The following is a 57,671-nucleotide window of genomic DNA, read 5'->3' on the forward strand; positions in this document are numbered from 1 at the left end:
GACAGGCATCCATGCCTGTCACCTCCCTCCGCAAGCCCTGCGCTCGGCCTCCTGAAGTCGCGATCTGCGGCGCCTGAGCTACCGCGCGCTTAGAAGCAACAGCAACTGCAACTGCAATATATAAACTCAATAGATGAGTTGACGCTTGCAAATCCTTTGAATACTAACAGTTCTATGTATGAGCGGCCTTGCGCCGCGATGGGCCGCGCAGCGGCCCCAGTCATTAGCGCACTGCCTCAACGCTTGGAGCCGCTGCACGTTTATCCTACAGAAGACATATACCGTGGCAAGTTTAGAATTCATCACCGCTACGGTTCCATAACCCGCTCAAGCTCCGCTGCCCGCTCTCGGGTCATGTCCATCAGGCAGGTCCCACCCTCCAGCTGCGCCATGGTGCCGCCGCTGGCCTTGCGGTGAAACTGGCAGTTGCCATCCCGATAGACCAGCCATTTGCGCTGCACATCACGCAGGCTCTTTTGCTGATCCGCCGCCAGTTTACCCATCAGCTGCTTGTAGACGCGGTTCAGGCGTTGATCCTGTACCTGCGTCTCAGCCTTGAGGCATTCACCCATGGCCAGGGTACTGGAGGCACCCTCCATACAGCGGGTATAGGCTGGAGAAGGTTCGGCGGCGATCGCCAGCGTCGTGCAGCACGCCAATGCCAGCCCCGCCAGGTAGTGCTTGATCATGCAAACTCTCCTTGAGTGTCAAAGCGTCTGAGGCTGCTCCGGCGGCATCAATACCCTGCTCGGCTCGAAGCGCAACGACGGCATCTGCGTGGCGGCATACAACGTCACCGCCAATGCCGCAATCAGGGTAACGTCCGCCCAATTCCACCCAGGCATATCAGCGGCCTGGCGCGCTTTCAAACAGTACCAGCCCTGACCAAGGCAAAATACCAGCATGGCTGCCACCCACACATAGAACCCTGCCGCCAAACCTGTCAGGTCGTGAAACTCATAACTCTGATTGTCCGGCAGGCGGTCGATACCCAAACTGGTTGCCGCCAGATACAGAGCACAAAGCCCTAGCAGCAGGGCCAAGCGGCGAAAGCGCCGATGCGCCAGAATGGCCAGGGCGAGCAACGGATTGGCGAACCACTGGTTCAGCCCGAAGGGTACCCCCCAAGGCCCGTACAGCAACATCTGCAGGGCGGGCATGTGGTGGCCATCGCTCATCGAGGCGCCATCGAAGCACAGAGCGACCAAGTACAGCAGGAGCGTGATACTGAGATAAAAAGCGGGCAAAGGACACCTGGGAGGACGGTACAGGGGATGACCATAACCCATGTCATCCCCCGCTTCCAAACTGGGTGTTCGCAGTCTTTCAAGCCACCGGCGGTTCGAGCAGCAGCCCGTAGATGCCCGAGTCGGATAGCTCACCGCCTACGCACCAGCGCGCCCGCAGGGTGCCCTCCAACACAAACCCCTGGCGCTCCAACGTACGCGCCGAGCCTTGGTTGCGAGGGTCGATCTCGCCTTCCAGGCGGCGCATGTGCAGGGTGTTGGCGATGTAGTCGATAAAGCACGTCAATGCTTCATCCATATACCCCCTTCCCTGCACGGCGCTGGCCAGGCAATAGCCGATCTCACCTCGCCGGGAGGTGTCGTCGATGTTGAACAGTTGAACCATGCCAATCAGCTCGCCGTTGTCCCGGCGATACATCCCAAGCTTGAGTTGCTCTCCATTGGCATACGCCTCACGGTCAGCTGCCAGTGCGCTCTGGGCTTCAGCCAGACTCTGCCAGGGCGCGTGGTGCCAGTACCGCATGACTTCCGGGTCGGCCATGATCGCCAACCACATTGCCGCATCTGCGTGGCGCATGGGGCGCAGGTAAAGGCGCGGGCTATCGAGACACAGATCACTCGGGAAACTTCGGGGTGGGGTCACGCCGGCTCACCTGTCCATTGCTGGGTAAGATGACAGTTTAGCGTCATGCGCGGCCTTCAGGCATTGCAAAACTCCACGGCGGTGCAAAGTCGACAGTTAGGACGCTAATAAGCGAACCTCTACATGCCGACTTAGGCGACCTCAGCCCCATCATCGGGCCAATGGGGCTCATTGGCCCCAGGCGGAGTCAATGGCGGTAGACCGTAGGCAGCCCGGGCGGTATCACAGCGTGGGTTGTGTACGCCCCCTTCCCACGACGCCTCGAACTCGCGGCAGGTGCTGGAACGGTTGGCGTAGATGGCGCAGGCAACGCCTTGCCCCACCTCGCCCTGCAGGCTGGTACAACGGCAGGGCTTGGCGTCGGTGCCAATCATGGCCACCCGAGACGGACTCACCTGCACCACCAGATCGTCAGGCACCACACCGCCGGAGGACTGGCATTCACCCCAGAAGAAGGACACACGGAAATACCCGCAGCAAGCGCCGCAGTCAAGACAAGGGTTATATTCGGACATGATTGCACGGAAGGAAGGTGGTTGAGATCGGGGCCGGCCCGAGCAGCCATTCTCGGGCCAAGCGGGGGTGATTGAATAGAGGGGCAGAAAAAAATAACTGCAGGCGATTGACTGTCACCAGACACCCTCTCCCCCCTCGGGTCAAGTTAGCGCAACGCTTTATAGGTATCCCCATCGCACTGCGTCAGGCCAAGACCTGCAGCTGGGCAATAGGGATCGCCGCGGACATGGCTGAAGGTCGTTTGCCGGGTGCCTTGATGTAACAGCCTGTCGTCACGGCTACCTTCGGTCACGACTGTGTAGGACTTGCGACGCATTGCTTGGTACTGGTCTTCACAGTCCGCCATTGCCTTGTGATAGCCCATCACTTGTCCGTCACTCAAGTCCAGGCACTTGGCCAATTCGACACCCCAGCGCCTGAGGCACACTTCGGCATAGTGCCTGACCACCAAGCCCGGCTCGACCAGCACTTGGCCGCTGCCAGCACCGTCTACCGACGCGTTCCCCACCAGCGTCGCATGCCGACCCGGCATGGGAAACACGCCTATCCGCGTACCGGGCTGCACGTCTGGCACCACACAGGCGAACCCTTTGGAGCGTTCGTCACGGGAGTAGAACCCTACGTACTCACGCACATTGGCCGACAGCATCACGCGCTCTGGCTGCACATTGCCAATGCCTGGAACCGGGTCAATGGTAAAAATATTGACCGGGACATCGCACAGCTCAGGGTCCTTGGCCATGGCATTGGCCAGCATGTGGCAGCTGATGCCGCCGCGGCTCCAGCCGACCAGGTTGACCTGTGTAGGCACAAGCGGCTTACGAAACAGATGAATGATGCGTTCCTGTAGCGCCTGCGGCGTGGGTTGGCGGTCACCGTAGTCATAGGTTCTCCAGAACCACGAAGCGGTCGAAGCCACTTCCGGCACAGGGACGCCGGCATCTTTGAGCCGCCTATATTCGGCCTCGCTCAGTTTGGTGCGCTGCCAGCGGCTTTCGCCTTTGATGATCTGAAGCACATGGCTGACGTTTTCTTCCCAGCCGCGGCCAAACAACTGCCCTGTCCAGTTGTAATAACCGCCGGGATCGACGAACAGGCTGTCGTCCTGAAGATTACCGCTGCCCGGACCGTCGACAGCGACCCAGTGGGCAAACTCGCGGCCCTGGTCATGGCTGGCCAGGGTCGAAACCAGTTCGCCATTCCAGAAATTGGTGTTGGTGTCGTCGAAGCGATGGGAACCTGTCCCACAGAAATAGGCGGTAAAAACACTCATGTCACTATCGTCGTGAAAGAAATGAGTGCCGAAATTAACCAGTTCGCGAGACAGGGAACATACGGAAGTCCGCCCCGCCAGTGAGCGCAGCGCTGCCGCCGGAAAAACCAGCGGCAGGCCGTCGAGGGCTACTTGCGCGCCAGCCCGTCAGCCCGAAACATCTGGCGAATCCCGCGAATGGCCTGACGGATCCGATCCTGGTTTTCGATCAGGGCGAACCGTACATGGTCGTCACCATAGTCGCCAAAGCCGATACCTGGCGAAACACACACCTTGGCCTCGGCGAGGAGTTTCTTGGAAAACTCGAGCGAACCCAGGTGTGCATACTCAGGCGGGATCTTGGCCCAGACGTACATGGACGCCTTGGGGTTCTCGACCATCCAGCCCAACTCGTGCAAGCCCTTGACCAGCAAATTGCGACGCTGACGGTACTGCTCGGCAATATCCCGTACGCACTGCTGATCCCCTTCCAGCGCTGCGATGGCAGCCACCTGCAAAGGCGTGAAAGTACCGTAATCGTGGTAACTCTTGATGCGCGCCAGGGCGTTGACCAGTTCGGGGTTACCGACCATGAAGCCGATCCGCCAGCCGGCCATGTTGTAGCTTTTAGACAAGGTGAAGAACTCCACCGCAATGTCCTTGGCGCCAGGCACCTGCATGATAGACGGCGCTTTCCAGCCGTCGTACACGATGTCGGCATACGCCAGGTCGTGCACCACCAGCACGCCATATTGCTTGGCCAATGCCACCACGCGCTCGAAGAAGTCCAGCTCCACGCACTGGGCGGTCGGGTTGGACGGGAAGCCGAGAATCATCATCTTGGGCTTGGGGATGGACTCGCGAATGGCCCGCTCAAGCTCGTTGAAGAAGTCCACGCCCGGCACAAGCGGAACAGAACGCACCTGGGCTCCGGCGATCACAGCGCCGTAGATATGAATTGGGTAGCTGGGGTTGGGCACCAGTACCGTATCGCCTTGATCCAGGGTGGCCAGCATCAGGTGTGCCAGGCCCTCTTTCGAGCCAATGGTGACGATAGCCTCTTCTTCAGGGTCTATGTCGACCTCGTAGCGCTCCTTGTACCAGTTCGAGATGGCGCGACGCAGGCGTGGGATGCCGCGGGATGTGGAATAGCCATGGGTATCCTCGCGCTGAGCGACCTGCACCAGCTTCTCGACGATATGCGGCGGCGTGGCGCCATCGGGGTTACCCATGCTCAGGTCGATGATGTCCTCGCCACGGCGGCGGGCAGCCATCTTGAGCTCGGCAGTGATGTTGAAGACGTAGGGCGGGAGACGATCGATGCGCGCAAAGCGGCGCGGCAAACTTGGATTAGCCATGGTTTCCTCTGAAAACGTAAGCGCCCGGAACCGTCCGAGCGACGCTGGCCGCATGGGGCGGCCTGATTCAGAAGATAATGCCGATAGAGACGGCTTGTAAAGGGTAATTTACTGTTTTTTTGGATTTATTCAGGTGCATTTTTTGCCAGCTGAACACGGATAACCGCATGCTGGTAAGCCAAAAACGAAAACTTGTGTACCGGGCACGTCACCTGACTTACCAGCGACAGGCCCCGCATAGGCAAAAAAAAACCCGGCACACAGGCCGGGGTTTTCGTGAAGCAGGCGTGGTTTCAGCGTGCGTAGGTCATCAGCACGTCAGCAGCCGTCTGGCTGTCCACACCCATCATCAGGCTCAAGGCCATGACGGTAAGGATGGAAAAGCCAAACACTTTGCGTGCCCACTTGCTGTCATCTTCGGCCTTGTAGCCACCCCATGCCATGTACAGCCAGTAAAGGCCCATGGCAGCTGCCACGGCCATGTAGCCGAGGCCGGCGTAACCGCCGAGGGTGAGCATCAAGGTCGCAAGCACGAATGCCAGCACATACAGCACGATCTGTTTTTTCGCAGCCAGGATGCCGCGCGCCACCGGCAATACCGGAATGTTTGCGGCACTGTAGTCCTTGAAGCGGAAGATGGCGATGGCAAAGCTGTGCGGCATCTGCCAAAGGCTGAACATCACCAGCAGGGTCACAGCCGCCAGGTCGAAGTTATTGCTGACAGCGCAATAGCCAATGACAGGCGGCATGGCACCGGACAGGCTGCCGACCAAGGTGCCGTGCACCGATTTACGCTTGAGCCACAGGCTGTAGAAGCCCACATAGACCACGAAGCCGATCAGTGCGCAGTACGCGGACAAGGGGTTGGCCTGGACGTAGAGCAAGCTGAAACCCGCCACCCCAAGCAGGGTGGCATAGATCAGCGCGAGGGGCAGTGACATGCCACCCTGTACCATCACGCGGTTCTTGGTGCGCTCCATTTTCTGGTCGATGTCGCGGTCGATGCAGTTGTTGAATGCACAACCGGACGCCACCACCAGGGAAGTACCAACGACCACTGCCAGCAGCAGGGCGAAGTCCACATGGCCCTTCGCGGCAAGGAAGAAACCGCCTGCCACGGAAAGCACGTTACCGAAAATGATCCCCGGTTTGGTGATTTGGATAAAGTGCTTAACGGACATGCAGTCTTACCTCACTTGGCCAGCATTTCGGCGTGGATGCTGAACATGATCCACAGCGACAGGCCAACCAGCAGCGCGATCACCATGACGGTGAACAGGAACGTCGATACGTTGTTGCGTTGCCCTTTCGAGCGGTCCATGTGCAGGAAGTACACCAGGTGTACCACCACCTGGATCACGGCCATGGCCACAACGACCAGAACGGTCAGGTTCTTCGGCAGGCTTGGGAACATCACCAGGCCGAACGGGATCGCGGTCAGGATGATCGACAGGACGAAACCGATCATGTACGACTTGACGCTGCCGTGGCTGCCTTCGTGATGAGTGTCGTGTGCGTTAGCCATTACAGAACCCCCAGCAGGTAGACGACGGTGAATACGCAGATCCAGACCACGTCCAGGAAGTGCCAGAACAGGCTCAGGCAGCTCATGCGGGTCTTGGCGGTCGGCGTGATGCCGTGCTTGTTGATCTGGTACATCATGATTGCCATCCAGATCAGACCAGCCGTCACGTGCAGACCGTGGGTGCCCACCAGGGCGAAGAAGCCCGACAGGAAGCCACTGCGGTTCGGGCCGAAGCCTTCGCCGATCAGGTGATGGAACTCGTAGATTTCCATCGCGATGAAGCCTGCACCGAACAGGAAGGTCACAGCCAACCAGCCCAGGACGCCTGCCTTGTTACCGGCGAACATCTTCAGCATGGCGAAGCCGAAGGTGATCGAGGACAGCAGCAGGAACAACGTTTCAACAGCTACGAAATCGAGCTGGAAGATGTCATGACCCGACGGGCCGCCGGCAAAACTGCCGGACAGCACCGCGTAGGTGGCGAAGAGCGACGCAAACAGGATGCAGTCGGTCATCAGGTACAGCCAGAAGCCCAGTACGGTCATCTGGCCCGAGTCGTGGTGGTGATCGTCGTGCCCATGGTCGTGACCATGAGCACCGTGCATTACTTGACTGGACATTGATTACACCCGCTCAAACGATTCGACACGTGCACCGGCAGGCAGAGCACCTGCATTGGCCAACGCTTTCATGCGCTCGCCTTCGATGCGCGCCACTTCTTCGGCCGGAACCATGTAGCCCTGGTCGTCACGCGCAGCGTGGCGAACGAAGACAGCGATGGTTGCAACCAGGCTTGCGCCGACCAGCCACCAGATGTGCCAGATGAAAGCGAAGCCGAAGATGGTCAGGAACAGACCCATGAACAAACCGGTAGAGGTATTGCTCGGCATGTGGATCGCTTCGTACTTGCCCGGCACCTTGTAGGCAACACCGGCTTCCTTGGCTTCGTGCCAGGCATCCAGGCCAACCTTCTCAGGCATGTGGGCGAAGTTGTAGAACGGAGGTGGCGAGGAAGTCGACCATTCCAGGGTACGGCCGCCCCATGGGTCGCCGGTCACGTCCAGGTTCTGGTGACGATCGCGAACCGATACGAACAGCTGGATCAGCTGGCAGGCGATACCGAACAGGATCAGCACGGCACCAACCACGGCAACGTACAGGTAGGGTTCCCACAGTGGGTTGTCCGAGTGGTTCAGACGACGGGTCATACCCATGAAGCCCAGTGCGTACAGCGGCATGAACGCCACGTAGAAGCCCGAGATCCAGAACCAGAAGGCAGCCTTGCCCCACTTCTCGTTCAGGGTGAAACCGAAGGCTTTCGGGAACCAGTAGGCGAAGCCGGCGATATAGCCGAATACCGCACCACCGATGATCACGTTATGGAAGTGGGCGATCACGAACAGGCTATTGTGCAGCACGAAGTCAGCACCCGGTACAGCCAGCAGAACGCCGGTCATGCCACCGATGGAGAAGGTGATCATGAAGCCCAGGGTCCAGAGGATCGGCGCGGTGAAGCGCAGACGGCCCTGGTAGATGGTGAACAGCCAGTTGAACAGCTTCACACCCGTCGGGATGGAGATCAGCATCGTCGCCAGGCCGAAGAAGGTGTTGACGCTGGCGCCGGCACCCATGGTGAAGAAGTGGTGCAGCCAAACCGCAAAGCCCAGAACAGCGATCGCACCCGATGCGTAGATCATCGCGTGGTGGCCGAACAGACGCTTGCCGGCGAAGGTGGAGGTGACTTCCGAGAACACGCCGAAGGCCGGCAGGATCAGGATGTAAACCTCAGGGTGACCCCACGCCCAGAACAGGTTGACGTACATCATCGGGTTCCCACCAAGCTCGTTGGTGAAGATATGGAAGTCCAGATAACGGTCAACGGTCAGCAGTGCCAGTGCAGCGGTCAGGATCGGGAACGAAGCCACGATCAGGACGTTTGCCCAGGTGCAGGTCCAGGTGAAGATAGGCATGTCCATCAGCTTCATGCCAGGTGCGCGCATCTTCATCACGGTGACGAGGAAGTTCACGCCTGTCAGTGTCGTACCCAATCCTGAGAGCTGTAGCGCCCAGATGTAGTAGTCGACACCCACGCCCGGACTGTACTGAATGCCCGCGAGCGGCGGATAGGCAACCCAACCGGTCTTGGCGAATTCACCAACGCCCAGCGAGATGTTCACCAGCAGCACGCCTGCCAGCAGCAGGTAGAAGCTCAGGGAGTTCAGGAACGGGAAGGCCACGTCACGTGCACCGATCTGCAGAGGAACCGCAAGGTTCATCAGGCCGGTGAAGAATGGCATCGCCATGAAGATGATCATGATCACACCGTGGGCGGTGAAGATCTGGTCATAGTGTTCAGGCGGCAGGTAGCCTTCGGAACCACCGGTGGCAACAGCCAGCTGGGTCCGCATCATGATGGCGTCGGCAAAGCCGCGCAGCAGCATGACCATCGCGACGATGATGTACATCACCCCGATTTTCTTGTGGTCGACGGTCGTCAACCACTCGGTCCACAAGTAGGACCACTTGCGGAAGTAGGTGATTGCACCAACGACAGCGATACCACCGAGCGCGATTATGGCGAGTGTCACCATGACTATCGGCTCGTGATAGGGTATCGCCTCCAGGCTTAATTTACCGAACATCTCTTACTCCTCTGCACCGGCAGCTGGTTGCATACTCGATTCCACACCCTTGGTAGTGGCCAGGTCTTTGCTGCCAGCTTCTTCGTGGCTCGAACGACCGCGGTTCATGCCTTCGTACTTGTCGACGATCAGCTGGAACTGGTCAGGCGAGGCCTCGCTATACAGCGTGACTGGGTTGTTTTCGCTTGGTTTGGCCAAGGCTTCGTATTCGGCCTTGTCCAGCTTCTTCGGCGACTGCTTGACTTCGGCGACCCACTTCTCGAAGTCTTCCTGGGACGTGGCAGTAGCCTTGAATTTCATGCCGGTGAAGCCAGCACCGCTGTAGTTGGCGCTGATACCGTCAAACACGCCGTTTTCGTTGGCGATCAGGTGCAGCTTGGTGGTCATGCCCGCCATGGCATAGATCTGGCCACCCAGGCCCGGGATGAAGAACGAGTTCATCACGGCGTCGGAAGTGACGCGGAAGTTGACCGGGGTATTGGCCGGGAAGACGATCTTGTTGACCGTGGCGATACCTTGTTCCGGGTAGATGAACAGCCACTTCCAGTCTAGCGCGACGACGTCGATCTGCACGGGCTTCACGTCGGAATCCAGAGGACGGTACGGGTCGAGCTTGTGGGTGGACTTGTAGGTCACGTAACCCAGCACGATGATGATCAGGATCGGGATGATCCACACCGCAGCCTCGATCTTGGTCGAGTGCGACCAGTCCGGGGTGTAGGTGGCTGCCTTGTTGGAAGCGCGATACTTCCAGGCGAACACCACGGTCATGATGATGACTGGCACGACGACCAGCAGCATCAGGCCGATTGCGATCAGGATCAGGTTCTTTTGCTCAATGCCGACCTGTCCCTTCGGGTCGAGCAGGGTCCAGTTGCACCCACTGAGTAAAAGCATGCCTAAAAAGGGCAATATGCCAAACAGTCTGGGGTAACGCTTTTTACTCATCTCACGACCTCTAGATCAGCTTGCTTCAATGCAATTGGTGTTTGGTAGCCAACACTTCGTCCAACCAAGTGAGGCATTGCGCGCCCGTACCCGCTCCTGCCTGGGCCCGACTGCAGGACCTTGGCTTCAAGCGAGTTAGCGGTGCTTTTGGTTTTGTAGGCAAAGGCCTGTATAGCAGACCAATTCCATTTGGTGCGGAAAACGCGGAGGGGGGTCCGCCCGGTATCGCCGTTGGGCGAAACTTGACGAAGTCAGCAAAAAGGAGCGCTGGGGCTTCCTTCAATCCTGCGACTTGCAAGCAGTGCCGAACGGAAATTGGGGGCGATTGTAGATAGGTCGCCAACCCTTGACTATGACTTATTGAGCAACAGTCCTTTACAGGTTCTGTAACAATAGCGCCGAAAAATTCAACTTCGCGACACTTTGTCGCACCCCTGGCTATAGTCCTGCAACCCGCATCCAGCAAGGGCTACAGCTTGATCTGGATCAATTTACCAGGGGTTTTCGTACCTCGATGAAGCCCGCGAAAACCTTGTCGTATTCAGGGACTTTTGTCTAAGGACGGCGACGGTTGCGGTAGATGCCTAGTGGCACCAGCAACGCCGTCAGGACGAAGGCGATCAACGCCCATTGCGCCAGTGAAAGGCCCAGCACCGGTGGGTAAGGCGTGCTGCAGAAACCGTCCACCTGAAACGCCAGCGGCCAGACCTTGGCCAAGGGCAAGTCATCGACGATGGGCTGCAGCGTATCGATGCCACAACTGACCATGGGGTTGGCGAGTATATACACATGGTTGCCGGCTGCAATGATTCCGCCAATGGCGCTGACCACGACCAGTGCCTCGAAGAAGGTCAGGCTGCGTCGCCCGGGCATGGCTGCGGCCAGGAATGCGAAGACGGCGATGCACAGGAGCGCATAGCGCTGAAGAATGCACAACGGGCATGGCGCCTCGCCCAGCACCACCTGCATGTAAAGGGCGCCACCGATCAGCGAAACGCAGATCAGGCCCAACAGTACCAGAAAGCGCCGTTCCCGATTCAGGCGCGATGTTTGATCATTCATTGCCGGTTCCTTGGATGGATAGTCGCAGCGTAGTCCGCCAGCCTGGCGCAATTCTACACAGACGCCGGTTGCCTGGGCGCTTCGCCTTCATGGATACATATTCCAGGCGACAATGGGGTGTGGCTCTGACCGGGCGTTGGCAGGACGGTTCAACGAGGGGCAGCAAAAAGTGAAGCTACCGGACAGGCCGCAGTTGCCGCCTGCTTCTCGTTCAGCAGGAGTGAATGGCAGCTGGGTTAATGCAGGATTAACGCAGGACTCAAGCATTGCCCTGACGGATTTCGTGAGCACGGCGAGGGGCTGCTTTGCAGCCCCTGATGACGGCCGACCATCGCGTAGCCGTTACGCTTCTTTATATATAGTCACTAGGCGTTAAAACGCTTACACCAGCGCCGCGGCCGGCCCGAAGAACTCGTAGCGGGTCTGCCGCTCGGGTACGCCCAGGGCCAGAAGCTGGCGTTTGACCGCGGCCATGAAGGGCTTCGGCCCGAGGAAGTAGACGTCCACGTCGCGTTCACGAGGGAGCCACTCGCCCAGCAGATGCTGGTCCAGCAAGCCCACGGCATTGGCGTGGGCGGCATCATCCGCTTCGGCGTAGCAGTAGAAACGCTTGAGTTGCGGGTGCTGCGCTGCCTGGGTGTCGAGCCACTCGCGAAACGCATGCACCTGCCCGTTGCGCGCGCAGTGAATGAAGTGCACCGGCCGGCCGGTCGGCAAGGCCGCCTCTAGCATGGCCAGGGTAGGCGTTATGCCCACGCCCCCGCTGATCAGCACCAACGGCTTGTCACTGGCGGCCAGTGTGAAATCACCGGCTGGTGGGAACAAGTGGAGGGTGTCACCTACCATCAGGTGGTCATGCAGGTAGTTGGAGACCGTGCCACCCGATTCGCGTTTGACGCTGATCCGATATTCACCACCGTCGCACAACGCGGAAAGCGAATAGTTGCGACGATGCTCTACACCATCGATCATCAGCCTCAGGCCGATGTACTGCCCAGGTTCGGCCTTGAGCACTGGCTTGCCGTCCACTGGGGTGAAGTAGAAAGAGACGATTTCGCGGCTTTCCTCCACTCGCCGTGCCAGTCGGAACTCGCGGGTCCCTCGCCATCCGCCGTCGGCCTCTTCTTTTTGCTTGTATAGGCTTTCTTCAGCATTGATGAGAATGTCTGCCAACTGGCCGTAGGCTGCGCCCCAGGCGTCGATCACCTCGGCCGTGGCAATGTCCTTGCCCAACACTTCCTCAATGGCCCGCAACAAGCAGCGGCCAACGATCGGGTAATGCTCGGGCAGGATCTGCAACGCCACATGCTTGTTGATGATCTGGCCCACCAGACCGCCCAACTGTTCGAGCTGGTCGATATGACGGGCATACATCAGCACGCCATTGGCCAAGGCACGCGGCTGGTCACCGCTGGCCTGGTGCGCCTGGTTGAACAGTGGACGTACCTCGGGGTACTCGTTGAGCATCATTTGGTAGAAATGAGTGGTCAGTGTCTCGCCGCCGGTTTCCAGCAATGGAACGGTGGCCTTGATGATCGCACGTTGTTCGGCATTGAGCATTGCAGCAACTCCTGAGCCATGGGCTTCGAATGATGCCTGGGTCATTTCACCATTCGTGCCAAGTCCTGGGCCCTGCAAATTCGGGGCCTTCAAGCCCTAGCATGTCGAAATGACACACGATGGCTTATAGTCAATTAGACACACAGGAGTCCCTATGACTGCCAAGCCATTGCTTACCGCCTTGCTGCCACTGGTCAGCGACCTGTCCCGCGACCTGCCCGATCAGGAGCGCTATCGCCGTTTACTGCAAGCCATGCGCAGTCTGCTGCCCTGTGACGCTGCCGCCTTGCTCCGGCTCGATGGCCAATGGCTAGTGCCCTTGGCCGTGGACGGCCTGAGCCCAGATACCGTTGGCCGTCGCTTCAAGGTCAGTGAGCACCCACGTTTTCAGATTCTGTTGAGCAGCCCCTCCCCTACCCGCTTTGCCAGCGACTCCGAGCTGCCGGACCCCTACGATGGCCTGGTCAATACGCCGGACGTGGACCTTGAGGTTCACGACTGCATGGGTTGCCCCTTGATGGTCGATGAGCGCCCGTGGGGGCTGGTCACCCTCGATGCCCTGACGCCCGGCCAGTTTCAGAGCCTGGAGCTCGACGCCTTGCAAGCCTTTGCCAGCCTGGCCGCTGCCACCGTGACCGTGGCCGAGCGGATCGAACGCCTGGCCCTGCGCGCAGAAAACGAGCATCAGCGAGCAGAGGTGTATCGCCAGGCCAGTGGTCAGGACCGAGAGCTGATCGGCCAGAGCCCGGCCCACAAGCGCATGCTGGAGGAAATCCGATTGGTGGGCAGCAGCGACCTCACCGTGCTGATCACCGGCGAGACCGGGGTGGGCAAAGAGTTGGTAGCCCAAGCCCTGCACCAGGCGAGCAGCCGCGCCCACAAGCCGTTGATCAGCCTGAACTGCGCAGCGCTGCCCGACACGCTGGTGGAAAGCGAGCTGTTCGGCCACGTGCGCGGAGCCTTCACCGGCGCCCATGCAGAGCGCCGAGGCAAGTTCGAACTGGCCAATGGGGGCACGCTGTTTCTCGACGAGGTAGGCGAGTTGCCGCTAGCCGTACAAGCCAAGCTGCTGCGCGTGTTGCAAAGCGGGCAGTTGCAGCGGCTGGGCTCGGACCGCGAACACCACGTCGACGTGCGCCTGATCGCCGCCACCAACCGCGATCTGGCCGCCGAGGTGCGCAGCGGGCGATTGCGTGCCGATTTCTACCACCGCCTGAGCGTATATCCCCTGCATGTCCCCCCTCTGCGGGAACGAGCACGCGACGTGCTACTTCTGGCGGGCTACTTCCTCGAACAGAATCGCTCACGCCTGGGCTTGAGCAGCCTACGTCTGGACGCGGACACCCAGGCTGCACTTCTGTCCTACGACTGGCCGGGCAACGTGCGTGAACTGGAGCATCTGATCGGCCGCTCGGCGCTCAAGGCGTTGGGCCGACAAACGGTACGTCCCAGGATTTTGTCCTTGACCGCTGCCGACCTGGATCTTCAGCCACTTGCTTCGCTGCCTGCACAGCTCGCCCCCGCCCATGAAACGGCGGTGCCGGAACTGGGTGCTGGAGGCCTGCGCCAAGCGCTGGACACCTACCAACGCCAGTTGATTCAGGCCTGCCTGGATCAACATCAGGGCAACTGGGCAGCCACCGCAAGAGTGCTCGAACTCGACCGCGCGAACCTCAGCCGCTTGGCCCGGCGGCTGGGCATTCGCTAGGGATGCCTCACAAAAGGATTAACCCAGAAAGCCTCTGGTTGGTCTGAACACGGCTGCTATATCTCCTAAACGCCCACGCCTCGACTGACCGGTCGAGGCTGCCGCATCGCGTTCCAGAGGACCTGGTGCAGCAATGCCGGCCGCATTCTGGCCGGGGGGATCAGTCGACCAGCAGGGAGCACTTCATGGAAAACATCGTCGTCGCCGATAAGCAGTCCGCCGTCGCCACCCAGAATGCCTGGGGCAATATCACTCTCAATGGCCCAGGCGTCGTGCAGATGCCCGTCGCGCCCGACCAGGTCGCCACCGTCACGCAACGCGGGCAGGATTTGATCGTCACGCTCAAGTCCGGCGAAAAGGTCACCATCGGTAATTTCTTCGCGGTGAACCAGGCAGGCGTCGGCAGCGACATGGTGTTCGTCGGCGAAGACGGCACCCTCTGGCAAGCCGAATACAATGCTCAGGCTTTCACCGGCTTCACCTTCAACGAAGTGGCTTCTCTGGACGAACTGGTTGCAGGCATCGGTACGGCGGGCGACGCGATGCCGACGTGGGCCATCGCAGGCTTGGGATTGCTCGGCGTGGGCGGCGGCGCGGCGGCGCTGGGCGGCGGTAGCGGCGGCGGCGGTGGTGGCGGTGGTGGCGGTGCAGTACCTGACACCACGGCACCGGCAACCCCCATCGACCTGCTGGTTTCCCCGGATGGCCTGCGCCTGTCGGGGCGCGGTGAAGCGGGTGCGATCGTGAACATTCGTGATGCCGCTGGCAACCTGCTCGGTACCGGTACGGTCGGGGCCGATGGCAGCTTCGATATAGCGCTCAACGCCCCCCAGATCAACAACGAAAACCTGCAGGTGACCTTGACCGATGCAGCCGGCAATGTGTCTGCACCGGGCACCGTGACCGCGCCGGATGCGACCGCTCCGCTGGCGCCGACCGAACTTGCCATCGACGCTCAGGGTACAACGCTCACAGGCCGCGCCGAGCCCGGTTCCACGGTGTCGGTCAGAGGGGCTGACGGCGTGCTGCTGGGCTCGGCCACGGCTGGGGCGGACGGCTTGTTCAGCATTACCCTGCAACCGGCACAGACAGCGGGCCAGGCGTTGCAGGTCACGGCCGAGGATGCAGCGGGCAACACGTCCGCCGCAGCTGGTATTGTGGCTCCAGTGGTCGATGGCACCGACACCACCGCTCCTGATGCGCCCGTGGCGCTCGTTGTCTCCGCTGATGGCACGCGCCTGTCGGGCCGCGGCGAACCCGGCACCACGGTCAACGTTCGCGACCCTGCCGGCAATGTGATCGGCAGCGGCGTGGTGGGGGCCAATGGAGCCTTCGAGGTGGTGCTCACACCGGCGCAGCTTGATAGCCAGAACCTGCAAGTCACCCTGACCGACGCCGCTGGCAACGTCTCTGCACCGGGTGCCGTCGTTGCGCCAGACCTCACAGCGCCGCTCGCACCGACCAACCTGGCCGTCGATGCCCAAGGGGCCACCCTGACCGGGCGGGCCGAACCTGGGTCTACCGTTTCGGTACGCGGCCCTGGCGGTGCGTTGCTGGGCACCGCCATCGCGGGCGCCGACGGCCTGTTCAGCATCACGCTGCAACCCCCGCAGACCACTGGCCAGGCCCTGGCGGTGAGCGCTACCGACGCAGCAGGCAATACGTCGCCGGCAGCCAACATCACCGCGCCCTTGGTCGATGGCGGTGACACCACACCGCCGGATGCACCTGTGGACCTAGTGGTCGGCCTAGCCGGCACACAGTTGAGCGGCCGCGGCGAAGCCGGCACCACCGTGCAAGTGCGCGACGCGGCAGGCAACCTGCTCGCCACAGGCACCGTTGGTGCCGATGGCACCTTCACCGTCAGCCTGGACCCCGCCGTCAAGGACGGCAGCAGCCTCCAAGTCACCCTGACCGACGCGGCAGGCAACACTTCGCCAGCCGCCAGCGTGGCATCGCCAGACCTCGTGGGGCCTGCGCAACCCACCGACCTCGCCCTGACCGATGGCGTCACCTTCACCGGCCGCGGTGAGCCAGGCGCTACCGTGCAAGTGCGCGATGCCGCCGGCGCCGTGATCGGCACAGGCACCGTGGGCGCAGACGGCGCCTTCAGCATCACTCTCTCCCCTGCCCAGGCCAACGGCCAGGCACTGGACGTACGCCTGGTCGATGCGGCAGGCAATGCCTCGGCGCCCTTGCAGTTCGACGCCCCTGACATCACCCCGCCAGAGGCGGTCACCAATGTGCTGGTCGGCCCTGGCGGTACCGTCATCGGGGGCCGAGGCGAGCCAGGTGCAACGGTGGAGGTGCGCGATGCGAGCGGGACCCTGCTGGGCAGCGCGGTGGTCACTGCCAATGGCACCTTCCTGGTCAACCTCGACCCCGCCGTGCAACCCGGCGAGCAACTGAGCCTGGTGCAGACAGACCCTAGCGGCAACGCCTCGCCCGCCGTCGACTACGAAGTGCCCCTGACCCCAGCCCTGGAAAGCCCAGCCAACCTGGCGGTAAACGCCGACGGCACCGTGCTTACCGGTACTGCCCCGGCAGGCTCACGCGTCGAAGTGCGCGATGCCAGCGGTGCGTTGGTCGGCAGCACCATCGCCAATGCCGACGGCAGCTTCAGCATCGACCTGAACCCGGCCCAGGCCAACGGCGAACTGCTGGATGTGGTGGCCATCGCCGACGGTGTATCGTCACTGCCCGCCCAGGTCACCGCCCCCGATATCACGGCTCCCGCCGCTCCCGCAGAGCTGGCGGTGAGTGCCGACGGCACCGTGGTCACGGGCCGCGCCGAGCCGGGCAGCACCGTGCGCATTCTGGCCGCTGACGGCACCGAGCTGGGCTCGGCGGTGGTCGGCGCCACCGGCGTGTTCAGCATTACCTTGAACCCTGCCCAAGTGGACGGCGAAGTGCTGCAAGCCACTGCCACCGATGCGGCGGGCAACGTATCCCAAGCCAGTGCAGTCACAGCACCGGACATCGATGGCGGTGGTGACGTCACACCGCCAGACGCGCCCGTGGACCTGGTCATCGGGCTAGCAGGCAGTCAACTGACTGGCCGCGGCGAAGCCGGCACCACCGTGCAAGTGCGCGACGCGGCAGGCAACCTGCTCGCCACAGGCACCGTCGGTGCCGATGGGACCTTCACCGTCAGCCTGGACCCCGCCGTCAAGGACGGCAGCAGCCTCCAAGTCACCCTGACCGACGCGGCAGGCAACACATCGCCAGCCGCCAGCGTGGCGTCGCCAGACCTCGTAGGGCCTGCCCAACCCACTGACCTGGCCCTGGCCGATGGCGTCACCTTCACCGGCCGCGGTGAGCCGGGTGCTACCGTGCAAGTGCGCGATGCCGCCGGCACCGTGATCGGCACAGGCACCGTGGGCGCAGACGGCGCCTTCAGCATTACTCTCTCCCCTGCCCAGGCCAACGGCCAGGCACTGGACGTACGCCTGGTCGATGCGGCAGGCAACGCCTCGGCGCCCTTGCAGTTCGACGCCCCTGACATCACTCCGCCAGAAGCGGTCACCAATGTGCTGGTCGGCCCCGGCGGTACCGTCATCGGTGGCCGAGGCGAGCCAGGTGCAACGGTGGAGGTGCGCGATGCGAACGGGACCCTGCTGGGCAGCGCCGTGGTCACTGCCAACGGCACCTTCCTGGTCAACCTCGACCCCGCCGTGCAATCCGGCGAGCAACTGAGCCTGGTGCAGACAGACCCTAGCGGCAACGCCTCGCCCGCCGTCGACTACGAAGTGCCCCTGACCCCAGCCCTGGAAAGCCCAGCCAACCTGGCGGTAAACGCCGACGGCACCGTGCTTACCGGTACTGCCCCGGCAGGCTCGCGCGTCGAAGTGCGCGATGCCAGCGGTGCGTTGGTCGGCAGCGCCATCGCCAATGCCGACGGCAGCTTCAGCATCGACCTGAACCCGGCCCAGGCCAATGGCGAACTGCTGGATGTGGTGGCCATCGCCGACGGTGTATCGTCACTGCCCGCCCAGGTCACCGCCCCCGATATTACGGCCCCCGCCGCTCCCGCAGAGCTGGCGGTGAGTGCCGACGGAACCGTGGTCACGGGCCGCGCCGAGCCGGGCAGCACCGTGCGCATTCTGGCCGCTGACGGCACCGAGCTGGGCTCGGCGGTCGTCGGCGCCACCGGCGTGTTCAGCATCACCCTGAACCCTGCCCAAGTGGATGGCGAAGTACTGCAAGCCACTGCCACCGATGCGGCGGGCAACGTATCCCAAGCCAGTGCAGTCACAGCACCGGACATCGATGGCGGTGGTGACGTCACACCGCCAGACGCGCCCGTGGACCTGGTCATCGGGCTAGCAGGCAGTCAACTGACTGGCCGCGGCGAAGCCGGTACCACCGTGCAAGTGCGCGACGCCGCAGGCAACCTGCTCGCCACGGGCACCGTTGGTGCCGATGGCACCTTCACCGTCAGCCTGGACCCCGCCGTCAAGGACGGCAGCAGCCTCCAAGTCACCCTGACCGACGCGGCAGGCAACACTTCGCCAGCCGCCAGCGTGGCATCGCCAGACCTCGTAGGGCCTGCGCAACCCACCGACCTTGCCTTGGCCGATGGCGTTACCTTCACCGGCCGCGGTGAGCCGGGTGCTACCGTGCAAGTGCGCGATGCCGCCGGCACCGTGATCGGCATAGGCACCGTGGGCGCAGACGGCGCCTTCAGCATCACCCTCTCCCCTGCCCAGGCCAACGGCCAGGCACTGGACGTACGCCTGGTCGATGCGGCAGGCAATGCCTCGACGCCCTTGCAGTTCGACGCCCCTGACATCACTCCGCCAGAAGCGGTCACCAATGTGCTGGTCGGCCCTGGCGGTACCGTCATCGGGGGCCGAGGCGAGCCAGGTGCAACGGTGGAGGTGCGCGATGCGAACGGGACCCTGCTGGGCAGCGCCGTGGTCACTGCCAACGGCACCTTCCTGGTCAACCTCGACCCCGCCGTGCAACCCGGCGAGCAACTGAGCCTGGTGCAGACAGACCCTAGCGGCAACGCCTCGCCCGCCGTCGACTACGAAGTGCCCCTGACCCCAGCCCTGGAAAGCCCAGCCAACCTGGCGGTAAACGCCGACGGCACCGTGCTTACCGGTACTGCCCCGGCAGGCTCGCGCGTCGAAGTGCGCGATGCCAGCGGTGCGTTGGTCGGCAGCGCCATCGCCAATGCCGACGGCAGCTTCAGCATCGATCTGAACCCGGCCCAGGCCAACGGCGAACTGCTGGATGTGGTGGCCATCGCCGACGGTGTATCGTCACTGCCCGCCCAGGTCACCGCCCCCGATATCACGGCTCCCGCCGCTCCCGCAGAGCTGGCGGTGAGTGCCGACGGCACCGTGGTCACGGGCCGCGCCGAGCCGGGCAGCACCGTGCGCATTCTGGCCGCTGACGGCACCGAGCTGGGCTCGGCGGTCGCCGGCGCCACCGGCGTGTTCAGCATTACCTTGAACCCTGCCCAAGTGGACGGCGAAGTGCTGCAAGCCACTGCCACCGATCCATCGGGCAATGCATCCCAGGCCAGTTCGGTCACCGCGCCGGACATTGACGGCGGCGGCGATACGACTCCGCCTGAAGCGGCTTCCAACCTGGTAGTGGGTGTGGCGGGTACCCAGTTGAGTGGTCGCGGTGAAGCCGGAGCCACGGTCCAAGTGCGCAATGCGGCCGGTGACCTGATTGCAACCGGTACCGTGGCCGCCGATGGCACCTTTACTGTCAACCTGGACCCCGCCGTCAAGGACGGTAGCGACCTGCAGGTCACGCTCACCGATGCCGCTGGCAATGTGTCCGAGGCCGCGACCGTTACTTCCCCTGACTTGATCGCCCCGGTACAGCCAACCGAACTGGCGTTGGCTGGCGGCGTGACCCTGACTGGCCGCGGTGAAGCAGGTGCGACCGTGCAGGTCCGTACCGCAGCCGGTACCCTGATCGGCTCGGCAATTGTTGGCGACGACGGCCTGTTCACAGTCACCCTCTCCCCTGCCCAGGCCAACGGCCAGGCATTGGACGTACGCCTGGTCGACGCAGCGGATAACACGTCTGAGCCGTTGCAGTTCAACGCCCCGGACATCACGCCACCCGAAGGCGTGACCAACCTTCTGGTCGGCCCAGGGGGTACCGCACTCAGTGGCCGTGGCGAAGCCGGTGCCACGGTTGAAGTGCGTGACATCGATGGCAACCTGCTGGGTCGCGGCGTGGTTACCGCCAACGGCACTTTCCTGGTCAATCTCGACCCTGCCGCGCAGCCCGGTGAGCAACTGAGCCTGATCCAGGTGGACCCCAGCGGCAATGCTTCGATCGCCGTGACATTCGCGGTGCCAGCGACCAATCCGCCCGCCAGCCCTGCTGAACTGGCACTGTCAGAAGACGGTACCGCCCTGACCGGTACCGCCCCGGCAGGTACTCGGGTAGAAGTGCGCGGCGCGGACGGTGCGTTGCTGGGCAGCGCAGTCGCAGGCCCTGACGGCAGCTTCTCGGTCGAATTGGCACCCGCGCAGGCCAACGGCGAACTGCTCGATGTGGTCGCGATCGACGGTGCAGGGCTTTCTTCCCTGCCCACCCAGATCATCGCCCCGGACATCACTGCACCTGCAACGCCAAGCGAACTGGCCGTCAATGCCGACGGCACGGTACTCAGCGGACGTGGCGAGCCTGGCAGCACTGTGCGCGTGCTGGCAGCCGATGGCACCACGGTGTTGGGCAGTGCAGTGGTCGGCGCCACCGGCAGCTTCAGCATCACGCTGAACCCGCCGCAGGTCGACGGCGAGGTCTTGCAGGTCACGGCCACCGACGCGGCGGGCAACACCTCTGCTGGGGGCAATGTCACAGCGCCCGACATCGACGCCGTGGACAACACGCCGCCTGCACCTGCCACGGGCCTGGCCATCAACCTTGCCGGCGCGCAACTGAATGGGCGCGGCGAGGCTGGCGCCACCGTGCAGGTACGCGATGGACAAGGCAACCTGTTGGCCAGCGGCACCGTCAATGCCGACGGCACCTTCCAGGTCACGCTGGACCCTGCGGTCAAGGACGGCAGCACCCTGCAAGTCGTGCTCACCGATGCCGCCGGCAACGCCTCCACCCCAGCCACCGTGGTCAGCCCCGACCTGCTGGCGCCTGCCCAACCAACCGCGCTTGCCCTTGAAGGCGGCGTCACGCTGACCGGTCGCGGCGAGCCTGGCGCAACGGTGCAGGTACGCACCGCGGATGGGGCCGTGATCGGCACCGGCCTGGTCGATGCAAACGGCAACTTCAGTATCACCCTGGCACCCGCGCAGGCCAACGGCGAAGCACTCGATGTACGCCTGGTAGATGCCGCCGGCAACACCTCGACCCCGCTGCAGTTCGAAGCGCCGGACATCACGCCGCCGGCTTCGGTAAGCAACGTGGTGGTGGGTAACGCCGGCCTGACCGTGGCCGGTCGAGGCGAAGCGGGCGCGCGCGTAGAAGTGCGCGATGCGAACGGTAGCGTAATCGGCAGCGGCATCGTGAGTGGCAACGGGACCTTCCTGCTCGAACTCAACCCACCTGCCCAGCCCGGCGCACGCCTGAGCCTCGTGCAGACCGACCCAAGCGGCAATGGGTCCGAACCGCTGCTGTTCGACGTTCCTCTGGTTCCGGCCCCGGCCAGCCCGAGCGATCTGGTGGTGGCCGAGGACGGCACCAGCATCAGCGGCACGGCCCCGGCAGGCAGCCAGGTGCAGGTACGCGATGCCGATGGCAACGTAGTCGGCAGTGTGGTGGTAGGCGCCGGTGGCACATTCACCGTCGTGCTCAACCCGGCTCAGGCGAACGGCGAATTGCTCGACGTGGTGGCCATCGATGGCGCCGCAAATGCCTCCCTGCCTGTGCAGGTGACGGCGCCGGACATCACGCCACCGGCCATCCCCGGCGAGCTGCAAGTCAATGGCGACGGCAGCATCGTCACGGGGCGCGCCGAAGCTGGCAGTACCGTACGCGTGCTGGCCGCTGATGGGGTCACTGTGCTGGGTTCGGCCGTAGTGGGTGCGACCGGTGTCTTCAGCATCACCCTGAATCCGCCACAAGTGGCCGGCGAGCAGCTGCAGGTCAATGCTACCGACGCCGCCGGCAATGCCTCATTGCCGGGCTCGGTCACTGCGCCTGTGATCGACAACGGCGGCGACACCACGCCGCCGCAACCTGCCACCGACCTGGTGATCAGCGCCAATGGCGCCACTGTTTCCGGGCGCGGCGAAGCCGGCACCACTGTCCAAGTGCGCAACGACCAGGGCCAACTGCTGGCATCCGGCACAGTACAAGCCGACGGCAGCTTCGTGGTGCAGTTGCAGACGCCGGTGATCGACGGCTCGGCGCTCCAGGTCACCCTCACCGATGCAGCGGGCAACATCTCCGTGCCAAGCTCGCTGGCCGCCCCTGACCAGGTGGCGCCGTTGCAACCGGCCAACCTGGCGCTGGAAAACGGCGTGACCTTGAGCGGTACGGCCGAGGCCGGCGCGCGCGTTGAAGTGCGCGACGCCGCCGGCACCCTGATCGGCAGCGCCATCGCCCAGCCCGGCGGCACCTTTACCCTCACACTCGACCCGCCCCAGGCCAACGGTCAGGCCCTGTCCGTGACCGTCACCGACGCCGCAGGCAACAGCTCGGTGCCGCTAGGCTATGTCGCCCCCGACATCACGCCGCCGGTACCGGTCAGCAACGTGCAGGCAGGTGCGGGAAGCCTTGCCGTTGCAGGCAGGGGCGAGCCGGGCGCCACCGTGCAGGTGCGCAATGACGAGGGCCTGGTCATCGGCACGGGCACCGTCGCGGCCAACGGCACCTTCGTCGTCAACCTCGATGCGCCGTTGGTGGCCGGCCAGGCCATCACGCTGGTGCAGACCGATGCAGCCGGCAATGTCTCCACGGCGATAGACGTCACCGTTTCGCAAGCCCCCGTACCGGCTAGCCCGACCGACATCGTGGTGGCTGGCGACGGCACCTCGGTCAGCGGCACAGCCCCTGGCAACAGCCAGGTGGAAGTGCGCGATACGCAGGGCAATGTCATCGGCACCGTTCAGGCCAACCCTGACGGCAGCTTCACCGTGGGCCTCACACCGGCCCAGGCCAACGGTGAAACCCTGGATGTGGTCGCCATCGATGGCGACGGCACCCCTTCGTTGCCCGTGCAAATCGTCGCTCCCGACATCACGGCCCCCAATGAACCTACCGATCTGCAGTTGAGCACCAACGGCAGCGTGTTGACCGGACGTGGCGAGGCAGGGGCCACGGTGCAGGTCACCGATGCCGATGGCAACGTGCTCGGCACGGCTCAGATCGGTGCCAACGGCGTCATCAGCGTGCAACTGACGCCGCCGCAGACCGATGGTCAGACCCTGGAAGTCACCGTGCGCGATGGCGCAGGCAATACCTCGAGCGCCACCGTCACGGCGCCCGATCTGGACGGCCCGTTGCAGCCTTCCGCGTTGGCTATCGACACCGCGGGTATCCATCTGACCGGTGTAGGTCAGGTCGGCTCGATCATTACCGTACGCGACGCAGACGGCGCTGTGCTGGGCAGCGCAACCGTGGGCGCCGACGGACGCTTCGACGTCACCCTGTCCGCTGCCCAGCGCAACGGCGAAAACTTGAGCGTGGAAGCCACCGACAACCTGGGCAACAGCGCAGGCCCGGTACCCTTCACTGCGCCGGATACCACGCCACCCCAACTGGTCGCCGACGCCGTCATCAACGGCGCAGGCAGCGTGGTGAGCGGCACTGGCGAAGCCGGCGCCACGGTGACCGTGCGCGGCCCGAACGGCGCCGTATTGGGCTTTGCCCAAGTAGGCGACAACGGCGCATTCTCGGTCACGCTCGACCCCGCGCAGACCAATGGCCAGGTGCTGAGCGTCGAACAGCGCGATGCCGCCGGCAACCTGTCCCAGGCCGTCGACCTGACTGCACCAGACAATGAACCGCCGGCCATCCCCGGCACCCTGCTGGTGTCCGCTGATGGCACCGTCGTCACGGGCACGGGCGAGCCCGGCGCACAAGTCACGGTGACCGGCGTCGCCGGCATCGTGCTGGGCACTGCCGAGGTCCAAGCCGACGGCAACTTCAGCGTTACCCTGGTACCGGCGCAACTCGGTGGCCAGGCGCTATCAATCACCCAAACCGACCCCGCCGGCAACGCCTCCGTTCCTGGCACCTTGACGGCGCCTGACCTCGAACCGCCTGTGGCGGCTGTTGGCCTCACGCTCAATGGCGCAGGGAATGTACTGAGCGGCCGAGGTGAGGCCGGGACCACTGTCGAGGTCCGCGATGTCGCCGGCAATGTGCTGGGCAGCGTCGAAGTAGGGGTCGATGGCAACTTCGAAGTCCCTCTCACCCCTGCACAAACCAATGGTGAAGTGCTGTCGGTAATCCTCATCGACGCACAGGGCAACCTGTCACCTCCAACCACGCTCACGGCTGACGACAGCACTCCACCGTCAACCGCCACGGGTCTGGTCATCACCCCGGGCGGCACTGCCATCCAGGGCGTTGGCGAACCTGGCGCCACGGCAGAAGTACGTGCCGCTGACGGCACCGTGCTGGGCAGCGTCGTGGTGCCTGAGGGCGGCAATTTCATCGTCCCCGTGTCACCTGCGCAGCTCGATGGGCAAGTGCTGGACGTCGTGCTGATCGACGGTGCCGGCAACGTTTCGTTGCCCGGTCAGGTCACCGCGCCGGACATCACCCCACCTGCGCAACCCACTGGCGTTGTGGTCAGCGAAGACGGCACCACCGTCACCGGCAACGCACCTGGCGCCCAGACCGTCACGGTACGCGACAGTGCCGGGGGCCAAGTCACTGTCCCAGTAGACGCCGACGGCGGCTTCAGCGTGACGCTGCCCACCCCGCAGAACAATGGAGAGACGGTCACCGTCGTGGTCACCGATCCGACTGGCAATGCGTCGGCGCCGATCAGCGTGACAGCACCGGACAACACCGATCCGCTGCCAGCTACCGATGTCAGCGTGAGCCCCGATGGCACCACGGTCGGCGGCACAGCCGAACCTGGCAGCACGGTGGTCATCCGCAATCCTGATGGCTCCGAGCGCGGCAGTGAAACGGCAGGCCCGGACGGCACCTTCGTGATCCCGGTCGACCCGCCCCTGAGCACGGGCGAAACGGTCGACGTGGTCGTGATCGACCCGGCCGGCAACGCCTCCACCGAAGTACAGCTGCAAGGCCCGACCGGCAACGAAGTCGCGGCCCCAAGCAACCTGGCGATCAGCGACGACGGCTTCCTGCTGACCGGCCAGGGCACCGTCGGTACCTTGATTACCGTGACATCCGCCGGTACCACGTTGGGCACGGCGACGGTTGGCACCGATGGCATCTTCCGCGTGTTCTTCCTCAATGCCCAGCTCAATGCGCAGAAATTGCAGGTCACCGCGCGAGCGACGGCAGGCGGTCAGCCCTCGGTGCCAGCCACCGTGGTCGCCGAAGACACCACACCACCGGATGCACCGACAAACGTGGCCATCGACCGGATCGGCAGCACCTTGACCGGCCAGGGCGAAGTGGGCGCCACCGTGCGCGTCAGCGATAGCCTGGGCAACTTCCTGGGCAGCGCGACCGTGGGCAGCAATGGCCTGTTCACGATCAACTTCGTTCCGCCAGTGGCCAATGCCCAGAACCTGATCGTGACCCAGGCGGACGCGGCCGGTAACGTGTCATTGGCCGCGACCTTGCAAGCCCCCGATCTGCAGGCACCTCTGGCTGCCGACAACCTGAGCCTGAACAACGCGGCCACGGTCGTCAGCGGCCAGGGTGAGGCCGGGGCGCTGGTGACGATTCGCGATGCCAGCGGCGCGGTACTGGCCACCGGTACCGTCAACCAGAGTGGCCAGTTCCAGATCACCCTGCCCAGCGCCCAGACAACCGGTAGCGCGCTGCAGGTCACCCTCAGCGATGCAGCCGGCAACGTGTCGGCACCGGCCAGCCTGGCCACGCCAGATCGCACACCGCCGGCAGCCGTGAGCGACGCGCAGTTGAGCGGCGATGGCCGGCAGCTGTCCGGCAGCGGTGAACCCGGCGCTACCGTGCAGGTGCGCAACGCCTCCGGCGCCGTGCTAGGAACGGCGACTGTGGGTGTGGACGGCCGCTTTACCGTGGTGTTCGATACGCCCCAGGCCAATGGCCAAGCCATCGGCGTCACCCAGGTCGATGCCGCCGGCAACACCTCGGTTGCCGTCAACCTCACCACGCCAGACCTCACACCCCCGGCCGCCCTGACCAACGTGGTGCTGAACAACAACGGCCTGACCCTGACCGGCCTGGGCGAAGCAGGCGCCACCGTCAGCGTACGCGGGGTCGACGGCACCATCCTCGGTACAGGACTGGTCGCGGCCAATGGCAGCTTCACCCTGACCCTGGACAGCGCGCAGCTCAACGCGCAGCGCCTGAGCGTCACCCAGACCGATGCGGGCAACAACACATCGGTGGCGGTTGCCGTGACTGCGCCGGACTTTACGGCACCCGACGCGCCGATCGACCTGCTGCTCGCCCCTTCAGGCCTGCAAATGACCGGCAGCGCCGAAGCAGGCAGCACGGTGACCGTGCGCGACAGCGCCGGCAACGTGCTGGGCACGGCAGTCGCCGCTGCCAACGGCACCTTCCAGATCACCCTCAATGCTCCCCAGACCAACGGTCAGGCCTTGCAGGTGACCGCCACCGACGCTGCCGGCAATGTCTCGACCGCTGCGCCCTATACCGCAGCAGACACCACGCCGCCGCCCGCCGTCAGCAACCTGGCCGTGTCCGCCGACGGCGCGAGCCTGGTGGGCACCGGTGAGGCCGGCGCCACCGTGCGCGTCAGCGCAGCCGATGGCAGCCTGCTGGGCACAGCCGTGGTCGCAGCCGACGGTCGTTTCAATGTCAGCCTGAGCCCTGCGGCACTGGTGGGTGAAACCCTCAGCGTGGTGCAAGCCGATGCAGCGCAGAACGTATCGCCTGCCCAATCGATCAACGCCCCTGGGCCCTTGGCACCGGCAACCCCGGCAGACCTGGTCCTGGCAGCCGACGGGCTATCGGTATCGGGAACGGCAGCCAGCGGCACCACCGTCAACGTGTACGGCACCAATGGGCAACTCCTGGGCAGCAGCCCAGTGGCCAATGACGGCAGCTTCACGGTCAACCTTGGCAGCGCGCAGGCCAACGGCGAAGTGCTGCTGATCGCCGCCACTGGCACCGACGGCGCGGTTTCGCTACCTGCCACGCTGCAGGCGCCGGACACCACGGCGCCGCTGCCGCTGACCGGCCTGGTGCTGTCTGGCGATGGCCTGGTCGTGACCGGCCGCGGCGAACCGGGCGCTACCGTGACCATCACCGGCGAGGGTGGTATCGAACTCGGCACCGCCGTGGTCGATGCCGCTGGCAACTTCAGCGCCACGCTGGCGACGGCACAACTGGACGGCGAGCTGCTCAATGCCAGCCAGGCCGATGTGGCCGGTAACGAATCGAACAGCGTCAGCCTTACCGCGCCAGACCGCACCGCGCCAACACCTGCACAGGACCTGGAGTTCGCTGGCGGTGGCAGCCTGCTCAACGGTACAGGCGAGCCAGGCGTCACCGTGCGGGTGATCGCTGCTGACGGCAGTGTGCTGGGTACCGACACCGTGCGCGTCGATGGCACCTTCCAGGTCAACCTCACGGCGCCTCAGGCCAATGGGCAACAGGTTCAGGTGCTGCTGACCGACGCCGCCGGCAACCAATCGGGCGCCAGCATCATCTCCGCGCCTGACACCACGCCGCCCACCGCACCGGCGGAGCTGGCGGTCTCCAGCGACGGCGTCACCATTACGGGGCGCGGCGAAGCCGGCGCAGAAGTGACCGTCACCAACGCAGCGGGTGAGGACATCGGCAGCGCCATCGTCGATGCCAGCGGCAACTTCACGCTGACCCTCGACCCGCCGCTCACCAACGCCGAGGTGCTGAGCTTCACCCAGGCTGATGCGGCCGGTAATGTCTCGCCGATCGCCACCTTGCAAACGCCTGACTTCACCCCACCAGAGCCATTGACTCAGGTGGCAATCAACGCCGATGGCAGCGTGGTCACCGGCTTGGGTGAGCCGGGATCCACGGTAACCGTCAGGGATGCAGCGGGCGTGGCGCTGGGCACGGGCACAGTCCTGGCAGACGGCAGCTTCCGTGTGGACCTGTCGCCGGCTCAGATCGATAACCAAGTGCTATCCGTGCTGCAGGCCGACCCACCTGGCAACGTCAGCGAGGCGGTCACGGTGCAGGCGCCCGACCTGACGCCGCCAGCAGCGGCGACCGAGTTACGCCTCAATGCGGCAGGCGACACCCTAGGTGGCGTCGGCGAAGTGGGCGCCACCGTGCGGGTGTTCGTGGGCACGACGCAGATCGGCACGGGAGTGGTGAGCGCCGCAGGCACCTTCACCATCGCCCTGCAAACCCCGCAGCTCAATGGCGAGCGGTTGCAGGTGACCCTGACCGATGCTGCCCAGAACGTCTCGCCGGTCAGCACCCTGACTGCCCTGGACATCACGCCCCCTGAAGCGGTGGTGGCGACCATCAACAGCAGCGGCACCCAGGTGGTCGGCACAGCCGAAGTCGGGGCGCGCGTGACGGTGCTCAACAGCCAGGGCGACCTGGTCGGCCAAGTGGTCGTCGCCGCTGACGGCCGCTTCGTGGTGGCACTGACGCCGGCACAGATCAACGGTGAAGTGCTGACACTCATCGCCCAGGATGCCACCGGCAACCCATCGCCCGGCGTGGAACTGCAAGCACCTGACCTCACCCCACCGGTGCAGCCGGGTGACCTTGTGCTCAATGCCACCGGCCAGACCCTCACCGGTACGGCCGAAGCCGGCACCACCATCAGCGTGCGCGGGCCGGACGGTGTCGAAGTCGGCACCGCCCAGGTAGCGGCGGGCGGTGCCTTCACCGTCGCCCTGAACCCAGCCCAGAACAACGGCCAGCTTCTGACCGTGGTCTCCATCGACGCAGCAGGCAACGCGTCGATCCCGGCCACCTTGCTGGCCCGGGATACCTCGCCGCCCGGTGCCGTTACAGACCTGGCGGTGGACAACACCTTCACCGTGATCACAGGCCGTGGCGAGCCAGGCGCAACCGTCACCATCAGCAAAAACGGGACGGTGATCGGTACCGGTGAAGTCAGCGACGCCGGGACCTTCCAGATCGTCACCAGTCCGCCTGCCGGCTCAGTGGCGTCGCTGGTGGTCTACCAGACCGATGCGGCGGCCAATACGTCTGCCAGCATCACCTTCGTCACGCCGTTGGCACCTCCTCCGGTACCCCCTACCAACGTCGTGCTGGCCAGCGATGGCCTGACCTTGTCGGGCAATGCGCCTTCGGGAACGGGCATTCGGGTATACGATCCGGCGGGCAACCAGATCGGTGTCGGCGGCGCCACCTTGAACGGCACGTTCAGCCTGCAACTGACGGCCGCACAACTCAACGGGCAGCAACTGACCGTCACGGCCGTTGCCTTGGTTGGCGGCGAGTCGCAGCCAACCTTCGTGGTGGCGGCAGACATCACCCCGCCTGCAAACCCGGTCATCGCCGCGCTGTCGAGCAATGGCCTGGTACTGACCGGCACCGGCGAAGCGGGCGCGACAGTGACCGTGCGCAGCGCCGGCAATGCGGTGCTGGGCACCGGGCAGGTCAACGCCGCCGGCGAGTTCAGCATCAACCTGAACGCACCGCAGTTGAACGGCCAGGTGCTGACCGTCAGCCAGACCGACGCGGCGGGCAACGCCTCTGGCAACACCGCCTTCACCGCGCCTGACGTCCAACCACCTGCTGCGCCGACCAACGTGGTGGTCAACGGTGCGGGCACCGTACTGACCGGCAACGGTGAAGCAGGCGCTACCGTTACCGTGCAAGGCCCAGGAGGCCAGGTCGGTACCGGTGTGGTGCAGGCCAACGGCACCTTTACCATCGCCCTGAGCTCACCACAGAACGATGGGCAACTGCTGGTGGTACGCCAGACCGATGCCGCCGGTAACCTGTCCGGCAGCGCCAGCGTGCTCGCACCCGACACCACGCCGCCTGCCGCGCCGCTTGCCACCATCAACCCCACCGGCACCGCCGTCAGCGGCTCGGGCCAGGTCGGCAGCACGGTGCAGGTGCGTAACAGCGCCGGCACCGTGCTGGGCACTGCCACGGTCGGCAGCAACGGGTTGTTCGTAGTCAGCCTGGCGGCTGCGCAGATCGACAACCAGGCGCTGTCGGTTACGCTCACGGACGCAGCTGGCAACGTTTCAACGCCTACGGCATTGACGGCGCCGGACTTCACTCCGCCAGCGGTCGCCGGCAACCTGCAGGTCAATGCCGACGGTACCAGCCTGACCGGTACTGGCGAGCCCGGCGCCACCGTCACCGTGCGCAGCGCGACCGGCACGGTGCTGCAAACCGGTACCGTGCAGCCTAACGGCAGCTTCACCGTGGCCTTGAACCCACCGCAGGACAATGGCCAGCTGCTGTCGGTGACCTTGAGCGACCCACGCGGCAACGTGTCGGGCAACGTCACCGTTACCGCGCCCGATGTGGACGCCAATGCACCGGTCATCGCAAGCGACAACCTGGCCACTGCCGTGGTCAACCTCGCACCCGTCGTCAGCAGCCGCACCTACCAGGACTCGTTCAGCACCCTGCTGGCAGGCTTCAGCAAGACCTTTACCTGGACAGTGGGCGCAGGGACAACGGCGGACCCCACGCTGACGCTCAACACGGGCAGTGCCTTGGCCTTGCTGGACAGCGCCACCTTCACCTTGCAGGTAAAAAATGCCAGTGGCGCCTGGGTGACGCTGGCCACCGGCAACAGCCAGGGCCTGCTCGACCTGGTATTGCTGCCGCTGGGCCAAGGCCTGCGCGTGGACATCGGCGAGCTGCGTGCCGGTGACTACCGGCTGACCGTGGGCAGCGGCGGCATCGGCCTGCTGACCACGGTCAACACCACGTTGCAGGTCGATACCACCAGCCTGACCCAGTTCACCGGTACAGGCGCTGCAACGTCCGGCAACGTGGTCACCGACGTGGGTATCGATGGCACTACCGATGCGCGTGGGCCGGACAGCGACGCGGTCCTGCAGGTGCTCAAAGGCGGGAGCTACGTGACCGCTGGCAGCGCCACCACGGTGCAGGGCCAGTACGGGACGCTGGTGATCAGGGGCGATGGCAGCTACACCTACACCCCCAACGGCAGCCCGAGCAGCGTCGGCAAGGTGGATGTATTCAGCTATCAACTGGTGCATCCGAACGGCAAGTCCGACACCGCCAACCTGTACGTGCGCATCGACAGCCCTCAAGCCACCGAGGTGTGGAGCAACACCAACTATGCAGCGCCAGCCACCGTGGTGGATGCGGTGAACGACGTCGACAACACCAACATCAGCCTGGTGAACCTGCAAACCAGCAGCACCACCACGTTCTCACCGCTGTCCTTGCCGGTGCTCGGTACCCGCTCGGCCACCTACACCACCACCGTGGCAGCCAACACCACTGCTGATGTACAGGTCGTGCTCAACTCCACCAACCTGCTGACCCTGCTCAACGGCACCACGCTCGAGCTGCTCAAGCTCAACCCGGCCACCGGGCAGTACGTGACGGTGCAGACAGTGGGTGGTGGCTCATTGGTGACCCTGCTGGGCGGCGGTGCGGGCTACACCTTCCAGAACCAGGGCGCCGGCACCTACCACGTGCGGGTCACCGCAGGCGGCATTGGGCTGCTCAGCTCGCTGACCACCACGGTCAATGCCACGGCCACTCACCTCAACGAGTTCGTGGTGGGCAGCTACACGCCGGTCACCGGCAACCTGCTGACCGACGGCGCGGGCGCCGACAACCTGGGCTCGCCCCTGACGGTGCTGAGCGTGCTGACGGCGGCGAACACCTTCACCATTCCGGGCTATAACGGGGCCATCGTCCAGGGCAACTACGGTACCTTGGTGGTACAGGCCGACGGCAGCTACGCCTATACCCTCGACGCCGGTCTCAGTTCGTCGGTGATCGGGCAACGGGAAGTGTTCACCTACGAGCTGACCCACCCCAACGGCACCACCGACACCGCCACGCTCACCATCAACCTTGACCCAGTCACCGGCTTTGCCGCCACCGCTGCGATCATGGCGGACACCGGTGAAGAGGGCGCGGCGCTGGCCAGTGTCGCCGCAGTCGCTGCCAGCGAGGTGATCGCCGGCACCGATGGCGATGACACGCTGGTGGCCAGCACCGGTAGCGCGGTCGCGCTCGACGGGGGCGCGGGCAACGATACGCTGGTCATCAGCGACCAGGCCTTTGCCAGCATCAACGGAGCAAACGGGAGCGACACCCTGCTCTGGAATGGCGGCGATGCCAGCATCGACCTGGGCAACCTGGTCGGGCGGGTGCACGAGATCGAAACCATCGACCTCAACGACACCAGCGCAGTAACCCTGACATTGACCCTGGCCGATGTGGTGGCGGTCACCGACAGCGCCAACGACACGCTGATCATCAAGGGGGACGAAAGTGACTCGGTTCACATGACCGACACCTGGAGCAAGGTGGGGAACCAAACTGCCGACGGTATCGACTATAACCAATACACGGCCCAGGAGGATCCGAGTCACCACTTGTGGGTGCAAAGCGGTATCCATGTGGTCTGAGGCCGCTGCAAACCCGACGGGTACACCCCCGGCGGCAAGGACGATGACCAGCAGTAAGGACACTCTGTGAAGCCAAGCAGTACGCTTTCACCGTGGTTGCTGGGAGCCTTCGGGCTCCTGGCCTTGAATTTTCAACCGGTGGCCCAGGCCGCCGATGACATAGACCCTGCATTACGCCAGATCGGGCCGTCCCTGCTCAGGGACGCGCCTGACGCGGTACCGGCAAGGCCCGCCGTGGGCATGGCCCCGGTCGCCGACGCGCAGCCCTTGGGGCTGTCCGAGGCCGTGTTGCAAGCCGCGCAATGGCACCCGAGCATCGCCGAGGCCATCGGCAACCTGTACAAGCAAGGCGAAGGTATCAATGTCGCCCGCGCAGGTTATTACCCGCAGATTTCCGGCGGCCTGCGTACCGGTTATGACACCGGCTACGGCGGTGACCGCAGCAGCCAGGCCATCAACCTGTCGCTCAAGCAGATGCTGTACGACTTCGGCAAGGTCGATCATGCGGTCAGCGCTGCCCAGGCCGCAGCCGCCCGGGCCCAGGCCAATATCCTGCTGGTGGTCGATGACCTGGCCCGCGACACGGCCTACGCCTGGATCGAAACGCGCCGCTATGAGCAGCTGATCGGCATTGCCCGTGACCAGATCCGTGGGGTAGGCGACATTGCCAGCATGGCCCGCCAGCGCAGTGACATGGGCGCCAGCACCCGCTCCGACGTGGTCCAGGCCGAGTCGCGGGTACAAAGCGCCCGCGCCGTGCTGGAAGAATACAGTGCCCAATACGAGCGCTGGCGCTCGACCCTGGCGGCCTTGCTCGGACGCGCCACGCCGGTCTCCCTGGACGAACGAACGCCTCGGGAACTGGCCCAGGCCTGCAAGCGGCCGAGCCAGGGCGACGAGCGCCTGCCAGCGGTACTGATGGCGCTTGCCCAACGTGCCCAGGGCCAGGCCGAACTGGCCCAGGCCAAGGCCGAGGCCTACCCTACCGTGTCGTTGCAGCCCCAGGTCAACCACTACCTGGACAATGACTACAACCGTGACAACTCACGCCTGGACCGTACCCAGGCCGGTATCTACCTCAACGTGGAGGTGCCGATCTACCAGGGCGGCTCCATCAGTGCCCGCAGTCGCGCGGCGGGCTATGCCCTGACGGCCGCCGATTCGGCCGAGGATGCCGCGCGCTTGCAGGCCCGCCGCGGCCTGGCCGAAGCCACCGCGCAAACAGCGGGGCTGGGCCGCCGCCTGAGCTCGCTCGAGGCCCGCCAGGACAGCATTCAGGAAGCGCGGATGCTTTACGGCCGCCAGTACCTGGACCTGGGCACGCGCCCCCTGCTCGACTTGCTCAATGCCGAGCAGGAAATCTACCAGTCGCGCTTCGAACTGGCCGGCACTCGTTCCGACCTGCTGCGCCTGGACGTGGACTGCCTCTACAACACGGGCGCCCTGCGGGCGGCCTTCGGCCTCGAGGGGCGTAACCTGCAAGGTGTGGAGATTCAGCCATGAGCGATCCGGTCAATGTGACACTGCCCGAACAGGCCCACGCCCCGGCACCTGCCACCAGCGCGCGGGCTGACCTCGGCCCTTGGCTGGAGGTGATGCTGCAGGTCGCGCATCACTATCGTCTGGACGTGTCCCCCCAGCGCATCCGCCTGGCCGCCGATGAGGATGCCCGGCCCCTGGACGAAATCCTGCGCCACATGGCACGCCAGGCCGGCCTGGCCTTGCGCTTTGTGCGTTTCGACGCAAAAGGCTTGCGGCAATGGCGCACGCCGCTGGTGCTGGAGCTTGATGACGGCCAATTGGCCGTGGTCGAGTCGGTGACCCAGGAGGATGACCTGGCGGTGGTCTTCGCAGGCGATCAAGGGCTGACCTCGCGCCTGCCCCGCGATGCGCTGCAAGGCAGGATCACCCGCGTTGCACTGCTGCGCCCTGCACGGCCACTGCGCGATGTGCGCACCGATGACTACACCGCCCCGTACGACCGTCACTGGTTCGCCCGCATCGTGCTGCGCGACCTGCGCCCGTATGGGCAAGTGATGATCGCCTCGCTGGTCGCCAACGTTCTGGCGCTGGCCGGGGTGCTGTTCTCGATGCAGGTCTACGACCGCGTGATTCCGGCCGAATCGCTGCCGACCTTGTATGTGCTGTTTGGCGGCGTGGTGCTGGCGCTGGTGTTCGACTTCAGCATGCGCCTGCTGCGGCTCAAGGTTACCGACCTGTTGGGCAAGCGAGCCGACCTGCGCGTCAGCGACCTGGTCTACGGCCACGCCCTGCGCCTGCGCAACTCGGTGCGGCCCAAGTCCACCGGCTCGTTCATTTCGCAGTTGCGCGAGCTGGAGTCCATCCGCGACCTGATCACCTCCAGCACCGCGACGGCACTGGCCGACCTGCCCTTCTTCCTGCTGTTCCTGTTCGTGTTCTGGCTGATCGGCGGCGTGCTGGTGTTCGTGCCGATCGTAGCCCTGGTGGCGATGGTGGTGCCGGGCTTGCTCGCGCAGCGGCGCCTGGCACGGTTAGCCAATGCCTCGATGCGCGAGTCCTCGTTGCGCAACGCCATGCTGGTCGAGAGCATCCAAGGCCTGGACGAGATCAAGGCCCTGCAAGCCGAAGCGCGTTTCGAGCGGCAATGGAACCAGTACAACGCCGCCTGCGCCCACACCAACCTGCGCCTGCGCACCCTCACCAACGGGCTGGTGGCCTGGACGCAGAATGTGCAAGGGGCCGTGTTCGCCGTGGTCATCGTGATCGGTGCGCCCATGGTGATCGCCGGTGACCTGACCACCGGCAGCCTGGTGGCCGCCTCCATGCTGGCCTCGCGCATGATGGCGCCGCTGGCCCAACTGACCCATGTCCTGACCCGATGGCAGCAGGCCAAGGTGGCCCTGCAAGGGCTGGACAAGCTGATGCAATCGCCAGTGGACCATCCTGAAGGCGAGGCACGGGTGCACATGCCTGCCCTGCGCGGTGAATACCGCTTACGCCAGGCCACCTTCCGCTACAGCGAAGAAGCGCCGCCTGTGCTCAACATCGCGCAGCTGGACATTCGTCCGGGTGAGCGCATTGCCGTGCTTGGCCGCAACGGCGCTGGCAAGTCGACGTTGCTGCAGGCGCTGGCCGGCAGCATGGACCTGATGCAGGGCGAGGTGAGCCTGGACGGTATCGCCATGGCGCACCTGGACCCGGCCGACCTGCGCCGTGACGTAGGCTTGCTGGCCCAGTACGCCAGGCTGTTCCACGGCACCCTGCGCGAGAACCTGACCCTGGGCGCCGGCCAGGCCAGCGATCAGGAGCTGGTGGCGGCGCTGTCGGCCACCGGTGCGCTGGATTTCGTGCGTCGCCTGCCCAAAGGCATGGATCACCTGATCCTCGAAGGCGGCCTGGGCCTGTCCGGTGGGCAGCGCCAGGCGCTGGTGCTGTCGCGGTTGCTGGTGCGCCAGCCGCAGGTGCTGCTGCTGGACGAACCTACTGCTTCGCTCGATGACATTACCGAGCGCCGGTTGTTGGATAACCTGGACCGCTTCTGCCAGGGCCGCACCCTGGTGATAGCCACCCACCGGTTGAGCGTGCTGCAACGGGTGGACCGCATCCTGGTGCTCGACGGCGGCCGTATCGTGATCGACGACGCGCGCGACGCCGCGTTGGCCAAACTGCAAGGAGCGCAGGCATGAGCAACCATGAACTTCCCGCCTCTTATCTCGATGGTCAGGATGACCAGGCGGTGTTTCGGGCCGGGCGCCTGATCACCCTGTGCGCGGTGATGCTGGCGGCATTCCTGGCTTGGGCTGCCTGGTTCGAGGTGACCGAGGTGTCCACCGGCACGGGCAAGGTCATCCCCAGCTCTCGCGAACAGGTCATCCAGTCGTTCGAAGGAGGCATCGTCGCGCAGATGAGCGTGGCCGAAGGTGACCTTGTCGAGCGCGGCCAGGTCCTGGCCCAGCTTGACCCGACCAAGACATCATCGAGCGTGGGCGAAAGCGAAGCCAAGTACCGCGCGGCCAAGGCCAGCCAGGCGCGGCTGCAGGCAGAGGTCACGGGCAAGCCGCTGAAATTCCCGGCCAGCCTGCGCGAGTCGCCCGAGCTGATCGAGGCGGAGACGGCGCTGTACACCACCCGCCGCCGTGGCCTTGAGCAGACATTGGCCGGTATCGAGGACTCGCTGCGGCTGGTGCGCAGCGAGCTCAAGATCACCGAAAACCTGGCGAAGATGGGCGCCTCCAGCCGCGTCGAGGTCATCCGCCTGAACCGTCAACGCTCGGAACTGGAGCTCAAGGCCACCGAGGCGCGCTCGGAGTACCTGGTGCGAGCCAGGGAAGAGCTGGCCAAGGCCAGTGCCGAGGCCGACAGCCTGTCGGAGGTGATTCGTGGCCGTAGCGACTCATTGACGCGCCTGACCCTGCGCTCGCCTGTGCGGGGCATCGTCAAGGACATCGAGGTCAATACCCTGGGCGGTGTGGTGCAGCCCGGCGGCCAGGTGATGAAGATCGTGCCGATGGATGAACGCCTGCTGATCGAAACCCGCATCGCGCCACGGGACATTGCCTTCATTCACCCCGACCAGGCCGCGAAAGTGAAGATCAGCGCCTACGACTATTCGGTGTACGGCGGCTTGGACGGCAAGGTGGTGGGGATTTCGCCGGATACCCTGCAGGACGAGGTCAAACCTGAAATCTATTATTACCGGGTGTTCATTCGTACCGAACAGGACAGCCTGCAGAACAAGGCCGGCAAGCAGTTTGCGATCGTGCCGGGGATGATCGCCACGGTGGATATTCGCACCGGGGAGAAGACCATACTCGACTACCTCATCAAACCCCTGAACCGGGCCAAGGAAGCCTTGCGCGAACGTTAGCGCAGGCGCCCCTAAAGCCTTGACGGAACAGGCCGATAACCTGTTATCCCCTGTTCCCCACCGAAGGTCACCATGGCCAAGCAAAATGCCCGCGCGGACGCGTTGTCCCTGCTGTTGTTCACCCTGCGCAGCGGCAAGCTGATGGCAATCAACCTGCTCAAGGTCAGCGAAATCATTCCGTGCCCGGCGCTGACCAAGCTTCCCGAGTCCCACCCGCATGTCAAAGGCGTGGCGACCCTGCGCGGGCATCCGCTGTCGGTGATCGACTTGTCCCGCGCCATTGGCGAGCGACCGCTGGCCGACCCCAACGCAGGGTGCTTGATCGTCACCGAGATCAGCCGCTCGCGCCAGGGCCTGCACGTGCAGGCGGTCAGCCGCATCGTGCACTGCCTGAGCACCGACATCAAACCGCCGCCTTACGGTGCGGGCAAACAGTCGTTCATAACCGGCGTTACCCGGGTGGACAACACCTTGGTGCAGGTGCTCGACATCGAGAAGGTCATTCACGGCATCGCCCCGGCACCCGTCGAATCGACCGCCAGTGGCCTGAGCGTCGAGGACGCCAGCCTGCTGGCCGCCGCCAACATCCTGGTGGTCGACGACAGCAACGTCGCCCTGCAACAGTCGGTGCATACCCTGCGCAACCTGGGGATCGAGTGCCGTACCGCCCGCAGTGCCAAGGACGCCATCGGCATTCTGCTGGAGCTGCAAGGCACGGCGCAGGAGATCAATGTCATCGTCTCGGACATCGAGATGAGCGAGATGGACGGCTATGCCTTCACCCGCAGCCTGCGCGAGAGCCCGGATTTTCAGCACGTGTACGTGCTGCTGCACACCTCGCTGGACAGCGCCATGAGCAGCGAAAAGGCGACCCAGGCCGGGGCCAACGCCATCTTGACCAAGTTCTCGTCCCCCGAGTTGACCGACTGCCTGGTGGTGGCGGCGCGGGCCGTGGTCTTCGCTGAGCGCTGACCTGCCAGCACGGCTGCGGGTTTGCCCCTCGGACTGACTGGGGCATACTTCCAGACCCTCTCGCAACCAGCAGGAAGCCACGCATGAAACGTATCAGCCTCATCCTGATCAGTTGCGCCCTGTTCAGCGGCCTCGTCCAGGCCTCCAGCAGCCAGGCCTGGAACGAGCACCGTCAGCAGATGCTCAAGGCCTGCCTGGCTGCCAGCCAGTTCAAGAACGCCCATGCTCGCGGCAAGCCCGCCGAGTTCGACGATCAGACCGGCATGAGCGCTCTGCTGGTCGAGGGCGTGTACCCGCAAAAGCACATGAAGCAGCGGACCGGTACCGAGTTGTGCCTGTATGACCGCAAGCAGCAGCGGGCGTATGTAAGTGAATGGAGCCCGCAAACCAAGTGAGCGATAGCCTGCGTTTCGCCTGCACCGGCTGCGGCAAGTGCTGCAGCGGCCACCATGTGCCCCTGACCCTGGTCGAGTCGCAGCGCTGGGCCCGCGACGGTGGGCAGGTAATCGTGCTGATAGAGGCATTCGTCGTCGACGGCCCTGGCATGCCTCCTGAGCAACGCGAACATGTGCTGTTGCGCTCTCACGCCGTGCCCAGTGCCGACGGCCAGATCCGGGTGTCGGTAACCTTCGCGGCCTTCAACCCTGGCCGCTGCCGCTATCTGGACGACAACGACCTGTGCGCCATTTACGACAAGCGCCCACTGGTGTGCAGGATCTATCCGGTTGAAATCAACCCGCACATCCCCTTGCGGCCCGAGGGCAAGGATTGCCCGCCTGAGGCCTGGCAACAGGGGCCTGAGCTGATCCACGGCACGCAGTTGGTCGATGCCCAGTTGCAGGCGTTGGTGCAGGCCTCTCGGCAGGCAGACAGGGAGGACATCGCGGCCAAGGTGGCGGTCTGCCATGCACTGGGCATGACGACTAGCGCGCTCAAAGGCAACGGCTTTACTGCCTACTTGCCTGACATGCATGCGTTTGCCACAGCGCTTGCAGAGCTGCCCCAGGACATCTGGGGATCTTGGGCTCTGCATGTCGAGGATGCGGCATTGCAGGCACAGTTACAGGCGCACGGGGTACAGGTGACTGACCAGCCACCGGTTTATTACGCGTTTATCGGGTTCTAGGGGCGGGGCCGCTTTGCGGCCCCGGCAATGTGAGCTGCGAAGCTGAGCACCTGCAGCTGCCACCTTCGTGGCCGTTCTGGCCGAGGCAAGCGTGCGCTCCGTCCGCGTCCAGTAACCGTCTGAATGTAAGCCCCCTAACGCCCACTCTGAACCTCGGCTCTCACTAGTTCCCTACAAGGCTCTAAACCGGGCATTTCAAAGAAAATCCCCGCCATTCCAGCCCCGATACTTACCTTTTACGCAACAGTTCTTATCCAACTTCGCTCTGTTTAAACTGCCTCCACACGACTAACTTTACCCCTGTCCTCATTAGTACTTGCACCGCAAGAAGGTAGTTAGAAATGTCCAACAGTATGGGTATTGCCAGCGTGTTCGTCCTGTCGTCCCTGTTGTTGTCCCCCCTGGCCATGGCCGAAGAGTCGCCTGCATTCGTGGCCCGCAACGCCGAGTTCGCAGCGGCCCATCAGGAGGCCCGTGAAACAGTGGCCACACAGCATGCCGACACCGTCAAAGGCTCGCCGCAGACAGCGTCCAAAGCGGTTGTCGATACCGACGCCGACAGCTGAGCCTACACCTCGGCGCGTTCAACAGGCGCCATGGGATTCATCTGTTTCAATATGTTAGCCTCTAAAAGCCGCTGCCCTATCAGCGGCTTTTTTTCGTATGCGCTGTGTTTTTTCCTGGCAGTTGTGTCATGCGCCAAGCATGGCCATCCCTTATAACAAGCACTGCCCCGCCTACCGATCAAGGAGTCTATACCGGTGTCTTTCGCGTTTCGCTTCACCCCGCTTTTCATTGCGCTCAGTGCAAGTATTCCCGTCACGGCTCAGGCCACCGATGACAACGCCGAGGGTTTTGTCGAGGGATCGTCGTTGAACCTGCACTTGCGCAATGCTTATTTCAACCGCGATACCCACAATCACGGTGCACGCGATACGCGGGAATGGGGTCAAGGGGCAGTGGCGCGCTTCGAATCCGGTTACACACCAGGCACTGTCGGTTTCGGTCTGGACGCGCACGCCATGCTAGGGGTGAAGCTCGACGGTGGTGGTGGTCATGCAGGCACCAGCATCCTGCCGACCCGTGTGAAAAGCGACGGTGAACTGGGGGCAGCCCCGCATTCGTTTTCCACCGCAGGCGCGGCGCTCAAGCTCAAGGCGCTGGACACCGAGTTCAAGGCCGGTGATCTGTTTCTGACCAACCCCGTGATCGCCGGTGGCGAAACCCGCATGCTGCCGCAGACGTTCCGGGGTATCAGCCTGACCAACACCAGCGTCGAAGGGCTGCTGCTTGAGGGTGGCAAGGTCAGTTTCACCAAGCCCTACAACCAAAGCGGCCATCGCCGTATCGACACCTACTACGGCTCACTGGATGAGCGCGGCAAGAGCAAGCACCTGAGCTGGGCGGGCGCAGCCTGGAGCGGTACACCCAACATCACGACCAGCGTGTATGCGGCTGAACTCAAGGACATTTGGAACCAGTACTACGCCGACTTCGACTACACCTATGTGGTCAACGAGCAGGTCAGCCTCAACCCTGGCGCTCACTTCTACCATACGCAAGACACAGGCCGGGCCTTGCTGGGCAGCATCGACAACAACACCTACAGCCTGCACCTGACCCTCAATGCAGGCGCTCATACCGTGACCGCCGCCTATCAGCGGGTTAACGGCGATACGCCGTTCGACTACATCAACCTCGGAGACAGCGTCTACCTGGACAACTCGCGCATGTATTCGGATTTCAATGCGCCGAACGAGCGGTCCTGGAAACTTCAGTACGGGTATGACTTCGCCGGCCTCGACCTGCCTGGCCTGAGCGCATCGCTGTCGTACTCGCGGGGCAAGGCCGACCTGACCAAGGCTGCCCAGGACAACAGCCATTACGACTACTACCGGGCTGATGGCAAGCAGGCCCAGCATTGGGAACGCGACCTGGACGTCAAGTACGTGTTCCAGGAAGGCGACCTCAAAGACCTCTCGGTGCTGGTCCGTTACGCCACGCACCGCGGCGGCCAAGGCTACGCCTCGATCGATGGCAACAGCAACAACGACGAAGTGCGCGTCATCGTCGACTACCCTCTGAACGTGTTCTGACAGCCTGGTACAGACACTGGCTAATCCGTGCGGCAGGGCGATCTCTGCCGCGCTGTGATTCCGTCGGGCGAACTTGTCCGACAATCACCTCTTGCCTAGAATGTCGCCGCCGCAAATGGCCCCCAGCAGTCGCGACCATGCCTACCTCACCGTTACGCCTTGCCTCTTCCCGGTCGCACCCTGAACTGGCTCTCGTGCTGGGCAGTTGCCTGGCCGTGCTCGCCATCGTGGCCATCGTCAGCTACTTGCTGATGCGCGAGCGTGAGAGCGTGGAGCAATCGGCCGTACGCTCGGCCAACAACATCGTGCAATTGATCGAAAGTGACATCCTGCGCAATGTCGAGCTTTATGATCAGGCCCTTCAAGGGTTGATCTGGGCGGTAGGCCGCAAGGAGCTGCCCTCGGTACCCGGCCCCCTGCGCCAACGGCTGCTGTTCGATGATACCTTCGCCGACCGCAAGCGCGGGGACGTACTGTGGCTGAACAGCAATGGTGACGTGGTAGGTGATTCGACCAGCAGCGTACCGCGCAAGGCCAACTTCCGGGACACGGGCGTGTTCCAGACCCACTTGCACAACCCAAACACCGCCCTGCTGGTGGGGCCGCCGTTCAAGGCCCGGTTGGGCGACCTGGACTGGTGCATCAGCTTCAGCCGGCGCATCACCGACCCGAACGGCAATTTCGCCGGGATTGCGGCTGGCGCACTGCGCCTTGGCTATGTCACCGATCTGTTCAAACGCCTGGATATCGGTGCCAACAGCAGCGTGAACCTGTTCAACGTCGAAGGCCAGCTACTGGCCCGCCAACCCATGGGCCCGTCCGCCCCATCTGTGGGCAGCCAGTACGCCGGCAAGCCCAATTTCCAGCGAATACTCGGGCAACAAAGTGGCAGCTTCGTCGCGGCCTCAGCCGGGGATAACAGCGAGCACATGTATACCTTTGCACGGGTGGGCGACCTGCCGCTGATCGTGCTGGTGGTGCATGCCACCGACGAGGTGTTCGCGTCCTGGCGCCGCACGGCGCTGCTGGTCAGCGTCGCCACCGGGCTGCTGTGTGCAGGGATCATCTGGTTGACCTGGCTACTCGGCCGGGAGCTGCATCGCCGTTACCAGGCTGAACAGCGCCTGGCGTCCTTGGCCGCGACCGACAGCCTGACCGGCCTGGCCAATCGCCGGCACCTGGATCAAATGCTGCGCCATGAATGGGCACGTGCCCAGCGTACCCGCCAGCCACTGACGGTGCTGATGGTGGATGTGGACCATTTCAAGGCGTTCAATCAGCGCCACGGCCATGCGGGCGGTGATCACGCACTGCGCGAGGTGGCCAAGGCCATCGAGGCCTGCATCCGTCGGCCGGCCGATCTGGCTGCTCGGTATGGCGGGGAGGAATTTCAGGTGGTACTGCCAGAAACCGACGCGCAAGGTGCACGGCTGCTGGCAGAACGGATATGCCGTAGCGTCGAGCGACTCGCTCCTTTCGGTAACGATACCCAGCCGGTCACGGTGAGCATCGGCATTGGCAGCTTCAACGCAAACACCCAGCAGGGCCTAGCAGCCATGCTGGGTGGTGCGGATGAAGCGCTCTACCGGGCCAAGGCCAAGGGCCGCAACCGGGTAGAAGGCCCGGTCACTTAAGAGCGGGCGCGGGCCGAATCACGCAGCGCCTTTACTTGGTCATGGTTGCGCTGTACGCCTTGCAGCTGTTTCTCGACCAGGGTGTAGGTGGAGTCTGTTGCACTACGACCCAGCTTCACCAGTTTCTCACGGGCCTCTTTGTAGGCCTTCAGCGCATGATCCTCACCGCGCTCGACTTCGTTGAGCACTGCCTCTTCGCTCTTACCTGTCAGCATGGACTTGAAGTTCACCCATCCCCGATGGATATCAGCTGTAATGCTGGTAGATGTCTCTGGATCCCCGCCAAGCCTACGTACTTCGCTTTGCAGTTCGGCAGCAGCATTCGCGCACTCGCCAGCACGTTGAACGAAGAACGCTTTCAGTTCAGGATTCTTGACATCATCGGCCGATTCACGGAAACCCTTTTCGCCGTCTTTGCTGTACTCGATCAGGTCGTTCAATACGTTGATAACGTCTTTGTTAACGTCACTCATGGCAAAACTCCTTGGCAGGTGATAGTCATCTGGATAGGAGCAGTGATCGTGCCAAATTGAGCAATCTTATAAAATGCATATATTTCAATGACTTAGCCAAATCAAATATTATTTGGAAAGCAGCATTCTGCATGATTGCGCTTGGGTACTCGTGCAGATTGCCGTATGGTCGGCATTTTCACGTTCAGATCTGAAAAATGTTCAACCAGCAAAGTCTTGAACTGTTAGTGACTCGCAGTATGCCGTTTGGCAAATACCAAGGTCGGATCATTGCCGACCTGCCGGGCGATTACCTGGCGTGGTTTGCGCGCAAGGGCTTTCCAACAGGGGAGCTGGGGGAGTTGCTGGCCTTGATGCATGAAGTCAACCATAACGGTCTGAGTGACCTGCTGGTGCCATTGCGGCGCAAGCATGGGTGTTGAGCGGGTTCGCCGACCGTGCCGGTAAACGGCACTGTGCCAGGCTGACGCCGCCCCTTAAGAGCGGCATCCGTAGCCGAAAAGGCTTGCCGTTAAGCACCTCTATCCCTTGGCCGGCGCCACCATCAGCTCGACGTTTTCGTTCCTCTTGATCAGCGCATACACCACCGCCGTCAACAAGCTACCTGCGACAATCGCCAACAGGTACAACGCGGCATGGTTGATGGCGTTCGGGATCAACAGGACGAACAGTCCGCCATGGGGCGCCATGAGTTTGCAACCAAAGTACATGGACAAGGCCCCGGTCAGCGCGCCCCCTGCCAGGCTCGCCGGAATCACTCGCAGCGGATCCTTGGCGGCGAATGGGATGGCCCCTTCGGAAATGAAGCACAGCCCCAGTGCCAAGGCCGCCTTCCCCGCCTCCCGCTCGCTCTGGGCAAACTTGCGCCTGGCCAGGAACGTGGCCAAGCCCAGGCCAATCGGCGGTACCATGCCGGCGGCCATGGTGGCAGCCATCGGGGCATAGCTCGAAGACGCCAGCAACCCTACCGAGAACGCATAAGCGGCCTTGTTGATCGGTCCGCCGAGGTCGACGCACATCATGCCACCAAGCAGCAGCCCCAGCAGGATCGCGTTGGTGGTGCCCATGCTGTCGAGAAACCGCGTAAGGCCTTCGAGCATGGCCGCCACCGGCTGCCCCACCACATAGATCATCACCAGACCGGTGAACAGGCTGGCCAGCAAGGGAATGATCAGGATCGGCTTGAGCGCCTCCAGACTGGTGGGCAGCTTCGCCCAGCGGGCAATGGCTTTGGCGCTGTAGCCGGCCAGAAAGCCCGCCACGATGCCGCCGATGAAGCCGGCACCCAGGGTGCTGGCCAGCAGCCCGCCGATCATGCCTGGGGCCAACCCTGGCCGATCGGCGATGGACCAGGCGATATAGCCGGCCAGCAGTGGCACCATCAGCTTGAAGGCCGCTTCACCGCCGATCTGCATCAGCGCAGCCGGTAGCGTCCCCGCTTGCTTGTAGGCTTCGATACCGAACACGAACGACAAGGCAATCAGCAGGCCCCCGGCCACGACCATGGGCAGCATGAACGAGACACCGGTCAGCAGGTGCTTGTAGACGCCGGTTTTTTCGCCCTTGCTGGCGGCAGCGCTGGCCGAAGCAGTCCCACCCTCCTCCACCTTGGCTTCGGCCAGCGCCTTGTCCAGGGTGGCGCGGGCCTGCTTGAGCGCAATGCCAGTGCCGCAGCGGTAGATGCGCTTGCCCGCAAAGCGCGCTGCGGGCACCTCGATGTCAGCGGCCAGCAGCACCACGTCGGCAGCTGCGATGGCTTGGGCAGAAAGCGGGTTGCGTGCCCCGACCGAGCCCTGGGTTTCAACGGTGAGCTGGTAGCCCATCTGTTGCGCGGCCTGTTGCAGGGCTTCGGCCGCCATGAAGGTATGGGCGACGCCAGTCGGGCACGCAGTGACTGCAACGATGCGCACTTCCTCGCGGGTGTCGACATCGGGGGCTACGGCCATCAGCGGCTGCGCATTGGCAGCTGCTTCGTCGAGAAAACCTTCGCGGTCAGCCAAAGCCTGGGACGGCGTGCTCTGGTACACACGCTTGCCTACAAAGCGGGTAAGGTCCACCGGGCCGGTGCTGACCACCAGCACCCAGTCGGCGTCGGCGATCTGCGCTGCGTCGAGCTGTCGTTCGGGATGCTCGGCATCCTGCACCTCGACCTGGGTGGTCCAGCCACGGCGCTGGGCCGCAGCCGCCAGCAGACGTGCGCTGAGCACGCTCGATACCTGGCCATTGGGGCAGGCAGTGAGAATGACAATGTTCATTGGCAACCCTCTTGTTGTTCTGTCAGGCTCACAGCGGCTTGCAGGCGGGCCAACTGGTCATGGTCGTTGATGCCGAAACCCACCTGGGTGACGGCCTGTGCGGCGATGGCGGTGGCACGGGCCAAGGTGCGCGATGCGGCTTCACCCTGCAACAGCCCGTGGACCATGCCGGCCACGAGGGAGTCCCCAGCACCGACCGTGCTGGCCACCTTCACCTTGGGCGGTACCGCCGCCAGGGTGAAATCATGGGCGAACCAGCGTACCCCGTGCTCGCCGGCCGAAACCACCACGTGCTCGACGCCCTCATCCAGTAGCTGTCGGGCGGCCAGTCGCTGTTGATCAGCATCGTCCACGGGCGTGCCCAGGGCTTCGCCCAACTCTTCGGTATTGGGCTTGACCAGCCAGGGCAGGCTTTGCAGACCGACGCGCAGCGCCTGGCCGCTGGTGTCCAGCGCCACTTTCAAGCCCATGGCCTTGAGCTCATCGAGCAAATCACCAAACCATTGAGGGCTAATCCCGCGTGGCAGGCTCCCGGCAACGACCACGGCGTCATGCCCCGGTGCTTCCTGGCGCAACAGGCGCAGCAAGGCATCGCGGGCGGCCGCGTCCACTTCCGGACCCAGGCCATTGATGTCGGTGACGCGGCCATCGGCCTCGACCAGCTTGAGGTTGCTGCGGGTTTCCCCAGGCACGCGCACGAAGCAATCGCAGAAGCCGCGCCAGTCGATCAGCGCTTCGAACGCCTGCAGGTTGTCCTGCCCAAGAAAACCACTGACGGTCACGGTATGGCCCAGGTCGGCCAGCACCTGGGCGACGTTCAAGCCCTTGCCAGCTGCGTGGCTGTGCTGGGCCTGGCTGCGGTTGACGTGACCGGGGCGCAGGCTGTCGAGCCCGATGGTGATGTCCACGGCAGGGTTGAGGGTCAGGGTAAGGATCTTGGCCATTCAATAACGCTCCACCAGCGCGCGAACCGCGGCGGCACTGTCTTGTTGCAAGGCCTCGCGCGCCAAAGCGCGGGCTGTACGGGAATCGGCCTGGCGCACCAGAGCCTTGACTTCGGCGACGCTGCGCGACGCCACGCTCAGCTCGTCCACTTCAAGCCCCAGCAGCACCGCGACGGCCTGCGGGTCAGCCGCCAGTTCGCCGCAAACCCCCACCCACTTGCCATGGGCGTGGGCGGCGCGCACTGTCATGTCGATCAGGCTGAGGACCGCAGGATGCAGCCCATCGGCCTGGACGGACAGGCTGGGGTGGCCACGGTCGATGGCCAGGGTGTATTGGGTCAGGTCATTGGTGCCGATGCTGAAGAAGTCCACCTCGCGCGCCAGTTGTGGCGCTAACAAGGCTGCCGAGGGCACCTCGACCATGATGCCCACCTGCAGGTCTGCCACGGGAATCTCCATACGCAGGCGCTCGACCATCGCACGTGCCTCGCGCCACTCGTGCATCTGCCCGACCATAGGGAACATGATGCGCAAAGGGCGTTGATCGGCGGCGCGCAGCAGAGCACGCAGCTGGTCTTCCATCACCTGCGGGCGCTGCAGGGTCAGGCGCACGCCGCGCACGCCGAGGAAGGGGTTTTCTTCCGCGGCGATCGGCCAGTAGGGCAGCGGCTTGTCACCGCCCACGTCCAGGGTACGCACCACCAGCGGGCGCCCGTCCAGGCCATCGAGCACGCGCCGGTACTCGGCCTCTTGGGTGGCCACATCTGGCGCCTGGGAATGGGCCATGAAGATCAGCTCGGTGCGCAACAGGCCGACGCCTTCGGCCCCCTGCTCCACCACTTTGGCGATACCGCTGCTTTCACCGATGTTGGCGAACACTTCGATGGCATGGCCATCACGGGTCACGGCCGGGTCGAAACGGTTGGCCCACGCGGCTTGCAAGCGCTGCTCGCGCAGGTCGCGCTCAGCCAAGGCACGCTGCAGCTCATCGGCTGGCGGCGCGACGTTGACCACTCCGCGCTGGCCGTCGAGCAGCAGCGGCGTGCCGTTTTCCACTAGCAGCACGCTGGCGCCGGCTCCGACCACGGCAGGGATACCCAGCGCCCGGGCGACAATGGCGCTGTGCGCGGTGGCGCCACCCTGGGCCGTGACGATCCCGGCAACCCGCGCCGGGTCGAGCCTGGCGACATCGGAGGGGCCGACCTCGCTCATCACCAGTACGTAAGGTTGGTCAGGCTCGCTCTGCGTCTGGACCCCGCACAGCTGGGCCAATACGCGGCGGCCCACGTCGCGCAGGTCGGCAGCCCGCTCGGCCAGCAAAGCGTCATGCAGCGCTTCCTGCTGGCTGGCGGCTGACTCGATCACCGCCACCCATGCGGCAGCGGCACTCTCCCCCTGAGCCAGGCGCTGCTCGACGTCGTCGGTCAGAGCCGGGTCGGCCAGCATTTCCTGATGGGTGACGAAAATCTCGCCGATGGCCGCGTCGCTGCGCTGCACCAGCACCTGAAGATCGGCACTGACGGTAGCCACGGCCTGGGTCAGCTTGTGACGTTCCTGATCGTACGACTCGCCGCGCAGCGGGTAGTCGTACGTGCGCTCGGTCACGACGTGGGCAGGGCCGCACGCGATACCCGGGGCAGCGCCCACACCCTGTACGCGGCTGCCGGCCGCCGGCGCCTTCGCCTTTTCGACGGTTGGCTGCGCGGGGGTCTCTGGGACAAGCGGCAGTGCCTCCACCTCCTCGCCCAGCCCTTGCTCGATGGCTGCCAGTAACGCAGGCAGGGCATCGGCGGCGATAGCGGGCTCGGCCACCAGTTCCAGTTCCTGGCCACGGCGCGCGCCCAGGCTCAACAGCTTGCTCAGGCTTTTCACCGAGACGCCAGGCTGACCGCTCTCGACCACGCGCACGCGAATGTCGCCCTCGAAACGTTTGGCCAGTTGCGCCAGCACCTTGGCTGGGCGGGCATGCAGGCCGTGGGCATTGGCCAGCAGGATGCGTGCGCTCGGCCAGTCGGCAGGCGCCTCGCCGCCGAGCACTTCGAGCACGGCGCGGCTGCTGGTGGCCTGGTAGAGCATCTGCCCGCGCCCTTCGATCAACACTTCGCACAACCGTTCGAGCAATGCCTGGTGGGCAGCCCCCAGGCTGGCCAGGCAGAACAGGCCAGTCAGCGGTTGATCGCGATAACGCACAGGTTGTGCCGGGGTGACGAAGGCCAGGCCTGGCTGGCGAACTTGGCGTTCGCTGTGCAGCCACCACAAACCCTCTCCCAGCGGCAGCGGCTCTGCCTGCTGCAGCACGGCGGCAAAGCCGCTGTCCACGCAGTTGGCGCGCTGCAACAGGCGCGCACCGCGCCAGGCCAGCTCATCGAAGTCTTCGGCCGGAAGGTTCAGGGCGATCAATTGCGCATCGAGCGCCAGCGCCTGCGGTGCACCCTGCAGCAGTTTGAGCAAGGCCTCGGCCGAGCCTGCACGGCGCAGGGCTTCTGCCAGATCGGTTTCGCCCAGGGCACGGGTCAGCAATTGCAGAAGGCGCAAGTGCTCGTCAGAGCGCGCGGCGATGCCAATGGCCAGGTACACGATCTGCCCATCACCCCAGTCCACACCCTCGGGAAACTGCAACAGGCGCACGCCCGTGGTGTACACCAGGTCGCGGGTCTGCGGCGTACCGTGGGGGATGGCGATGCCCTGGCCAAGGAACGTGGAACCTTGCGCCTCGCGATCCTGCAACCCTTGCAGGTAGCCCTCGGCGACCAGTCCGTCGGCGACCAGGCGATCCGCCAGCAGGCGCAATGCATGTGCCTTGTCTGGGGCCGTCTGGCCCATGGCTATCTGCTCCTTGGCGAGCTCAAGCATGACCTTCTCCCTTTGCAGTTCCCGGATGGGTACTGGAGTATTGTTGTGAAATTCACGGAAATGGCCAGTTCAACCGCCTTGCACAGTGGGCAGCAGAGGCAGAAAATCAGGAGGCTGAAACGTTTAATCTGACCAGGCGGCCACGTTACTCGATAATCTGCCGATGAAAAAGCCCCATCCTGTCGGACAATTGCGACAATGCTCGCCTGCGCTCGCTGCGGTATCAGGGTCAAACTGCCTGGTCATCGCCTACAGCCAGCTTTGGTCATAACAAGGAAAACTCGGTGAAACTCAGCGATATCGCCCGCCTGGCCGGTGTGTCCGTCACTACCGCCAGCTACGTCATCAATGGCAAGGCCGAACAGCAACGCATCAGCAACAGCACCGTGGAGCGCGTGCAGGCGGTGGTGCAGGCCCATGGATTTACGCCCAACCCTCAGGCCGCTGGCCTGCGCAGCCGGCATACCCGCACGCTGGGCTTCATCCTCCCGGACCTTGAGAACCCCAGCTACGCGCGTATTGCCAAGCGCCTTGAGCAAGGGGCTCGGGCCCGGGGCTACCAGTTGCTGATCGCCAGCAGTGACGACCAGCCCGACAGCGAGCGCCAGTTGCAGCAGCTGTTCCGGGCGCGCCGGTGCGATGCCTTGTTCGTGGCCAGCTGCCTGCCGCCGCACGATCAGAGCTACCGCGAGTTGCAAGACAAGGGCCTGCCGGTCATTGCCATCGACCGAGGCCTGGACCCCCGGTATTTCTGCTCGGTGATCAGCGATGACCATGATGCCAGTCGTCGTCTGGCCGCCAGCCTGTTGAGCACCTCGCCAGGCAGCATTGCCTTGATCGGCGCACGCCCTGAACTGTCGGTTAGCCAGGCCCGCGCCGGTGGCTTCGACGATGCGCTACAGGGCTTTGCCGGTGAGGTGCGCCGCTACCAGGGCGAAGCGTTCAGCCGAGAGTGCGGGCAGCGCCTCATGCAGCAATTGATCGATGAGCTGGGTGGCCTGCCCGATGCCTTGATCACCACTTCGTACGTGCTCCTGCAGGGAGTGTTCGACGCGCTGCACGCCCAGCCCACCGAGTCGCGCAGGTTGCAGCTGGGTACATTCGGCGACAACCAGTTGCTCGACTTCTTGCCGCTGCCGGTCAATGCCATGGCCCAACGTCACGGGGACATGGCCGCCAAGGCACTGGAACTGGCCCTTGCCGCGATTGAAGAAAAACGCTACGAACCAGGCGTGCATGCGGTCTCGCGCACCTTCAAGCAACGAATCGACCCGTCATGAACCTGCGTCTGATCGACACCCACACGCACCTGGACTTCCCGGACTTCGACGCCGACCGCCCGAGCCTGATGGCCCGTGCAAGCGCGCAAGGCGTCGAGCGAATGGTGGTGCTGGGGGTTCATCAGGCCAACTTTCAGCGGGTATGGGACCTGGCCTGCAGCGACTCGCGCCTGGCCGCGGCGCTTGGCCTGCACCCGGTCTACCTTGAAGATCATCAACCGAGCCACATCGAGCAGTTGCGCGCCTGGCTGGAGCGCTTGCGTGGCGATAGCCGCCTGTGTGCGCTGGGCGAGTTCGGACTGGATTACTACCTCCCTGAACTGGACAAGGCTCGTCAGCAGGACGTGTTCGAAGCGCAGTTGCAAATGGCGTGCGACTTCCAGCTACCGGCCCTGCTGCACGTGCGCCGCAGCCATGCCCAGGTGATTGCCACCCTCAAGCGCTACAAGCCCATGCGGGCGGGTATCATCCATGCATTCGCCGGCAGTTACGAAGAGGCACGTGAGTACATCAAGCTAGGCTTTCGGCTTGGGTTGGGCGGCGCGGCGACCTGGCCCCAGGCCTTGCGGCTGCGCCGTACGATTGCCCGCTTACCGCTCGACAGCGTGGTGCTGGAGACCGACGCACCGGACATGGCGCCGGTCATGCATCCGGGGGTGCGCAACAGCCCCGAGCACCTGCCAGACATCGCACAATCGCTGGCCGAGTCGATGGGCGTGCCCGTCGAGCAATTGGCCGAAGCGAGCACGCGCAATGCCTGCGAGCTGTTCGGTTGGCAAGCCCTGCATTGATTCGCGCCGGCCCGCCCCGCGCGGTCAGGCCAACACGGTCCACAACGCGAAAGCGGCATACCACAGCACACCACAACGCAGCACCAGGTCCCATAGGCCATCCAGGCGTCGCATCCCGCAATCATTCTCACTGGCAGTGCCGGCATCACTGCCGTCATCAGCCATACGCCCGACGCGGGCTACCAGGTGCGCGGCAGTGACATGCCAGTTCAACAACTCGTGCAATATTTCGCGGGCAACGGCCACGAAGTTGCCGACCAGGGCAAAGCTCAATGCCACCACCCTGACCGGCACCCAGTCCATGAGGTGGCGAAGCTGCTCGGCGCGGTGCTGGAGTGCGGGTCGCTGACTGTGCGCTTGGCACAACGCCAGAAGGCGGTAAGCCAGGGCAACGGCCGGCCCCAGCAGGAAGTACCAGAAGATGACGGCGAAAAAGCCCTGGTAGGCCTCCCACAGCAACCTGCTTTGCAGGCGTTCGCGCAGGTTGCGTGGCCCATCGGCCACTATGCCAAGGTCACGTGCAGCCACGTGCAGCGCGGCCTGTTCATCGCCCCTGTGCCAGGCGTCACGCACAGGCCCGAGGGAAGCCTTGGCATCGCCACGTCCCAGGCTATAAACCAGCACCAGAAGATGTACTGGCAAGGCCAGCAGGCCGTAGGCAACGGGCTCAAGCACATGTAACAGCAGTGTCAGCACCAGCACCGGAGCCAGCACCACAGCGGCCAGTACCCACCCTACAGGCAGCCCACCTTTGCGCTCAAGGCGCGCCAGTTCGCCAAGGAAGAAACCGTCACGCTGGACCAGATGGCGCAAGCCGGAAAATTTCTCGAACCACAGCACCAGGATCAACACCAGAAAACTCATGCCTCAGCCCTCCTCGCGCTGTAACGCCTGGCGATACCGCACCCAGTCGAAGGCAGGGCCGGGGTCGGTCTTGCGCTGGGGGGCAATGTCGCTGTGCCCTTGGATACGCTCGGGTGCGATGGCCGGCCAGGCCTTGCGGATGTGCCGCGTCAAGCGGTCGAGGGTCAGGTACTGCGCCTCGGTATACGGTATCTCGTCAGTGCCCTCCAGCTCGATGCCGATCGAGAAATCGTTGCAGCCCTCACGACCGTCGAAACAGGAGACGCCAGCATGCCAAGCCCGATCATGCAACGAGACGAACTGGGTCACCGCCCCCCCACGCTCGATGAACAGGTGTGCAGATACCTTCAGGTGCTCGATGCTGGCGAAATACGGGTGTGCGTTCGGGTCGAGCCGGTTCTGAAAGAACGCCTGGACGTAACCGCCGCCGAAGTTGGCCGGCGGCAAGCTGATGTTGTGAAGCACCAGCAGAGAAATCTGCTCACCTTGCGGGCGGGCGTTGAAATTCGGTGAGGGGCAGTGGGTGATTCCGTCTCCGTGGAACCAGCCAGTGGCACGGTCCAATTGCATGAGGGGCCTGTCCTGAAAAGTGCTGCACAGAGCGTCAGTATGCCCTGCTGCCGCTAGCGTTGACACGGTAATCATCACAAAGCAGCCAGCCCGCTCCTGTGCAAATCCTCTATGACCGCTTCCAGGGCGCGCTCGAACAAAGGACCGTCATCCAATACGCGAACGGTGCCGGCTTCCAGGGCCTGGGTAAGGCCTGCGCCACTCCACTCCCGCACTTTCATGCCGCTGCGATTTGCAAAGACGAGCTTGTCGCAACTGTCCAGGCGTGCCACCAACTTGCAGCGCTGAATGCCACTGTCATCGGACACTTCAATCCAGGTACCCATGCGCAAGCGTTGCACCTTCTGCGAGACCTTGACCTTGCCCTTGTCACCGGCCGGTTGCTGCCCAGGTCCGTCTGCCTCTTCGGCCAACGCCAACAGGATGTCCTGGGTGACCAGGATGTCGTCCTCGTCGGCCTCAGCGCCACCTGCATAAGCACGTATGTGCAGTTGTTCGAGTTTGCGGAAAAATTCACGGGTCACCAGCGAGTCGGTTCCGACACTGGCCAGCCCATCGCGCAACGACTTGAGCAACGGTGGTACCTGATGCACCAGGGCCTGCGGCTGAAGCGATGGCGTCACACTGGCCAGCAAGGTATCGAGGGTCTGCAGCGCACTGCGCCAGCCCAGAGACGCTTCGCCGTGTCTGAGCCAAGCCAGCATCATCACCTGGCTCCAGTTGTTGATCAGCATCCGTACCACTGCCTGGGGCCAGACTCGTCCCCGCAGGCGCTGGCTGAGCACGTGTTGCACCTGTCGCCTGGCAAGCGATGCATTGGCCCGCCCCTCTTCGGCGTCCCGGGTGCGCTGCTCGAACAACTCGGTACGCCGCCGTTCATGCTGGGTCTGCCCGAGCAAGTCCTCGAGTAGCTCACCGAACAGACTCGTGTCTTCGGCAAAGTCGATGAGCAGGCGCTGAACCACACGTTCAGCGCGCATTTGCAACGCATCACCCTGCTCTTGCTCGCGCGGGTCGCAGCCGAGCCCCGCCGCCGCCATTTCGTTGAGCAGCCGCCGGGCGGGATGACTGGCGCGGCTGAGCAGCCCCCTGTCCAGCAGCGCCACCTTGAGCAGCGGGATCTGCAGGCGCGCCAGCACGGCTCGCAGGCAGGGGGGTAGATTGTCGTCGCGAGCAATAAACCTGAACACGTGATCGATCAGGTTGATCATGTCTTCGTCGTCCCCGCCAATAAAGCGGCGGGTACCGCTACGCACGCTGATGGTCAGCAGCAATTGCTCCACTTGCTGGCCAAGGGCGAAATCGTCAGCCGCATCGGGCTCTGGCACATAGTGCTGCAGATGTGAGAGTAACCGCAGCAGATCGGCTCTGCTGACCGGCTGGGCGCCGGCCGGTGCCTCCAGGCGAGGCGCGAACAAACCACGTGCGGATCGCAGAAGCGGTTGCAGGGAGGCGAACAACGCATCGCCTGCGGTATCTTCGCTCGCTTCAGGCTCATGGTAGGAGCGCTCGTCCGGCTCCGCCAGCAAGTAACTGTCCCCGGCTCGTCGGCAAGGCGTCGGTGGCAGCTGACCCAGCACGCCTGCCGCAATCAGCAGCCTGTTGGCTTCGCCGTAGATGACTTGCGCGTCGCACAATACATACCGCTCGAACAGCTTGAGCAGCACCAGCTTGACGCGCGGCCCTACACCCAGGCTTTGCCCGGCCTCGAGAAAGCAGCGACACAAGGCAATCGGGTTCAGGGGGTTGCACTGCTCAGGCACATGACGTTCGAGCAGCGTCTGCAAGCGCAGGCCCAGCTGCTGTAGCGCGACGCCATCACGGGCCTTTACCCTGGTCACCATCGCCTCCACCGCTGCTGCACGCTCGGACTGACCGGGGGTGAACGACAATACGGGAGCGACGGTTGCCGGGGTATGCTCAGGCTCAGGCTCGGCCAAGCGCGCGAAGGCTTCATGGACGGTATCGAGAAACAGCCGCTCGATGCTCTTGCGCTTGAGTCGCAAGTCGCGCATGGCTTCGAAATACAGGTGCTGAGCGAACCGGTCCGCTGCCTTGTCGGCCATTTCGAACAGGGTATCGTCAGCATTGTCGAACAGCGCCTGCAAACCCTGGCGCAGTTGCAGGGCGGCCTGATCGCGCACCTGCAGCAGCGCGATGGGCAGACTCGTGGGGGGCGTGCGCCGTCCATGTTCAGCCGCCGCCAAGGGCACTACCTTGCCCTCTTTGTGCATCCTGTACTCCTTGCAGGGTGTCGGGCCTAGACGCGGCCAGTTTCGCCAATAGCATGACGCCAAATATCAGACAGCATTATCAGGAATAATTCCTTTTACTGCCAGACGCGTTTCCTTGGCAAATGTCTTGACCCTGTACAGGCAGTGATTGCTCAACCCGTTGCGTCATGGCAGCCGAGCACCGGCTGTACACGCCTGCGCCCTGCCCTATAATCGCGGGCATCTCGCTTGTGGAGCCAACCATGCCTAACCTACGCCTTGCCGACCTCACCGCCGAAATCGAAGCCAACGTGCGCCGTGCGTTGCTGGAGGACATCGGCAGCGGCGACATCACCGCCCAGCTCATCCCGGCCGAGCGGCTGGCCAAGGCAACGATCATTACCCGCGAAGCGTGTGTGGTGGCCGGTACGGCCTGGGTCGATGCGGTGTTTCGTCAACTCGATCCACGCGTAGCCGTGCACTGGCAGGTGGTCGACGGCGATCGCGCCCAGCCCAACCAACCGCTGTTCCACCTGGAAGGCCCGGCGCGCGCGCTGCTCAGCGGCGAGCGCAGTGCACTCAACTTCCTGCAGATGCTGTCCGGGGTCGCCACGCGTGCACGCACGTTGGCGGATCTGGTCGAAGGTACCCACGTACAGTTGCTGGACACTCGCAAGACCTTGCCGGGCCTGCGCCTGGCGCAAAAGTACGCAGTGACCTGTGGCGGCTGCTACAACCACCGCATAGGCCTGTATGACGCTTTCCTGATCAAGGAAAACCATATCGCCGCCTGTGGTGGCGTCGCCGAGGCGGTACAAGCCGCACACCGCATCGCCCCCGGCAAGCCGGTGGAAATCGAGGTGGAAAGCCTGGAGGAATTGCATCAGGCGCTAAGCGCGGGTGCCGACATCATCATGCTCGATGAGCTGACGCTCGACGAGATGAAAGAAGCCGTCGGGATCACCGCTGGCAAGGCCAAGCTGGAGGCCAGTGGCGGCGTCAGCGAAACGACCCTGCGGGCCATCGCCGAAACCGGTGTGGACTACATCTCGATAGGTTCGATGACCAAGGATGTGCGAGCGGTCGACCTGTCGATGCGCCTGAGCCTGTAACACGGGGCCGCCAGGCGGCCCCGGTCGAGGGATCAGAACGAGGCGTTGGCCAGGCCGTCCAGGTAGCGCTCGACGTCCAGGGCGGCCATGCAACCAGCACCGGCCGAGGTGATGGCCTGACGGTAGACATGGTCAGCCACGTCACCTGCGGCGAACACACCCGCGACGTTGGTGGCGGTGGCGTTGCCTTCACGGCCGCCGCTGACCACCAGGTAGCCGTCCTTGAGGGTCAGCTGGCCTTCGAACAGCGAGGTGTTCGGGGTGTGGCCGATGGCGATGAACACGCCATCTACCTTGATCTCGTCAGTGCTGCCATCGTTGTTCTTCAAGCGCGCGCCGGTCACACCCATGTTGTCGCCCAGGACTTCATCCAGGGTAGCGTTGAGCTTGAGTTCGATCTTGCCTTCGGCGACGCGGGCATGCAGCTTGTCGACCAGGATCTTCTCGGCGCGGAACGTATCGCGGCGGTGCACCAGGGTTACCTTGCTGGCAATGTTCGCCAGGTACAGCGCCTCTTCAACGGCCGTGTTGCCG

General features: G+C 64.0%; 36 protein-coding genes (1 of these 36 running past the window's edge). 15 read left to right on the forward strand and 21 right to left on the reverse strand.

The window, feature by feature from the left end; genetic code table 11:
* Positions 1–308 precede the first annotated feature (308 nt).
* The 13 genes from FS777_RS19060 to hmpA all read right to left on the reverse strand — a co-directional run bounded on the left by FS777_RS19060 (position 309) and on the right by hmpA (position 12,753).
* A complete protein-coding gene (locus FS777_RS19060; RefSeq protein ID WP_058639711.1) occupies positions 309–689 on the reverse strand; it encodes a lysozyme inhibitor LprI family protein in 381 nt (126 codons plus the stop codon).
* Positions 690–707: 18 nt separating this feature from the next.
* A complete protein-coding gene (locus FS777_RS19065) occupies positions 708–1,247 on the reverse strand; it encodes a hypothetical protein (protein WP_058639710.1) in 540 nt (179 codons plus the stop codon).
* Between the two features lie 79 nt (positions 1,248–1,326).
* A complete protein-coding gene (locus tag FS777_RS19070; protein ID WP_058639709.1) occupies positions 1,327–1,890 on the reverse strand; it encodes a GNAT family N-acetyltransferase in 564 nt (187 codons plus the stop codon).
* 131 nt (positions 1,891–2,021) lie between these two features.
* Entirely contained in the window at positions 2,022–2,405 is a 384-nt protein-coding gene (locus FS777_RS19075; protein ID WP_058606019.1) for a YkgJ family cysteine cluster protein, read from the reverse strand.
* A gap of 146 nt (positions 2,406–2,551) precedes the next feature.
* On the reverse strand, positions 2,552–3,679 hold the full coding sequence (locus FS777_RS19080) for a hypothetical protein (protein WP_145257142.1): 1,128 nt from the start codon (positions 3,677–3,679) through the stop codon (positions 2,552–2,554).
* A gap of 128 nt (positions 3,680–3,807) precedes the next feature.
* Positions 3,808–5,016 (reverse strand): alanine transaminase, encoded by a 1,209-nt coding sequence (gene alaC / locus FS777_RS19085; RefSeq protein WP_058639707.1) that lies wholly within the window; start codon positions 5,014–5,016, stop codon positions 3,808–3,810.
* Between the two features lie 293 nt (positions 5,017–5,309).
* Positions 5,310–6,197 (reverse strand): heme o synthase, encoded by an 888-nt coding sequence (gene cyoE / locus FS777_RS19090; protein ID WP_058606016.1) that lies wholly within the window; start codon positions 6,195–6,197, stop codon positions 5,310–5,312.
* Positions 6,198–6,208: 11 nt separating this feature from the next.
* On the reverse strand, positions 6,209–6,541 hold the full coding sequence (cyoD, locus tag FS777_RS19095) for a cytochrome o ubiquinol oxidase subunit IV (protein WP_058606015.1): 333 nt from the start codon (positions 6,539–6,541) through the stop codon (positions 6,209–6,211).
* The gene (gene cyoC / locus FS777_RS19100; RefSeq protein WP_058606014.1) at positions 6,541–7,161 is read right to left on the reverse strand and encodes a cytochrome o ubiquinol oxidase subunit III; all 621 of its coding nucleotides are present in this window, start codon (positions 7,159–7,161) and stop codon (positions 6,541–6,543) included. The genes cyoD and cyoC overlap by 1 nt, the downstream gene beginning before the upstream one ends.
* 3 nt (positions 7,162–7,164) lie before the next feature.
* Positions 7,165–9,183: a cytochrome o ubiquinol oxidase subunit I gene (cyoB, locus tag FS777_RS19105; RefSeq protein ID WP_058639706.1), complete on the reverse strand. Its 2,019-nt coding sequence runs from the start codon at positions 9,181–9,183 to the stop codon at positions 7,165–7,167.
* A 3-nt stretch (positions 9,184–9,186) separates the two neighbouring features.
* On the reverse strand, positions 9,187–10,131 hold the full coding sequence (gene cyoA, locus FS777_RS19110; RefSeq protein ID WP_058606012.1) for a ubiquinol oxidase subunit II: 945 nt from the start codon (positions 10,129–10,131) through the stop codon (positions 9,187–9,189).
* A 555-nt stretch (positions 10,132–10,686) separates the two neighbouring features.
* The gene (locus tag FS777_RS19120) at positions 10,687–11,193 is read right to left on the reverse strand and encodes a disulfide bond formation protein B (RefSeq protein ID WP_058639705.1); all 507 of its coding nucleotides are present in this window, start codon (positions 11,191–11,193) and stop codon (positions 10,687–10,689) included.
* Positions 11,194–11,574: 381 nt separating this feature from the next.
* Complete coding sequence (gene hmpA, locus FS777_RS19125; RefSeq protein WP_145257198.1) at positions 11,575–12,753, reverse strand: NO-inducible flavohemoprotein; 1,179 nt, start codon at positions 12,751–12,753, stop codon at positions 11,575–11,577.
* Positions 12,754–12,907: 154 nt separating this feature from the next.
* Between hmpA and norR the strand changes: the two genes are divergently transcribed.
* The 11 genes from norR to FS777_RS19180 all read left to right on the forward strand — a co-directional run bounded on the left by norR (position 12,908) and on the right by FS777_RS19180 (position 43,782).
* Positions 12,908–14,461 carry a nitric oxide reductase transcriptional regulator NorR gene (gene norR / locus FS777_RS19130; RefSeq protein ID WP_145257145.1) on the forward strand — a complete coding sequence of 518 codons (1,554 nt, stop codon included), beginning with the start codon at positions 12,908–12,910 and terminating at the stop codon, positions 14,459–14,461.
* Positions 14,462–14,646: 185 nt separating this feature from the next.
* Positions 14,647–33,105, forward strand: coding sequence for a BapA/Bap/LapF family large adhesin (locus FS777_RS19135; RefSeq protein WP_145257148.1), 18,459 nt, complete (start codon positions 14,647–14,649; stop codon positions 33,103–33,105).
* 66 nt (positions 33,106–33,171) lie between these two features.
* Positions 33,172–34,608, forward strand: coding sequence for a TolC family outer membrane protein (locus FS777_RS19140; protein WP_058639427.1), 1,437 nt, complete (start codon positions 33,172–33,174; stop codon positions 34,606–34,608).
* The gene (locus tag FS777_RS19145; RefSeq protein WP_058639428.1) at positions 34,605–36,773 is read left to right on the forward strand and encodes a type I secretion system permease/ATPase; all 2,169 of its coding nucleotides are present in this window, start codon (positions 34,605–34,607) and stop codon (positions 36,771–36,773) included. Before FS777_RS19140 ends, FS777_RS19145 begins: the two co-directional genes overlap by 4 nt.
* On the forward strand, positions 36,770–37,954 hold the full coding sequence (locus tag FS777_RS19150; protein ID WP_023534727.1) for an HlyD family type I secretion periplasmic adaptor subunit: 1,185 nt from the start codon (positions 36,770–36,772) through the stop codon (positions 37,952–37,954). Before FS777_RS19145 ends, FS777_RS19150 begins: the two co-directional genes overlap by 4 nt.
* A gap of 72 nt (positions 37,955–38,026) precedes the next feature.
* Positions 38,027–38,926 (forward strand): chemotaxis protein, encoded by a 900-nt coding sequence (locus tag FS777_RS19155; protein ID WP_145257151.1) that lies wholly within the window; start codon positions 38,027–38,029, stop codon positions 38,924–38,926.
* A gap of 83 nt (positions 38,927–39,009) precedes the next feature.
* Positions 39,010–39,321 carry a hypothetical protein gene (locus FS777_RS19160; protein ID WP_144964457.1) on the forward strand — a complete coding sequence of 104 codons (312 nt, stop codon included), beginning with the start codon at positions 39,010–39,012 and terminating at the stop codon, positions 39,319–39,321.
* Positions 39,318–40,052, forward strand: a complete 735-nt coding sequence (locus FS777_RS19165) for a YkgJ family cysteine cluster protein (protein ID WP_145257155.1) — start codon at positions 39,318–39,320, stop codon at positions 40,050–40,052. The genes FS777_RS19160 and FS777_RS19165 overlap by 4 nt, the downstream gene beginning before the upstream one ends.
* 341 nt (positions 40,053–40,393) lie before the next feature.
* The gene (locus tag FS777_RS19170) at positions 40,394–40,618 is read left to right on the forward strand and encodes a hypothetical protein (protein WP_078479089.1); all 225 of its coding nucleotides are present in this window, start codon (positions 40,394–40,396) and stop codon (positions 40,616–40,618) included.
* A gap of 195 nt (positions 40,619–40,813) precedes the next feature.
* A complete protein-coding gene (locus FS777_RS19175) occupies positions 40,814–42,148 on the forward strand; it encodes an OprD family porin (protein WP_145257158.1) in 1,335 nt (444 codons plus the stop codon).
* Positions 42,149–42,285: 137 nt separating this feature from the next.
* The gene (locus FS777_RS19180; RefSeq protein WP_145257161.1) at positions 42,286–43,782 is read left to right on the forward strand and encodes a diguanylate cyclase domain-containing protein; all 1,497 of its coding nucleotides are present in this window, start codon (positions 42,286–42,288) and stop codon (positions 43,780–43,782) included.
* Here FS777_RS19180 and FS777_RS19185 read toward each other — a convergent pair.
* A complete protein-coding gene (locus FS777_RS19185; RefSeq protein WP_058639435.1) occupies positions 43,779–44,255 on the reverse strand; it encodes a PA2169 family four-helix-bundle protein in 477 nt (158 codons plus the stop codon). The two genes, FS777_RS19180 and FS777_RS19185, sit on opposite strands and share 4 nt — an antisense overlap.
* Before the next feature lie 197 nt (positions 44,256–44,452).
* Here FS777_RS19185 and FS777_RS19190 point away from each other — a divergent pair, with 197 nt between their 5' ends.
* Positions 44,453–44,677 (forward strand): DUF3820 family protein, encoded by a 225-nt coding sequence (locus FS777_RS19190; RefSeq protein WP_145257164.1) that lies wholly within the window; start codon positions 44,453–44,455, stop codon positions 44,675–44,677.
* Positions 44,678–44,776: 99 nt separating this feature from the next.
* Here the strand turns inward: FS777_RS19190 and FS777_RS19195 are convergent, their stop codons facing one another.
* The 3 genes from FS777_RS19195 to ptsP are packed head-to-tail and all read right to left on the reverse strand — an operon-like array spanning position 44,777 to position 50,307.
* A complete protein-coding gene (locus tag FS777_RS19195) occupies positions 44,777–46,510 on the reverse strand; it encodes a PTS fructose-like transporter subunit IIB (protein WP_058639437.1) in 1,734 nt (577 codons plus the stop codon).
* Positions 46,507–47,454, reverse strand: coding sequence for a 1-phosphofructokinase (gene pfkB, locus FS777_RS19200; protein WP_058639438.1), 948 nt, complete (start codon positions 47,452–47,454; stop codon positions 46,507–46,509). Before pfkB ends, FS777_RS19195 begins: the two co-directional genes overlap by 4 nt.
* The gene (ptsP, locus tag FS777_RS19205; protein ID WP_078479092.1) at positions 47,455–50,307 is read right to left on the reverse strand and encodes a phosphoenolpyruvate--protein phosphotransferase; all 2,853 of its coding nucleotides are present in this window, start codon (positions 50,305–50,307) and stop codon (positions 47,455–47,457) included.
* Between the two features lie 284 nt (positions 50,308–50,591).
* On the opposite strand from ptsP, the gene cra reads away from it, so the two are divergent.
* Together cra and FS777_RS19215 are read left to right on the forward strand one after the other, a co-directional pair.
* Positions 50,592–51,587 carry a catabolite repressor/activator gene (gene cra / locus FS777_RS19210; RefSeq protein WP_058605850.1) on the forward strand — a complete coding sequence of 332 codons (996 nt, stop codon included), beginning with the start codon at positions 50,592–50,594 and terminating at the stop codon, positions 51,585–51,587.
* 2 nt (positions 51,588–51,589) lie between these two features.
* Positions 51,590–52,378, forward strand: coding sequence for a TatD family hydrolase (locus FS777_RS19215; protein ID WP_058639473.1), 789 nt, complete (start codon positions 51,590–51,592; stop codon positions 52,376–52,378).
* Positions 52,379–52,402: 24 nt separating this feature from the next.
* Here FS777_RS19215 and ampE read toward each other — a convergent pair whose 3' ends face one another.
* The 3 genes from ampE to FS777_RS19230 form a co-directional block, all read right to left on the reverse strand.
* Complete coding sequence (gene ampE / locus FS777_RS19220; RefSeq protein WP_078479093.1) at positions 52,403–53,242, reverse strand: regulatory signaling modulator protein AmpE; 840 nt, start codon at positions 53,240–53,242, stop codon at positions 52,403–52,405.
* A 3-nt stretch (positions 53,243–53,245) separates the two neighbouring features.
* On the reverse strand, positions 53,246–53,812 hold the full coding sequence (ampD, locus tag FS777_RS19225) for a 1,6-anhydro-N-acetylmuramyl-L-alanine amidase AmpD (RefSeq protein WP_145257167.1): 567 nt from the start codon (positions 53,810–53,812) through the stop codon (positions 53,246–53,248).
* A gap of 74 nt (positions 53,813–53,886) precedes the next feature.
* Positions 53,887–56,046: a DUF1631 domain-containing protein gene (locus FS777_RS19230; RefSeq protein ID WP_145257170.1), complete on the reverse strand. Its 2,160-nt coding sequence runs from the start codon at positions 56,044–56,046 to the stop codon at positions 53,887–53,889.
* Between the two features lie 242 nt (positions 56,047–56,288).
* Here FS777_RS19230 and nadC point away from each other — a divergent pair, with 242 nt between their 5' ends.
* Complete coding sequence (nadC, locus tag FS777_RS19235) at positions 56,289–57,137, forward strand: carboxylating nicotinate-nucleotide diphosphorylase (RefSeq protein ID WP_023534717.1); 849 nt, start codon at positions 56,289–56,291, stop codon at positions 57,135–57,137.
* 32 nt (positions 57,138–57,169) lie between these two features.
* On the opposite strand, the gene trxB is transcribed toward nadC, so the two are convergent.
* On the reverse strand, positions 57,170–57,671 hold the 3' portion of the coding sequence (gene trxB / locus FS777_RS19240; protein ID WP_058639474.1) for a thioredoxin-disulfide reductase. It continues 461 nt past the right edge of the window; 502 of the gene's 963 nt are visible here — the last part of the coding sequence; the start codon falls outside the window, past its right edge; it ends in the stop codon at positions 57,170–57,172.

Origin of the sequence: Pseudomonas sp. DE0157 (genome assembly GCF_007678615.1) — a bacterium.
Lineage (GTDB): Bacteria > Pseudomonadota > Gammaproteobacteria > Pseudomonadales > Pseudomonadaceae > Aquipseudomonas > Aquipseudomonas parafulva_B.

Bases quoted from the DNA above. Each gene is read 5' to 3' on its own strand.
- FS777_RS19170 (WP_078479089.1), top strand. From the start codon at position 40,394: ATGTCCAACAGTATGGGTATTGCCAGCGTGTTCGTCCTGTCGTCCCTG.
- cyoE (WP_058606016.1), bottom strand. From the start codon at position 6,197: ATGTCCGTTAAGCACTTTATCCAAATCACCAAACCGGGGATCATTTTC.
- FS777_RS19150 (WP_023534727.1), top strand. From the start codon at position 36,770: ATGAGCAACCATGAACTTCCCGCCTCTTATCTCGATGGTCAGGATGAC.
- FS777_RS19135 (WP_145257148.1), top strand. From the start codon at position 14,647: ATGGAAAACATCGTCGTCGCCGATAAGCAGTCCGCCGTCGCCACCCAG.
- cyoB (WP_058639706.1), bottom strand. From the start codon at position 9,183: ATGTTCGGTAAATTAAGCCTGGAGGCGATACCCTATCACGAGCCGATA.
- FS777_RS19120 (WP_058639705.1), bottom strand. From the start codon at position 11,193: ATGAATGATCAAACATCGCGCCTGAATCGGGAACGGCGCTTTCTGGTA.
- FS777_RS19190 (WP_145257164.1), top strand. From the start codon at position 44,453: ATGTTCAACCAGCAAAGTCTTGAACTGTTAGTGACTCGCAGTATGCCG.
- cyoA (WP_058606012.1), bottom strand. From the start codon at position 10,131: ATGAGTAAAAAGCGTTACCCCAGACTGTTTGGCATATTGCCCTTTTTA.
- hmpA (WP_145257198.1), bottom strand. From the start codon at position 12,753: ATGCTCAATGCCGAACAACGTGCGATCATCAAGGCCACCGTTCCATTG.
- norR (WP_145257145.1), top strand. From the start codon at position 12,908: ATGACTGCCAAGCCATTGCTTACCGCCTTGCTGCCACTGGTCAGCGAC.
- FS777_RS19185 (WP_058639435.1), bottom strand. From the start codon at position 44,255: ATGAGTGACGTTAACAAAGACGTTATCAACGTATTGAACGACCTGATC.
- FS777_RS19155 (WP_145257151.1), top strand. From the start codon at position 38,027: ATGGCCAAGCAAAATGCCCGCGCGGACGCGTTGTCCCTGCTGTTGTTC.
- FS777_RS19160 (WP_144964457.1), top strand. From the start codon at position 39,010: ATGAAACGTATCAGCCTCATCCTGATCAGTTGCGCCCTGTTCAGCGGC.
- ampE (WP_078479093.1), bottom strand. From the start codon at position 53,242: ATGAGTTTTCTGGTGTTGATCCTGGTGCTGTGGTTCGAGAAATTTTCC.
- FS777_RS19080 (WP_145257142.1), bottom strand. From the start codon at position 3,679: ATGAGTGTTTTTACCGCCTATTTCTGTGGGACAGGTTCCCATCGCTTC.
- ptsP (WP_078479092.1), bottom strand. From the start codon at position 50,307: ATGCTTGAGCTCGCCAAGGAGCAGATAGCCATGGGCCAGACGGCCCCA.
- FS777_RS19195 (WP_058639437.1), bottom strand. From the start codon at position 46,510: ATGAACATTGTCATTCTCACTGCCTGCCCCAATGGCCAGGTATCGAGC.
- pfkB (WP_058639438.1), bottom strand. From the start codon at position 47,454: ATGGCCAAGATCCTTACCCTGACCCTCAACCCTGCCGTGGACATCACC.
- nadC (WP_023534717.1), top strand. From the start codon at position 56,289: ATGCCTAACCTACGCCTTGCCGACCTCACCGCCGAAATCGAAGCCAAC.
- alaC (WP_058639707.1), bottom strand. From the start codon at position 5,016: ATGGCTAATCCAAGTTTGCCGCGCCGCTTTGCGCGCATCGATCGTCTC.
- FS777_RS19145 (WP_058639428.1), top strand. From the start codon at position 34,605: ATGAGCGATCCGGTCAATGTGACACTGCCCGAACAGGCCCACGCCCCG.
- ampD (WP_145257167.1), bottom strand. From the start codon at position 53,812: ATGCAATTGGACCGTGCCACTGGCTGGTTCCACGGAGACGGAATCACC.
- FS777_RS19075 (WP_058606019.1), bottom strand. From the start codon at position 2,405: ATGTCCGAATATAACCCTTGTCTTGACTGCGGCGCTTGCTGCGGGTAT.
- FS777_RS19230 (WP_145257170.1), bottom strand. From the start codon at position 56,046: ATGCACAAAGAGGGCAAGGTAGTGCCCTTGGCGGCGGCTGAACATGGA.
- cyoC (WP_058606014.1), bottom strand. From the start codon at position 7,161: ATGTCCAGTCAAGTAATGCACGGTGCTCATGGTCACGACCATGGGCAC.
- FS777_RS19180 (WP_145257161.1), top strand. From the start codon at position 42,286: ATGCCTACCTCACCGTTACGCCTTGCCTCTTCCCGGTCGCACCCTGAA.
- cyoD (WP_058606015.1), bottom strand. From the start codon at position 6,541: ATGGCTAACGCACACGACACTCATCACGAAGGCAGCCACGGCAGCGTC.
- FS777_RS19060 (WP_058639711.1), bottom strand. From the start codon at position 689: ATGATCAAGCACTACCTGGCGGGGCTGGCATTGGCGTGCTGCACGACG.